The 57,671-nt window shown below is 64.7% G+C and carries 52 protein-coding genes and 3 tRNA genes (1 of these 55 running past the window's edge); 39 read left to right on the top strand and 16 right to left on the bottom strand.

The genetic code is table 11. From position 1 onward, the window contains the following. Positions 1-680: 680 nt before the first annotated feature. Entirely contained in the window at positions 681-1,904 is a 1,224-nt protein-coding gene (locus tag RM532_RS11600) for an ATP-grasp domain-containing protein (RefSeq protein WP_311653498.1), read from the bottom strand. A gap of 359 nt (positions 1,905-2,263) precedes the next feature. Between RM532_RS11600 and RM532_RS11605 the strand changes: the two genes are divergently transcribed. From RM532_RS11605 to RM532_RS11620, 4 genes are read left to right on the top strand one after another with little or no spacing between them, the layout of a single operon-like run. Further along, positions 2,264-5,320, top strand: a complete 3,057-nt coding sequence (locus tag RM532_RS11605) for a type I restriction endonuclease subunit R (protein WP_311653499.1) — start codon at positions 2,264-2,266, stop codon at positions 5,318-5,320. Positions 5,321-5,330: 10 nt separating this feature from the next. Then, entirely contained in the window at positions 5,331-6,554 is a 1,224-nt protein-coding gene (locus RM532_RS11610) for a restriction endonuclease subunit S (RefSeq protein WP_311653500.1), read from the top strand. Then, positions 6,551-7,690 carry an AAA family ATPase gene (locus tag RM532_RS11615; protein ID WP_311653501.1) on the top strand — a complete coding sequence of 380 codons (1,140 nt, stop codon included), beginning with the start codon at positions 6,551-6,553 and terminating at the stop codon, positions 7,688-7,690. Before RM532_RS11610 ends, RM532_RS11615 begins: the two co-directional genes overlap by 4 nt. After that, a complete protein-coding gene (locus tag RM532_RS11620) occupies positions 7,687-9,321 on the top strand; it encodes a type I restriction-modification system subunit M (RefSeq protein WP_311653502.1) in 1,635 nt (544 codons plus the stop codon). Before RM532_RS11615 ends, RM532_RS11620 begins: the two co-directional genes overlap by 4 nt. A gap of 118 nt (positions 9,322-9,439) precedes the next feature. On the opposite strand, the gene RM532_RS11625 is transcribed toward RM532_RS11620, so the two are convergent. Then, positions 9,440-10,291: an alpha/beta hydrolase gene (locus RM532_RS11625; protein WP_311653503.1), complete on the bottom strand. Its 852-nt coding sequence runs from the start codon at positions 10,289-10,291 to the stop codon at positions 9,440-9,442. Positions 10,292-10,342: 51 nt separating this feature from the next. After that, positions 10,343-11,410, bottom strand: coding sequence for an NAD-dependent epimerase/dehydratase family protein (locus RM532_RS11630; RefSeq protein WP_311653504.1), 1,068 nt, complete (start codon positions 11,408-11,410; stop codon positions 10,343-10,345). A gap of 371 nt (positions 11,411-11,781) precedes the next feature. Between RM532_RS11630 and RM532_RS11635 the strand changes: the two genes are divergently transcribed. The 5 genes from RM532_RS11635 (at position 11,782) to RM532_RS11655 (ending at position 15,910) form a co-directional block, all read left to right on the top strand. Then, entirely contained in the window at positions 11,782-12,360 is a 579-nt protein-coding gene (locus RM532_RS11635; RefSeq protein ID WP_311653505.1) for a peroxidase-related enzyme, read from the top strand. 31 nt (positions 12,361-12,391) lie between these two features. Beyond that, positions 12,392-12,982: a peroxidase-related enzyme gene (locus RM532_RS11640; RefSeq protein ID WP_311653506.1), complete on the top strand. Its 591-nt coding sequence runs from the start codon at positions 12,392-12,394 to the stop codon at positions 12,980-12,982. Between the two features lie 60 nt (positions 12,983-13,042). Further along, positions 13,043-14,644, top strand: coding sequence for a class I adenylate-forming enzyme family protein (locus RM532_RS11645; protein ID WP_311653507.1), 1,602 nt, complete (start codon positions 13,043-13,045; stop codon positions 14,642-14,644). Positions 14,645-14,920: 276 nt separating this feature from the next. Beyond that, positions 14,921-15,355, top strand: a complete 435-nt coding sequence (locus tag RM532_RS11650; protein WP_311653508.1) for a GFA family protein — start codon at positions 14,921-14,923, stop codon at positions 15,353-15,355. Between the two features lie 204 nt (positions 15,356-15,559). Beyond that, positions 15,560-15,910 carry a DUF1428 domain-containing protein gene (locus RM532_RS11655; RefSeq protein ID WP_311653509.1) on the top strand — a complete coding sequence of 117 codons (351 nt, stop codon included), beginning with the start codon at positions 15,560-15,562 and terminating at the stop codon, positions 15,908-15,910. A gap of 119 nt (positions 15,911-16,029) precedes the next feature. Here the strand turns inward: RM532_RS11655 and RM532_RS11660 are convergent, their stop codons facing one another. Continuing rightward, positions 16,030-16,434 carry a hypothetical protein gene (locus RM532_RS11660; protein ID WP_311653510.1) on the bottom strand — a complete coding sequence of 135 codons (405 nt, stop codon included), beginning with the start codon at positions 16,432-16,434 and terminating at the stop codon, positions 16,030-16,032. 204 nt (positions 16,435-16,638) lie between these two features. On the opposite strand from RM532_RS11660, the gene RM532_RS11665 reads away from it, so the two are divergent. The 4 genes from RM532_RS11665 (at position 16,639) to RM532_RS11680 (ending at position 20,885) form a co-directional block, all read left to right on the top strand. After that, positions 16,639-17,124, top strand: coding sequence for a retropepsin-like aspartic protease family protein (locus tag RM532_RS11665; RefSeq protein WP_311653511.1), 486 nt, complete (start codon positions 16,639-16,641; stop codon positions 17,122-17,124). A gap of 123 nt (positions 17,125-17,247) precedes the next feature. Continuing rightward, entirely contained in the window at positions 17,248-18,423 is a 1,176-nt protein-coding gene (locus RM532_RS11670; RefSeq protein ID WP_311653512.1) for a hypothetical protein, read from the top strand. Positions 18,424-18,551: 128 nt separating this feature from the next. Then, positions 18,552-19,490, top strand: a complete 939-nt coding sequence (locus RM532_RS11675) for an FkbM family methyltransferase (RefSeq protein WP_311653513.1) — start codon at positions 18,552-18,554, stop codon at positions 19,488-19,490. A 96-nt stretch (positions 19,491-19,586) separates the two neighbouring features. Then, a complete protein-coding gene (locus RM532_RS11680; RefSeq protein ID WP_311653514.1) occupies positions 19,587-20,885 on the top strand; it encodes a flippase in 1,299 nt (432 codons plus the stop codon). Positions 20,886-20,900: 15 nt separating this feature from the next. Here the strand turns inward: RM532_RS11680 and RM532_RS11685 are convergent, their stop codons facing one another. Beyond that, positions 20,901-22,028 (bottom strand): glycosyltransferase, encoded by a 1,128-nt coding sequence (locus tag RM532_RS11685; protein WP_311653515.1) that lies wholly within the window; start codon positions 22,026-22,028, stop codon positions 20,901-20,903. A gap of 122 nt (positions 22,029-22,150) precedes the next feature. On the opposite strand from RM532_RS11685, the gene RM532_RS11690 reads away from it, so the two are divergent. Further along, positions 22,151-23,035, top strand: coding sequence for a hypothetical protein (locus RM532_RS11690; RefSeq protein WP_311653516.1), 885 nt, complete (start codon positions 22,151-22,153; stop codon positions 23,033-23,035). A 28-nt stretch (positions 23,036-23,063) separates the two neighbouring features. On the opposite strand, the gene RM532_RS11695 is transcribed toward RM532_RS11690, so the two are convergent. The 5 genes from RM532_RS11695 to RM532_RS11715 form a co-directional block, all read right to left on the bottom strand. After that, on the bottom strand, positions 23,064-24,320 hold the full coding sequence (locus RM532_RS11695; RefSeq protein ID WP_423246897.1) for an aminotransferase class V-fold PLP-dependent enzyme: 1,257 nt from the start codon (positions 24,318-24,320) through the stop codon (positions 23,064-23,066). Between the two features lie 5 nt (positions 24,321-24,325). Continuing rightward, entirely contained in the window at positions 24,326-25,660 is a 1,335-nt protein-coding gene (sufD, locus tag RM532_RS11700; protein WP_311653518.1) for a Fe-S cluster assembly protein SufD, read from the bottom strand. Continuing rightward, complete coding sequence (gene sufC / locus RM532_RS11705) at positions 25,657-26,421, bottom strand: Fe-S cluster assembly ATPase SufC (protein ID WP_311653519.1); 765 nt, start codon at positions 26,419-26,421, stop codon at positions 25,657-25,659. Before sufC ends, sufD begins: the two co-directional genes overlap by 4 nt. A 127-nt stretch (positions 26,422-26,548) precedes the next feature. Next, positions 26,549-28,018: a Fe-S cluster assembly protein SufB gene (sufB, locus tag RM532_RS11710; RefSeq protein WP_311653520.1), complete on the bottom strand. Its 1,470-nt coding sequence runs from the start codon at positions 28,016-28,018 to the stop codon at positions 26,549-26,551. A 21-nt stretch (positions 28,019-28,039) separates the two neighbouring features. After that, a complete protein-coding gene (locus tag RM532_RS11715) occupies positions 28,040-28,495 on the bottom strand; it encodes an SUF system Fe-S cluster assembly regulator (protein ID WP_311653521.1) in 456 nt (151 codons plus the stop codon). Positions 28,496-28,672: 177 nt separating this feature from the next. On the opposite strand from RM532_RS11715, the gene RM532_RS11720 reads away from it, so the two are divergent. Beyond that, positions 28,673-29,125, top strand: a complete 453-nt coding sequence (locus RM532_RS11720; RefSeq protein WP_311653522.1) for an acyl-CoA thioesterase — start codon at positions 28,673-28,675, stop codon at positions 29,123-29,125. A 242-nt stretch (positions 29,126-29,367) separates the two neighbouring features. Here RM532_RS11720 and RM532_RS11725 read toward each other — a convergent pair whose 3' ends face one another. From RM532_RS11725 to RM532_RS11735, 3 genes are all read right to left on the bottom strand, one after another. Next, positions 29,368-31,143, bottom strand: coding sequence for an SLC13 family permease (locus RM532_RS11725; protein ID WP_311653523.1), 1,776 nt, complete (start codon positions 31,141-31,143; stop codon positions 29,368-29,370). A gap of 162 nt (positions 31,144-31,305) precedes the next feature. Beyond that, positions 31,306-33,762, bottom strand: a complete 2,457-nt coding sequence (locus tag RM532_RS11730; protein WP_311653524.1) for an acyl-CoA dehydrogenase — start codon at positions 33,760-33,762, stop codon at positions 31,306-31,308. 9 nt (positions 33,763-33,771) lie between these two features. Further along, entirely contained in the window at positions 33,772-34,452 is a 681-nt protein-coding gene (locus RM532_RS11735) for a TetR/AcrR family transcriptional regulator (protein WP_311653525.1), read from the bottom strand. Between the two features lie 115 nt (positions 34,453-34,567). Here RM532_RS11735 and RM532_RS11740 point away from each other — a divergent pair, with 115 nt between their 5' ends. After that, positions 34,568-35,008 (top strand): acyl-CoA thioesterase, encoded by a 441-nt coding sequence (locus RM532_RS11740; protein WP_311653526.1) that lies wholly within the window; start codon positions 34,568-34,570, stop codon positions 35,006-35,008. Positions 35,009-35,027: 19 nt separating this feature from the next. On the opposite strand, the gene RM532_RS11745 is transcribed toward RM532_RS11740, so the two are convergent. Beyond that, positions 35,028-35,528 (bottom strand): DUF7931 domain-containing protein, encoded by a 501-nt coding sequence (locus RM532_RS11745; RefSeq protein WP_311653527.1) that lies wholly within the window; start codon positions 35,526-35,528, stop codon positions 35,028-35,030. Then, positions 35,500-36,879 (bottom strand): adenylosuccinate lyase, encoded by a 1,380-nt coding sequence (gene purB, locus RM532_RS11750; RefSeq protein WP_311653528.1) that lies wholly within the window; start codon positions 36,877-36,879, stop codon positions 35,500-35,502. The genes RM532_RS11745 and purB overlap by 29 nt, the downstream gene beginning before the upstream one ends. Positions 36,880-36,996: 117 nt before the next feature. On the opposite strand from purB, the gene RM532_RS11755 reads away from it, so the two are divergent. Beyond that, on the top strand, positions 36,997-38,400 hold the full coding sequence (locus tag RM532_RS11755; protein WP_311653529.1) for a class II fumarate hydratase: 1,404 nt from the start codon (positions 36,997-36,999) through the stop codon (positions 38,398-38,400). 76 nt (positions 38,401-38,476) lie between these two features. Here the strand turns inward: RM532_RS11755 and RM532_RS11760 are convergent, their stop codons facing one another. Next, on the bottom strand, positions 38,477-39,454 hold the full coding sequence (locus RM532_RS11760; RefSeq protein WP_311653530.1) for a quinone oxidoreductase family protein: 978 nt from the start codon (positions 39,452-39,454) through the stop codon (positions 38,477-38,479). Between the two features lie 89 nt (positions 39,455-39,543). Between RM532_RS11760 and RM532_RS11765 the strand changes: the two genes are divergently transcribed. From RM532_RS11765 to RM532_RS11870, 22 genes are all read left to right on the top strand, one after another. Then, positions 39,544-40,035: a disulfide bond formation protein B gene (locus RM532_RS11765; protein WP_311653531.1), complete on the top strand. Its 492-nt coding sequence runs from the start codon at positions 39,544-39,546 to the stop codon at positions 40,033-40,035. 40 nt (positions 40,036-40,075) lie between these two features. Beyond that, positions 40,076-40,564: a ribonuclease E activity regulator RraA gene (gene rraA, locus RM532_RS11770; protein ID WP_311653532.1), complete on the top strand. Its 489-nt coding sequence runs from the start codon at positions 40,076-40,078 to the stop codon at positions 40,562-40,564. 240 nt (positions 40,565-40,804) lie between these two features. Beyond that, positions 40,805-42,097 (top strand): isocitrate lyase, encoded by a 1,293-nt coding sequence (gene aceA / locus RM532_RS11775; RefSeq protein ID WP_311653533.1) that lies wholly within the window; start codon positions 40,805-40,807, stop codon positions 42,095-42,097. 191 nt (positions 42,098-42,288) lie between these two features. Next, positions 42,289-42,945: a response regulator gene (locus RM532_RS11780; RefSeq protein WP_311653534.1), complete on the top strand. Its 657-nt coding sequence runs from the start codon at positions 42,289-42,291 to the stop codon at positions 42,943-42,945. A 73-nt stretch (positions 42,946-43,018) separates the two neighbouring features. Further along, entirely contained in the window at positions 43,019-43,642 is a 624-nt protein-coding gene (locus RM532_RS11785; RefSeq protein WP_349255315.1) for a uracil-DNA glycosylase, read from the top strand. Continuing rightward, a complete protein-coding gene (uvrC, locus tag RM532_RS11790) occupies positions 43,639-45,462 on the top strand; it encodes an excinuclease ABC subunit UvrC (RefSeq protein WP_311653536.1) in 1,824 nt (607 codons plus the stop codon). The genes RM532_RS11785 and uvrC overlap by 4 nt, the downstream gene beginning before the upstream one ends. 12 nt (positions 45,463-45,474) lie before the next feature. Then, positions 45,475-46,029 carry a CDP-diacylglycerol--glycerol-3-phosphate 3-phosphatidyltransferase gene (gene pgsA / locus RM532_RS11795; protein ID WP_311653537.1) on the top strand — a complete coding sequence of 185 codons (555 nt, stop codon included), beginning with the start codon at positions 45,475-45,477 and terminating at the stop codon, positions 46,027-46,029. Between the two features lie 68 nt (positions 46,030-46,097). Continuing rightward, a tRNA-Gly gene (locus RM532_RS11800) sits at positions 46,098-46,172 on the top strand. A 288-nt stretch (positions 46,173-46,460) separates the two neighbouring features. Beyond that, positions 46,461-46,534: transfer RNA gene (locus tag RM532_RS11805), tRNA-Cys, on the top strand. A 71-nt stretch (positions 46,535-46,605) separates the two neighbouring features. Further along, positions 46,606-46,692, top strand: a tRNA-Leu gene (locus RM532_RS11810). Between the two features lie 66 nt (positions 46,693-46,758). Continuing rightward, positions 46,759-47,379 carry a cytochrome c biogenesis heme-transporting ATPase CcmA gene (gene ccmA, locus RM532_RS11815; RefSeq protein WP_311653538.1) on the top strand — a complete coding sequence of 207 codons (621 nt, stop codon included), beginning with the start codon at positions 46,759-46,761 and terminating at the stop codon, positions 47,377-47,379. Next, positions 47,376-48,041, top strand: coding sequence for a heme exporter protein CcmB (gene ccmB / locus RM532_RS11820; RefSeq protein ID WP_311653539.1), 666 nt, complete (start codon positions 47,376-47,378; stop codon positions 48,039-48,041). The genes ccmA and ccmB overlap by 4 nt, the downstream gene beginning before the upstream one ends. 36 nt (positions 48,042-48,077) lie before the next feature. Further along, complete coding sequence (locus tag RM532_RS11825; protein WP_311653540.1) at positions 48,078-48,812, top strand: heme ABC transporter permease; 735 nt, start codon at positions 48,078-48,080, stop codon at positions 48,810-48,812. Then, positions 48,809-48,961 carry a heme exporter protein CcmD gene (gene ccmD / locus RM532_RS11830; RefSeq protein WP_311653541.1) on the top strand — a complete coding sequence of 51 codons (153 nt, stop codon included), beginning with the start codon at positions 48,809-48,811 and terminating at the stop codon, positions 48,959-48,961. Before RM532_RS11825 ends, ccmD begins: the two co-directional genes overlap by 4 nt. Continuing rightward, positions 48,958-49,422, top strand: coding sequence for a cytochrome c maturation protein CcmE (ccmE, locus tag RM532_RS11835; protein ID WP_311653542.1), 465 nt, complete (start codon positions 48,958-48,960; stop codon positions 49,420-49,422). The genes ccmD and ccmE overlap by 4 nt, the downstream gene beginning before the upstream one ends. After that, positions 49,419-51,377, top strand: a complete 1,959-nt coding sequence (locus RM532_RS11840; RefSeq protein WP_311653543.1) for a heme lyase CcmF/NrfE family subunit — start codon at positions 49,419-49,421, stop codon at positions 51,375-51,377. The genes ccmE and RM532_RS11840 overlap by 4 nt, the downstream gene beginning before the upstream one ends. Next, complete coding sequence (locus RM532_RS11845) at positions 51,377-51,913, top strand: DsbE family thiol:disulfide interchange protein (RefSeq protein WP_311653544.1); 537 nt, start codon at positions 51,377-51,379, stop codon at positions 51,911-51,913. The genes RM532_RS11840 and RM532_RS11845 overlap by 1 nt, the downstream gene beginning before the upstream one ends. Then, on the top strand, positions 51,910-52,353 hold the full coding sequence (locus tag RM532_RS11850; protein ID WP_311653545.1) for a cytochrome c-type biogenesis protein: 444 nt from the start codon (positions 51,910-51,912) through the stop codon (positions 52,351-52,353). Before RM532_RS11845 ends, RM532_RS11850 begins: the two co-directional genes overlap by 4 nt. Beyond that, entirely contained in the window at positions 52,350-53,168 is an 819-nt protein-coding gene (gene ccmI / locus RM532_RS11855) for a c-type cytochrome biogenesis protein CcmI (protein WP_311653546.1), read from the top strand. Before RM532_RS11850 ends, ccmI begins: the two co-directional genes overlap by 4 nt. 65 nt (positions 53,169-53,233) lie before the next feature. Beyond that, positions 53,234-54,115 (top strand): MaoC/PaaZ C-terminal domain-containing protein, encoded by an 882-nt coding sequence (locus tag RM532_RS11860; protein ID WP_311653547.1) that lies wholly within the window; start codon positions 53,234-53,236, stop codon positions 54,113-54,115. 49 nt (positions 54,116-54,164) lie between these two features. Next, positions 54,165-55,076 carry a UTP--glucose-1-phosphate uridylyltransferase GalU gene (gene galU, locus RM532_RS11865; RefSeq protein WP_311653548.1) on the top strand — a complete coding sequence of 304 codons (912 nt, stop codon included), beginning with the start codon at positions 54,165-54,167 and terminating at the stop codon, positions 55,074-55,076. Positions 55,077-55,198: 122 nt separating this feature from the next. Further along, positions 55,199-57,671, top strand: the 5' portion of a protein-coding gene (locus RM532_RS11870; RefSeq protein ID WP_311653549.1) for a 2-oxoglutarate dehydrogenase E1 component. It continues 431 nt past the right edge of the window; only the first 2,473 of its 2,904 coding nucleotides appear in the window; its start codon is at positions 55,199-55,201; its stop codon lies beyond the right edge, outside the window.

The raw sequence follows: 57,671 nt of genomic DNA on the forward strand, positions 1-57,671 counted from the left end.
CATCCTGACCTTCTCCCTTGAGGGAGAAGGGACGGTCGGATAGCGGGATGGCAGCCAAGAAAATCCGCCGAGCCGTAGGGCCGAATTCATTCGGCCTTTCCGTCATCGCGAGGAAGGCCCGTGCCAGCGGGGCTGACGCGGCGATCTCCTGGCCAGATCACATCACCACCGAGCCGACAAGCCATCCCCTCGCCCGCCAAGCGGGAGAGGGCCAGGGAGAGGGTTCTTCCGTGAAGCACCACAGCTTCGCCACCCCTCATCCTGACCTTCTCCCTCAGGGAGAAGGAACGGTCGGATAGCGGGATGGCAGCCAAGAAAATCCGCCGAGCCGTAGGGCCGAATTCATTCGGCCTTTCCGTCATCGCGAGGAAGACCTGTGCCAGCGGCGCTGACGCGGCGATCTCCTGGCCAGATCACATCACCACCAGCGACAAGCCATCCCCTCGCCCGCTTGCGGGAGAGGGCCAGGGAGAGGGTTCTTCCGCGAAGCACCACAGCTTCGCCACCCCTCATCCTGACCTTCTCCCTTGAGGGAGAAGGAACGGTCGGATAGCCGAATGGTGACCAAGAACGCCCCTGGCACCTCCAGTGAGCGGAGCCATCCCCTCTCCCGCCAAGCGGGAGAGGGCCAGGGAGAGGGCAAGGATGAGCGCGCGGGGACAAACACCCCGCCAGCAGCCCTACACGTAGTAGTCCAACTCTTCCTGCGCCTTGAGCAGGTCCCGCAGCGTGTGCGGGTCCTCCCCGAAGAAGAACACCAACCCCCAGTGCGTGCCGAAGGCTGTGCGCTTGGTGACGGTCTCCTCCAGCGGCTCGGCGAGTTCGTGGAACTCGTAGTAGGGGTGATTGGCGGTTTCCTCGGGAATCTCCAGCTTGCTGACCACGCGCCGCCGCGGGTACACACCGAAGCAGCCCGCATGGCCGCTGGCGCCGGTGACCGCCTCGGGGAAGAAGGCGTCGATCTCTTCCTGCGTGGTCTTGGGGTCGAACACCAGGATGTTGGCCTGATAGGCGTTGAAGCCGTAGGCGCGCTCGATCAGCTCGAAGGCCTTGAAGCCCGGCGGCCGATAGGCCACCTCGCCGAAGTACATGGTGCCGTCCGAGGTCACGAAGTACTCCGGATGAATCTGCCCGAACTTGATATCGAATGTCTTGATCAGCTTCTCGATCTGCTCGGTAATCAGCGCCCGCCAGCTTTCCAGCTCCGGCGTGGCCGGCACGAACACCGAGTAGCCCAGCGTCACGTACTCCGAGATGTTCAGGAAGCAGATCTTGCCGTCCCACACCCAGGCTTCCACCGCGAATTCCCAGCCGTCCAGATGGCTTTCCATCAGCAGCGGGTACTCGCTCTCCGGGATGGTTTCGATCTCGTCGGCCGTACGGATCATCCGATGACCCAGGCAGCCGGCCTTGTCGAACGCCTTGAGATGGATCGGGTCATCCGGGTCACCGTCCAGCTTCAGCAGCGTCTGATTCACGCGCCGGAAGAAACGGTACACATCGTCCATCTCGTGGGCTTCCTCGAAGATACCCACCCGGATGCCGCCGAGCTGCGCCCGGCGCTTCATCAGCGCCTTGTCGCGGAACAGCACCGCCTGGCCGTGCAAACGGGGGTTCTCCATCAGCACCGAGTTGATCGCCCCGGCCCATTCCACCGTTTCCTCGAACAGCGGAATGGCCACGTCCACGCCCTCGTCACGCAGGCGCTCGGCAATCTCCATCGACTTGTCGTTGAGGCGCTCGAAATTCCACGGGATGTAGGGAATGTCGTGCTCTTCGCAATAGTCCGTCGCCCAGTCCGGGGCCACCACCACGTACCGCCGGTCGAAGCGATCCGCCGCTTCGATGGCGCCCAGGCTCCAGCCGAGCAGGGCGACGTAGCCCTTGTCCGGATTCTTGTCCATGAATACTCCGTTGCGTTGGATGAGACCATCGGCGAGGCGAGCACCGCCAGCGGCCAATCTCGCCAATCAGCGTGCCGCGAATCAGACCCGAATAAGGTCAGGATCCGCGCACCGCCGGATCAGCGACGATATCCACAGGGTAACAGGGAGAGGTGGTTGCCTTCTTGCCTGGCCGCGTGCAACGTGGCGACTGCTAAAGCAAGTTTAGTCGCGAGAACTCGGATCGGCGAGGTAAATGGATTCGGCAATTTCTGCCGTTGAACCCGCGGCGATGGGTGAATGTCTCCTAAGTGCCTATATCGAGCGTTTGCGCTTCTAGCGTGCTAGCGGAGCACGCCCCTATTCATCTGGACCGGTTCATGAGCAAATCTGACTTCACTTATGAACGTTCGAAATCAGACAGCCCTCCGGGCGTCCGCGAGGTGGATCTGGAAACTGATTTTATCGACAAGCTGCGCGGCCTGAAGTACACCGTCCGGCCTGATATTCGTGACCGAGCTTCCCTCGAAGGAAATTTTCGTGAGAAGTTCGAAGCGCTCAATCGCGTCAGTCTCACCGACGGCGAGTTTGAGCGGTTGCTCGACGAGATCGTCACACCGGATGTCTTCACCGCCTCGTGCACCTTGCGCGAGATCAACGGTTTCACCCGGGACGACGGCACGCCACTCAACTACACCCTCGTCAATATCAAGGACTGGTGCAAAAACACCTTCGAGGTCGTCAACCAGCTCCGCATCAACACCGACTACAGCCACCACCGTTACGACGTTTTGCTCCTGATCAACGGTGTCCCCACCGTCCAGATCGAGCTAAAAACGCTCGGTATCAGCCCTCGCCGGGCGATGCAGCAGATCGTCGACTACAAAAACGACTCCGGGAGCGGCTACACGCGCACGCTGCTCTGCTTCGTGCAGCTTTTTGTCGTCAGTAACCAGACGGACACCTGGTACTTCACGAGTAACAACACCCGCCACTTCACCTTCAACGCGGAGGAACGCTTCCTTCCGATCTACCAGTTCGCCGCCGAGGACAACACCAAGATCACGCACCTCGACGACTTCGCCGATGCCTTCCTCGCCAAGTGCACGCTCGGCAACATGATCAGCCGCTACACCGTGCTTGTGGCCAGCGAGCAAAAGCTCCTAATGATGCGGCCATACCAAATCTACGCCGTGGATCGAATCGTCAAGTGCATCGAAGAAAGCAGTGGCAACGGCTATATCTGGCACACCACCGGCAGCGGCAAGACGCTGACATCCTTCAAGGCGTCCACGCTCCTCAAGGACAATCACGACATCCACAAATGCCTGTTTGTCGTCGACCGCAAGGACCTGGACCGCCAGACCCGCGAGGAATTCAATCGCTTCCAGGAGGGCTGCGTCGAAGAAAACACCAACACGGCCATACTCGTGCGCCGGCTGCTCTCCGACGACTACACCGACAAGGTCATCGTCACCACCATCCAGAAGCTCGGCCTCGCCCTCGACGAACAGAGCAAGCGCAACAAGAACCGCCAGCAGCGAGGCCAGGAGAAGTACTCGGACCTGCTCGAACCGCTCCGCGACAAGCGCATGGCCATCATCTTCGACGAATGCCACCGCTCGCAGTTCGGCGACACCCACCAGACCATCAAGGCGTTCTTCCCCAGAGCCCAGCTCTTCGGCTTCACCGGCACACCGATCTTCGAGCAGAATGCCACCGTCAGGCAGATCAACGGCGATGTTCAGACACTCAAGACCACCGAGGACGTCTTCCAGCAGGAACTCCACGCCTACACCATCACCCACGCCATCGAAGACCGCAACGTCCTGCGTTTCCACGTGGACTACTTCAAGCCCGACGGCGAAAACCCGCCCAAACCAGGCGATACGCTGACCAAGCGGGCCGTGGTGGATGCCATCCTCGACAAACATGATTCCGCCACTGCGGGGCGACGCTTCAATGCGCTGCTGGCCACATCGAGCATCAACGATGCCATCGCCTATTACGAGCTGTTCAAACAGGTGCAGGCCGAAAGGCAGGCCGAGGGCCCCGACTTCGAGCCGCTCAAGGTCACCGCCGTCTTTTCACCGCCCGCAGAAGGTAACGCCGACGTCCGCCAGCTCCAGGAGGATTTGCCCCAGGAGAAGGCCGACAACGCCACCGAGCCGGACAAGAAGAAGGCCGCGCTCAAGCAGATCATCGACGACTACAACCTCAGTTACGGCACCAACCACTCGGTGGGTGAGTTCGATGACTACTACAAGGACGTCCAGCAGCGCATCAAGGATCAGCAGCACCCCAACACCGATCTTCCGGAAAGGGGCGCGGAGAAGATCGACATCACCATCGTCGTCGACATGCTGCTGACCGGCTTCGACTCCAAGTACCTCAATACCCTCTATGTCGACAAGAACCTCAAGCACCACGGCCTGATTCAGGCCTTCAGTCGTACCAACCGCATCCTCAACGCTACCAAGCCATACGGCCATATCCTCGACTTCCGTGGCCAGCAGGCCAACGTGGATGAAGCCATCGCCCTGTTTTCCGGCGCCCAGGCCGACACGGCCCGGGAAATCTGGCTGGTGGACAAGGCTCCGAAGGTCATCGAACAGTTCAAGCAGGCCAAGACCGACCTTGACGATTTCCTCCAGTCCCAGGGCCTCGAACCCAAGCCCGAGGCCATCACAAACCTCAAGGGCGACGACGCCCGCGCCCAGTTCATCAATCGCTTCAAGGAGGTCCAGCGCTTCCAGACCCAGCTCGACCAGTACACGGACCTCACCGATGAGCAGAAGCAAGAAATCGAGCAGACGCTCCCCAAGGACGAACTGCGCAGCTTCCGCGGGGCCTATCTCGAAACCGCCCAGCGCCTGGGCGAGCAGCGCGAGAAATCGGGCGGCTCGGACAGTCCGGCGGTCGATCAGCTCGACTTCGAGTTCGTCCTCTTCGCCTCGGCGACGATCGACTACGACTACATCATGAACCTGATCGCGCGCTTCACCGATCAGGACCCGAAGAAACTCAAGATCAGCCGCGAGCAGCTCATCGGACTGATCGAGTCGGACGCCAAGTTCCTCGATGAACGCGAGGAAATCGCTGAGTATGTCCGCTCACTGGAAACCGGCAAGCCGCTCAATGAGGACCAGGTCGGGGCCGGCTACCAGCAGTTCAAGGCCGAAAAGCAGGCGCGGGAACTGACCGACCTCGCCGACAAGCACGGCCTGCCCGCGGAGGCCTTGTCCGGCTTCGTGGACGGCATCCTGCACCGGATGATTTTCGACGGCGAGCAGCTCGTCGACCTCCTCGCACCGCTGGACTTGAGCTGGCGCGAACGGACCCGGCGGGAACTCGCCCTGATGGAAGATCTTGTGCCGTTGCTGAAGAAACGCGCCGGTGGACGGGCGATTTCGGGCTTGAGTGCGTATGAGCAATAAGGCGACACGCATGAGCAAGAACGACAAACAACACGCGCTCGTGCCCCGGCTGCGGTTTCCGGAGTTTCGTAAGTTGCCGGGCTGGAACGAGAGTGCACTAACCGGTATTTGTGACGTCAATCCGAGTCACGACGGACTGCCGGAGTCGTTCTACTACATCGATCTTGAATCTGTTGAAGCGGGAACGCTACGGAATCCCAAACGTATTGAGCGCGCAAACGCTCCGAGTCGGGCACAACGATACCTTCGTGACGGCGACATTCTTTACCAAACAGTTCGGCCATATCAGCGGAACAACTTGCTGTTCGATTTCGGCGCCGAGGACGACTATGTTGCCTCAACCGGCTATGCACAGTTGCGGGCAGGTGAGAGCATCGGGTTTCTCTATCAACTCATCCACACCGACTCATTCGTCGAGCGTGTGCTCGCAAAATGTACCGGATCAAATTACCCGGCGATCAAGTCATCTGACCTTGAGTCGGTGAGTATCTGTATTCCGCCCGACGCTGCCGAGCAACGGAAAATCGCCGACTGCCTGGGTTCGTTGGATGATTGGATCGCGGCGGAGGGGCGGAAGCTGGAGGCGCTGCGGGATCACAAGAAAGGGCTGATGCAACAGCTCTTCCCTCGCGAAGGCAAAACCCGCCCCCGGTTGCGGTTTCCGGAGTTCCGGGATGCGCCGGAGTGGGAGCGTTTTCTATTGGAACAACTCGAGGATGAACGGCGCATCGAACTCGGAAGGGGCAAGGTCATCTCGCACGACGACATGCGTGCGAACCCCGGGCCGCATCCTGTGTACTCCTCTTCCGTCATCGATAACGGTCTCATGGGTACATATGGCGATTACCTGTTTGATGAAGAATTGATTTCGTGGTCGGTTGATGGCGGAGGGCACTTCTTCTATCGCCCTAAACACAAGTTCTCGATAACCAACGTTTCTGGATTCATACGCGTGCTGAGTGACGATATCATTTGCCAGTTTTTGGCCTATCAGTTACAGCGGCTGCACGCATCAGAGACGTTCAACTACGTGCAGAAGGCGCACCCGAGTGTTATTCGCACCCTGTATACCGTTGGCCTTCCCGATTCGTCCGAACAACAGCGCATCGCCGACTGCCTCTCCGCCATCGACGCCCTAATTACCACGCAGGCAGAGAAAATCAACGCGCTGCGCATCCACAAACGGGGCCTGATGCAGCAACTCTTCCCGTCGCCAGAGGACGCCGAGGTATGAGTGTTCAGCCCTTCACCGATTTGCCCGCGCTCGCCCGGCACCTGCGCGATGAGCTGGATGACAAGAAGTTCATCCTGCTCTACGCCTACAACGGCGTGGGCAAGACGCGCCTGTCCACAGAGTTCAAGAATCTCGGCAAGGGCGCTGAAGATGAAGACAAGCGCGATACGCTCTACTTCAACGCCTTCACCGAAGACCTGTTTTCGTGGGATAACGACCTGGACAATGACGCCGAGCGGGTTCTGAAAATCAACGCTGAATCGCGCTTTTTCGCCGGGCTTGACGAAATGGAAATGGACAACCGCATCCGCCCATTACTTGACCGATATGCGGATTTCGACTTTCGTATCGACACCGATAAGTGGGAAGTGAGCTTTTCGCGCGAGGTTCCGGACGACGATGGCCATCGCACCGAGGACGGCATCAAGGTGTCGCGGGGTGAAGAAAACATCTTCATCTGGTGCTTCTTTCTCGCTATCGTCCAGCTCGTTCTGGATGACGACGGCAGTGGTCCCTATGGCTGGGTCAAGTACATCTACATCGATGATCCGATTTCGTCGCTGGACGACCAGAACGCGGTGGCCGTGGCAACGCACCTGGCCAGACTGCTCAAGGCCCCGGAAAGCCAACTGAAGACGGTGATCTCCACGCACCACGCCCTGTTCTTCAACGTGCTGTGCAATGAGATCAAACGGAAGAAGAACCGGCGCGACCGCTTCTTCCTCGCGCGTGATCGCTCGTCGCCCGGGTACATCCTCCGTGATACCGGCGACACGCCGTTCTTCCATCATGTGGCAGCGCTGACAGAGTTGTACGAGGCGGAGCGAAGCGGCGAGCTTTACACGCACCACTTCAATATGCTTCGGGCGATCCTGGAAAAGACAGCCGGTTTCCACGGTTACGACAACTTTTCGGCCTGTATCAGACAGGACGACGATGATCTGGACGGCGTGTTGCACGCGCGGCTGGTCAACATCCTCAGTCACGGAAATTATTCGCTCTATGAGCCACGGGAGATGCTGGAAGAGAACAAGGACTACTTCCGCAGGATTCTCCACGACTTCATCCAGCGTTACCCCTTTAACCCGGCGCTGTTCCCCAGCGAAGCGCCTGCGGAGGCGAGCAGCATTTCATGACCAAAAGCGACCAACAAAGACTCGGCAATATCCTCTGGAAGATCGCGGACGACCTGCGCGGGTCGATGAACGCCGACGACTTCCGCGACTACATGCTCGCGTTCCTGTTCCTGCGCTACCTCTCGGACAACTACGAGGCCGCGGCGCAAAAGGAACTCGGCAAGGACTATCCGGATCCCGACACGGTCGAGAACGGCGGGCGCACGCCACTGTCCGTGTGGTATGAGGCGAACCCGGACGACATCGAGGCGTTCGAAAAGCAGATGCGCCGCAAGGCCCACTATGTCATCGAGCCGAAGTATCTGTGGACGAACATCGCCTACCTCGCACGGACGCATAACGATGAGTTGCTCAAGACCCTGCAGGCGGGGTTCAAGTACATCGAGAACCAGTCATTCGGGAGCACTTTCGCGGGCCTGTTCTCGGAGATAAGGCTTAATTCCGAGAAACTCGGCAAGACCTATTCGCAACAGAACGCCAAGCTCTGCACGATCATCACGCGGATCGCGGAAGGCCTTTCCGAGTTCTCGACCGATGCCGATACGCTCGGCGACGCCTACGAGTATCTGCTGGATCAATTCGCGGCCGGGTCGGGCAAGAAGGCCGGCGAGTTCTATACGCCGCAGCGGATTTCCGACATTCTCTCCGGCATCGTCACCCTCGACAGCCAGTCACCGGAGGAAGGCCCACGATCCAAGCTGGCCAGTGTTTACGACTTCGCTTGCGGTTCGGGATCGCTGCTGCTGAACGTGAGGCGGCGCATGGTCGAAGCCGGCGGCACGATCGGCATGATCTACGGCCAGGAGTACAACATCACCACCTACAACCTTGCGCGGATGAACATGCTGCTGCACGGGGTCAAGGACACCGAGTTCGATATCTACCACGGTGACACCCTCAAGAACGAATGGGACTGGCTTCGCGAGACCAACCCGGCTAAGAAGCCCAGGTTCGATGCCGTCGTTGCCAATCCGCCCTTCAGCTACCGCTGGACTCCGCGCGACGAGGCCAGCGAGGACATGCGCTTCAAGAACCACGGCGTCGCGCCGAAATCGGCGGCCGACTTCGCCTTCCTGCTGCATGGCTTCCACTACCTCAAGGATGACGGCGTGATGGCCATCATCCTGCCGCACGGCGTGCTGTTTCGCGGAGGGGGCGAAGCACGCATCCGCAAGAAGCTGCTTGAAGACGGACACATCGACACGGTGATCGGCCTGCCCGCAAACCTGTTCTATTCGACAGGTATTCCGGTCTGCATCCTGGTCCTGAAGAAGTGCAAGCAGTCGGATGATGTGCTGTTCATCAACGCCGAGAAGTACTTCGAGAAGGGCAAACGGCAAAACTACCTCAACGAAGAACACATTGCGAAGATCATCGAGACTTACAAAGAACGGCCGGAAGAGGAGGTCGAACGCTATGCCCGGCGTGTCCTGATGGACGAGATCGAGGCCAATGACTGGAACCTGAATATTTCCCGCTACGTCAGCACGGCCGAACAGGAACCGGAGGTCGATTTGGCGGACGTGCATCGGGACCTGGTGTCAGTCGAGAATGACGTATTGGCGGCAGCGGCAAAGCACAACGCGTTTCTTAAGGAACTCGGTCTGCCATCGCTACCAGGCCCCGAATAATGATCGAAAAGCCGTTTGGCGCAACACCTAGGTTTTCAGGCAACCAGATGACTAAATTTTTTAGTCATGCACCGGAGCCTACCCTCACGTCTTGTACTTAGCGCTACATCCTTGCGGTTTAGTCGGGACCTCGAAGTACCGCTGCAACGAATTCAAGGAAAGTTTCTTGATAAATGGCTTGATTTCGAGCCATCGTCTCATTGTGCCCGCCACGTAGCGCCACCAGCCGGGCGCCCGCCGCCTCCGCCAACCGTTCCCCGTGATGAAACCCGATGATGTCGTCCTCCCGGGAATGCAGTACCAGAATCGGGATGTCGACGTCGGGGATTCGATCCAGCGTGTTGTAGCTGAGCCGTGCGAGTTGCCGTACCGGCAGCCAGGGATATACCTCGCCGGCGATGTCCGGCACCGAGGTGAAGGTGGAATCCAGAATCAGGCCGGCCGGTTCCACTTTTGTGGCCAGCCAGGCGGCCACGGCGCCGCCCAGCGACTGGCCGTGCAGGATGATCTGGTCCGGCGGTATTCGCCGGCGTTCAACCAGATAGGACCAGGCGGCTTCGGCGTCGCGGTAGGTGCCGGGCTCGCTGGGCTTACCGGTAGATTGGCCGTAGCCGCGGTAGTCGATGGTCAGGACTGACAACCCGATGTGGTGGAACAGGGCGAGCAGGTCGATGCGATCGCCGATGTTGCCGGCGTTGCCGTGGAAGTGCAGTAGGGTGGCCTTGGCGTCGGGGGCCGGGACGTACCAGCCGTGCAGGGTTTCGCCGTCGGTGGTTTCCAGGTGAACGTCTTCGTAAGCCAGCCCGACATCGGCCGGCGTGGCTCGCAGGTCGCGGCCCGGAGTGTTGGGCATGAACAGCAGGCGTTCCTGGAACACGAACATGCAGCCGGCCAGCAGCAGGAACGCGGCGCCGCCGGCGAGCAGCAGGGTGAGGATCATGCGGGGCACGGTCGGCCGGTCACGACGCATCAACCATCCACGGGCTCGCCTGCCGGTTTCGCTGGCTCGAGCATGCTGTCTTCAGGCAGTGCGCTTTTTCAGCCGGCCGCTGTCGATCAGCTGGGCGAAGAAGTCGTTCATGGATTCTTCCAGCGGCCGGTAGGTCATGCCCAGGATGTCGCGGCTGCGGCGGTTGTCGGCCCGCCAGGGCAGGTCGACATTGCGGCTGATGAACTCGCGCGTCAGGCCCTTGGTGGTCAGCGGGCCCACCAGCCAGACCAGCCACTTGGGCAGCTTGCGGCGGGGAATGGGGTAGGCGTCGCCGTAGCGGTCCAGCAGGGTGCGGGCCATTTCCAGGAAGCCGGTGTTGTGGCCGGAAACGATGAAGCGGCCCTCGGCTTCGGGCACGAAGGCGGCGCGGACATGGGCCTCGGCCACGTCGCGCACGTCCACGGCGCCGAAGCCGATGTCCGGTATGCCCATTCTCATGGTGCCGTCGCCGATCTGCTTGACGATGTTGAAGCTCTCGGAGGTGGCCTTCGCGTTGGTGCCCGGGCCGATCACCAGCGACGGGTTCACCGTGACCAGCCGCCAGCGGGACTGGGCGTCCGCGATCTTCCAGGCTTCCTTTTCGGCCAGCAGCTTGGAGTAGGAATAGGCCTGGTGATCCACGGAGGAACTGGAGTTCCAGATTTCCTCGGTGAACACGCCGTTCGGCGTGTCGGCCAGGTCGGCGTTGTCGCCGTAGATGGCGGCACAGCTGCTGGTGAGCACCACGCGTTCCACCGAGGGTGTGTCGTTGACCGATTCCAGCACGTTGCGGGTGCCCAGCTGGGCGGGTTCGATCAGGTCCTTCTGCGGGTCCTTCACGGCGATGGTGAACGGCGAGGCGGTGTGGAAGACGATCGAGCAGCCGGCCATGGCTTCCTTGTACGAGCCGGGCGTGAGCAGATCGGCTCCGAAGTAGCGGATGCTGCCGGGGGCGTCCTCGGCCATGGCGTCCAGGTGGCCGCGTTTTTCGGCGTTGTCCGGATCACGCACGGCGGCGTGCACGGTCAGACCGGCGTCGAGCAGGCGCTTGACCAGCCAGCCGGCGACGTAGCCGGTGGCACCGGTGACCATGACGGGTCTGGTGGTATCGATATCCATACGACGGGCCTTCGGATTGTTTCACGGGAAATGATGGCAGGTTGACCACACTGGCGCAGCTGTTCGATCGCCCGTGAGACGTTGCGGGTCGACACGCCCGAGAGCTTCCAGCCTTCTGGCATGGCCCTGGCGATGCCGGGTACCGCTCTCGCTCCAGACGCATCGCCTCGTTCAGTATCGGTACCGCATCCCCCAGGCCTTCCAGGCCTCGCTCGACAATCAGTGCCGCCGCGGCCATGACTTTATTGGCCTGCCGCCTTTTGCGGCTCGGACCAATTGACGGAAGGGATAGCGCACGCCCGGCTTGTCAGTCGCCGACCACGGGGATACGGTGAACGCCCGACAAACACCGACCAACTCCAGAGCGCCTCATGAGCCAGCCCGACCACATCACGGCACTTGATCTGCCGGTACCCGAACGAGAGGCGCTGGACGAGGACATGCGCCGCTACTTCGACGTATGCGACGAGAAACTCGGCATGGTGCCCAACGTGCTCGCCGCCTACAGCTTCGACCAGGACAAGCTGCGTAGCTTCGCCGGTCTCTACAACGAACTCATGCTGGGCGATTCCGGGCTGTCCAAGCTGGAACGGGAGATGATCGCCGTGGTCGTGTCATCTTCCAACCGCTGCTATTACTGCCTGGTGGCCCACGGGCAGGCCGTGCGCAAGCTTTCCGGGGATCCGGTGCTCGGCGAGTTGCTGGTGATGAACTACCGCTGCGCCGAACTGTCGACCCGCCATCGCGCCATGCTCGACTTCGCTGTCAAGTTGACCGAGAACTCGCCCGAAATTGAAGAACCGGACCGACAGGCATTGCGCGACGCCGGCTTCTCCGACCGTGACATCTGGGATATCGGTGCCACGGCCAGTTTCTACAATATGACCAACCGCATGAGCGCTGCCGTGGACATGATGCCCAACGCCGAGTACCACTCGATGGACCGTTAGTCGGCCGGAACCCGCAGAACTGGAGACGACCATGAACGATGATGCCGCCGGCCCTGCCGAGCGTATTTCCCGCATGGGCATCGCGGACGAAGCCGAACTGCCGCCCAAGGTCGCCAAGCTCTACGAGGGCCTCAGAAAAAAGGGTGGGGTGCCCAACTGGATCAAGGCGCTGGCCGTGCATCCGGACGTGATGAACCGCTTTGTCGGCTACTACGAAACCCTGTTCAACTCGTCCACCGGCAAGCTGCCGATGCTGGAGCGCGAGATTGTCGCCACTGTGGTGTCGAACATCAATGGCTGCACCTATTGCACCTTCTATCACACGGGCGGCATGGCCACCCATCTCGGCAGCAGCGAGCGCGCCCAGCGGATTGCGCACAATTACCGCGAGGTCGATCTGAGTGAGCGACAACGCGCCATGTGCGATTTCGCGGTCAAGGTCACCGAGCAGCCTGACCTCATGCAGGACACCGATTTTGATGCTGTGCGCGCTGTCGGCCTGGACGACAAGGAAATCTTCGAGTTGCTCGAGATCGCCGCATTCTTTTCCTTTTCCAATCGGCTTGCCACGCCGTTGGCGATACTGCCGGACGCCGCGCTATTCGACTACCAGCGGGCCTGAGGGACAGCATCGCGGTCAAGCCCCAGGGTCGGCCCCCTGCTGGTGGAAAGGAGATAACACATGAATCTCGCATGGTGGCTGGAACACGCGGCCGATGAGGCGCCGGACAAGGTCGCGCTGATCGAGGGCCGCAGCGGGATATCGTTGACCTACGGCGCCCTGCGGGATCGTGCGGAGGCAGTGGCGGCCGTCCTGCGCGACGCCGCCGATGTCGGCCCGGACGACGTCGTGGCCACCCTCATGCCCGATAACGGCTGGCACGTGGCGGTCTTCTACGGCGTGTTGCGGTTGGGGGCGGTATTTTCCGGTTTCAATCGAACGCTCGGTCAGGCCAAGTTCGCCATGGACATCGAGCGCTCCCGTGTCCGCGTTCTGGTTGTTGCGGCGGCGTATCGCGAGTTGGCCCAGGCACTGCAGGCCGAGACCTGTGTGGAGACCGTGCTGGTCTGCGAAGAATCGGAAGTCTCCGAAGACTCCGGAACACCGAACCTGTGCGCGCTGACGACGACACCTCGCGCGCCGGTGCCGATGGCGCCGCGGATCAGCGCGGACATCGCCGCCGTGAACTTCACCGGGGGCACCTCGGGCGTCGCCAAGGGCGTGATCTTCACCCACGGCAAGCTGGGCCTTTCCGGTCAGGCCTCGGTGTTCTACGAGCGGCTGACCTCGCGCGATACCAACCTGTCCTGTATCTCCCTGTACCACTCGGGCGGTATCCAGGATGCCGTCAAGTGGGTCATGGCCGGGGCCACCAATCTGCTCATGAGCGGCTGGGATGGACGCCTGGCGGTGCGGCTGCTGCAGGACTACCGCCCCACCTGGATCTATTTCTGGGTGCCCACGATGGTGCGCGACATCATGCGCCAGCCGGAGTGGGAGCAACTGCCGCTTGACGGCGTGGGCTGCCTGCTCGCCGGCGAGACCGTGCAGCCCGAGATGCACGAGGCGCTGGCCGCCCGGGGCATGCGGGTCTCCAACGGCTACGGCATGACCGAAACCATGCCCATCGCCATTCTCAAGCCGCAGTTCCTGCATGGCGCCCCGGCGCCGCCCGGCTCCTGTGGCCGGCCGAACAGTGAGCTGTGCGAGGTGGTTCTGAAGGATCCGGAAACGGGCGCGGTGGTCGACAGCCCGGGTATGCCCGGTGAGGTGTGCGTCCGGGGCGAGGTGGTCACGCCCGGTTACCACAACGATCCGGAGCGCACCGCGGCCGCGGTGGACGATGAGGGCTACCTGCACACGCAGGACATGGCGCAGTTCGACGCCAGTGGTGACTACTGGCTGGCCGGCCGTGCTGACGACATTATCAATACTGGCGGCGAAAAGCTTTCGCTGGTGGAGGTGGAAAACGTGCTGCGCACGCACCCCGCGCTGGCCGACGTGGCTTGCATCGGGGTGGCCCACCAGCGTTTCGGCATGGTGCCCGGCGCGCTGTTCGTGCCGGCTGAGGATTGCGACGAGGCAGAATTGGCGGCGGCGCTGGATGCCCACTGCCTGGCGTCTCTGGAGCGCTGGAAACGCCCTCGCCTGTACGGGCGCCTGACAGAAATTCCCCGCACCATGCCCAAGCGCACCAAGAACATGGCAGCGCTGCGGGAGCTGGTGGCGGGCATCGAACTGGACGAAAGCCGGGGCGTGGTCACGCTTGGGCAACTGGGTTGACCTAGCAGCGACGGTTGCAGTGTGCGGCAATGCTGCCGTGTGGTTGCACCGGTATCCCACCGGCTACGTCGCAGTGTTCGAGGCTCGCTGAGATCAGGCGCCTGGCATCTCATCGTTCGCAGTGCCTGCAGGCGCGTTCACGTTCTCCTCGTCGATGGCCATCTGGCGCGCTGCGTGGCGCCCGCGACCATGGTTTGCGGCACTGCTTTCTCGACTTTGGGCGGCTGGCCGGGAAGGGGTTAGTATCGGAACTGCTCGAACTGGAGGAATATGCTTATGACTGATGAACACACGTACAAGGGAAGCTGCTTCTGCGGTGCAGTTCAACTCACCGTCACGGGCGAGCCAGCCGCCATGGGTTATTGCCATTGCGAATCGTGTCGCCATTGGTCTGCAGGGCCAGTGAATGCCTTCACCCTGTGGAAGCCGGAGGCAGTGCAGATCACCCAGGGTGCCGACAACGTCGGTACATACAATAAGTCGCCAAACAGTTATCGGAAATGGTGCGAAACCTGTGGTGGTCACGTACTGACCGAGCATCCAGGCATGGGCCTGACCGATGTGTACGCGGCGGTGATCCCGGATTTTCCCTTTCAACCCGGTGTTCACGTCCATTACCAGGAAACCGTGCTGAGAATAAGGGATGGACTGCCCAAGCTGAAGGATGTCCCGGAGGAACTGGGCGGTTCGGGTGAAAGCATCGCGGAGTGACACTGAGGCCACCGCCGAGAGGGTAATTGGAGGGTAATTGGAGGGTAATTGAATGACGCGGGTGATCGGGGCGATGTCCTGCGTTTTGCCCGGCACGATTAAGCCCGAAACCCTTTGCCTTGCCAGCGCTGGCATCCGAAATCCGATCGGTGAATACTTGTTGGGGCGTCTAGCGGGTATTACCTACCTCGGGGGGTTAGTGTCATGAGCTATGTGGACGGGTTCGTGGCCGCAGTACCGGTGGCCAACAAGCAGGCGTACACGGATTTCGCGCGGCAGGCGCTGCCGTTGTTCAGGGAGTTCGGCATTACCCGCATGGTGGAGTGCTGGGGCGATGACGTGCCCGACGGCCAGACCACTGATTTCCGCGGGGCGGTCAAGGCCGAGCCGGACGAGGTGGTGGTGTTTTCCTGGATCGAATGGCCGTCGCGGGAAGTGCGGGACGCGGGGATGAAGAAGATGATGGAAGACCCGCGGATGCAGGAAATGGGCGACATGCCCTTTGACGGGAAGCGGATGATATTCGGCGGGTTCGAGCCGATTCTCGACGAATGATTCGCTGATTCCGCCGGGCCGGCGGGGACTACGGTGGCGGGGCGCTGGCCTGAGTCCAGACCTTGTTCGGCACCACGCCGCCGCAATCCCCTGGTTGATCAAGCCAGATCAGCCCGTGATCAACGCATGCGCCAGTTCCGCTTGCCGGGCGGGCCCATGCGGCGTGTGGCCTGCTCGGAGGGTTTGTCGACTTCCTCGAAGCGGGCGAAGTCGGTCACGTTCGACTCGTCGATCTCGACCACTTTGCGCCGGAACGGGGGGCGGCCCTGGGTATCGACCACCATGACCATTTCGCCCACTTCCGGCAGGTCCGCGGCCCGGTCTTCCTCGAAGCGGGAGAATTCGGCGGGGGCGTCGGTGGAGACCTGTTCCACCCGGCGATCGTAAGGCGGCCTGCCGGAGTAGTCGACCACCACAGCACGGCGAACGCCGTCCTTGTCGTCCGAGGCGAAGCCCGGGGCGGTCATCAGCAATCCGAGTGCGGCACTGGCCGCGGCGGTCGTGAGCATCTGGGTTCGTTTCATCGTTCAGCTCCTCTCTCAGCTGTTGTACTTCTAGTCGTCCGTGTTGGTGCCGATGCCGGCCGGAATGGCACCGGCATGGTGCGATGCCTGACGTAATGCACAACCATGGTGCACTCGTGATCCCTGCCAAACATCGGGTTTCGTCGCAACGGCTTGATAAACCTCTGATTTCACGTTTGGTACGAGAGTTGCCCCATTAGGTGCATGTTCTCATACAAATGCCATGCACTTGCCCTGATAATCCCGCTGCTTGTCGCGGGCACCGCGGTGGCGGCCGAGCGCTTCAGCCATACCGCTTCGATGCAGCAGGTCGATTCCGGAAACTATTACGTCCATGCTGATTTTGGCAATGGGGTGGGGGCCGAGTTCCTGGTGGATACCGGCTCGGGCTATGTGGCGTTGTCCCGGGATACGTTCAAGCGTCTGGAAGGGGATACGTCCATCGAGTATCTGCGCCGGATCACCGGCCGCATGGCCAATGGTGAACTCGTCACGGTGCCGGTCTATCGGGTCGCCTCGCTGCGGCTGGGCGGGGGCTGTCTGCTGACCGATGTGGAGGTCACGGTGATGCCCGGCAGCAAGCGCAACATCCTGGGGCTGAGCGCCCTGCGCAAGGCCGAGCCATTTGCCATGCAGTTGAGCCCGCCGAAGCTCCTGCTGTCCAACTGCGTGGTCGAGCCCATTACCTAGGCGTTTGCCACGCCCGTCAGTCGCGATTCCCCGTGAATCGTCCGGATGAGGCGCATCCGGTTATGCGCTGACGACCTGGAGCGTGACGTTTTATGTCCGCTTCGAGTCTGTCAGCATCTCCGCATGAATGTCGGACGGGTTGCTGGCCGGACCGGCTTCGCCTTCGCGTTGTTGCTGCTGGGGCTGGTGCTGGCCACCGCCCGGGCGGAGACGCGACTGGAGTCGCCCGGGTTCGGCAATATCGACGAACTGCGCATGTCCCACATGTACCCCGCGCTCGACACCCTGGTGGTGGGCGATGCGGTGGTGCCCGGGTTGCACGAGAACTTCGTGCCCCAGGGGATCGACTTCCTCGACGAGCATCCGGGCGAGGTGGTGCTGTCGGGTTACTTCTGCAAGCGGTTCAGCCGGTTTCCGCAGAGTTTCGTGCCCCGCTGTGTGCAGAAGCGCTCGGCGCTCTATCTGGTGGATGCGACGGCCGGGCGGGCACTGCGCCTGGCGCTGCTTTCCGAACGCGATGGCACGCCGATGCGGCGGCATGCGGGTGGCGTGGCGTCGCTATACGGGCACCTCTGGCTGCCGGACAATTTCGTCATATTCCGCTTTGATCTGAACGCGCTTCGTGATGCCGAGGAACCGGTGATCACCATGACGCCGGACAATGACCGGCCGATTGCCGTGGATGCCAGCGGCGATTTCATCTCGGCCTTCGAGGACAGCCTCTGGGTGGGCAACTTCCAGCGCGCGGACCGCGGGCGACCTCTGCCGCCGCATTACCTGTCCCCGTTGTCTGGCACCGCTGGCTGGACCGCGGGTTACCGCATGGACCCGCAGACCCTGCGCCCGGTCAGCCGGGAACGCTACGAAGTGTCCTTCGCCGGCCAGCGCTATGAGGTGTTGCGGCCGGACGCGGCGCTGCATCACCGCAACAAGGCGCAGGGCATGGGCTTCATTGACGCGCGGAACGTGGTGCTGAGCGCGTCCTACGGGCCGTCCAACAGCCGGTTGTCCTTTCATGCGCTCGAATGCGATCCGTTCCGGGCAGAAGAATGCGGCATTCCGGTCACGCTGCCGGACGACAGCACGCTGCACGTGCAGGCGCTGGCCGAGCAGAGCCTGTCGACGGCGCTGGCAGCGCCGCCGGGTGCGGAAGGGGTGGCGTTCGATGGCGAACGCCTGACGGTGGTGTTCGAGGGCGGGGCCATGCCGTATCGCCGGCGCTGGTGGCTGGTGGAGGATCGCCTGCTGCTGTTTCTGCCGCCGCCCGAGTCCTCCGCGCCGCCGTTGCGTGCACGCTGATCGCCGCGGGCGGCCGGAGTGAACTCCGGAGCCGGCTTACTGCCGAAGCGCGCGACATGGATGATATCCGCGTCGTGACCGAAGGGCTGTCGCGGGACGGGTGATGACCACGGGAACGGGAGGCGCGGATGGACGAGGAATCAACGCGAGCCGTGGACGAGCCGGGCACCGGCCATGTTGACGGCGTCTGGCTTGCCGGATGCCAGCGGATCAGCCTGGCGCTGGCCGGCAACCGGCTGACGCGCTGGCTGTGGTTACCCCTGGGCCGCCGGCTGCGGCAGTTCTGGGCCGGACGAGTGGGGCGGGAACAGCCGGCCCGGTTGTTCGGCAATCAGCGGATCCAGGCGCACCTCGGGGAGCAGATTGACGCCGGCATCTTCTGGTTCGGCTTCCCGCCGGAGGACCGGCCGGCACTGGAAGCGTTGGTGGCGACGCTGCCGCCGGACGCCGTAGTGCTGGATGTGGGGGCCAATATCGGCGCGTTTGCCCTGCCACTGGCGGCAGCGGCCCGACGAGGCGTCGTGCATGCCTTCGAACCGGCCACGGCCACCGTGCAGCGCCTGCGCCGGCATCTGCAGCTGAACGGCCTGGATAACGTGGTGGTCAACCACTGTGCGGTGTCGGATCGCACGGGAACGCTCTCGCTGTGGATTCCCGCGGACGAGTGGAAAGGGCGGCTGTTCAACAGCGGCCGGACGTCGGTGCACGTCGGACGCCAGCAGCAGGGGTGGCAGGAGGAATCCGTGCCGTGCCTGCGGCTGGACGATTACGTGGCGGGGCAGTCGTTGCAGCGGGTGGATGCCATCAAGATCGACGTGGAAGGCGCGGAACTGGACGTGCTGGAGGGGGCTCGCGAACTGCTGACGCGATTCCGCCCGGTGGTGGTCATGGAGTTGAACGCCGGGCCGCTGCGGGCGGCGGGTCGGTCGGTGGCCGATGTGCTGGCGTTCTGGCGGTCGCTGGACTACCGGGTCGGCATGATTGCTGCCAGCGGGCGCGTCCACTGGGGCCGGCTGCCCCGGGACAGTCAGCGGCATCAGAACATCTGCTGTGCGCCGGCTGCCTGACGGGCGGCGGCTTCCGGCTCAGTGACTTCCAGCGGCAAACCGGGGAGGGCGGTCCGGGCCGGCACCGCCACGCGCCTTGCGGGAGCGGCCGGCGGCTTGCTGCATCTGGGCATGGGCAGCCTGGGCATCAAGCTGCTCAGCGGCGTTCTGGTGCTGGGTTCCACCATTCTGCTGGCGCGGGTGCTGGGCCCTTCGGCCTTCGGGGTGTACTCGTTCGTCTATGCGTTGGCGTTCCTGCTGATGGTGCCCGGCGAACTGGGGCTGCCGCAGCTGGTGGTGCGCGAAACCGCCCGTCTGCGGGCCGGCGAACACTGGGCGCTGCTCGGCGGCCTGTGGCGCTGGTCGGCCATGCTTTCCACCGCGCTGTGTCTGCTGGTCACGCTGATTGCGGGCCTGGGTGGCTGGCTGCTGGCCGCGCGGCTGGGTGTGATGGAATTGGCGACCCTGGGCTGGGGGTTGCTGCTGGTGCCACTCATGGTGCTGAGCAAGCTGACCGGCGCCGGGCTGCGCGGCCTGCGGCGGGTGTTGCAGGGCCAGCTGCCGGAGCTGGTCATTCGCCAGACGGTACTGCTGGTGCTGGTTGCTGCGGTGCTGGTATTCCCGGTGGTGTCGCTGACTGCGGATCTGGCCATGGCCCTGCATGTGGCCGGGGGCGTGACGGCGCTGACGCTGGGCACCTGGTGGTTGCTGCGCCATCGCCCGCCGATGCTGCCCGCGAAACCCGAACTGGAATACGACAGCGCCCGCTGGTTTGCCAGCGCCTGGCCGCTGGCGCTGGTGGCCAGCATGCACATGCTGCTGCAGCACACCGATCTGGTCATGCTGGGCTGGTTCAGCACCAGCGAGAACGTCGGCATCTACCGGGTGGCGGTGCAGGGTGCGGCCATCGTGGGCTTCGGCCTGAATGCAATGAACATGGTGGTGGCGCCGGAATTCGCGCGTCTGTACGCCGGCGGCGATCTCGCCCGCCTGCAACGGACGGTGACCAACAGCGCCCGCGTGGTGCTGTTGCTGACCCTGCCGATCGTGGTTCTGCTGGCCCTGTTCGCGGGGCCGGTCATCGTGCTGGTTTTCGGCGCCGAATACAGCGCCGGCCAGTTTCCGCTGGCGCTGCTGGCCGCGGGCCAGCTCGGCAACGCGCTGTTCGGGTCGGTGGGCTTTCTGCTCAACATGACCGGGCACGAGCGGGACGCGGCACGGGGGCTGGTAATTGCGGCGGTGGTCAACGTGATGCTGAATCTGGCCCTGATTCCGGCGCTGGGCGTCAACGGCGCGGCCCTGGCCACGGCGTTTTCGCTGATTATGTGGAACGTGCTGCTGTGGCGGGCGGTGCGGATTCGCCTCGGGATCGACAGCACGGCCCTGGGTCTGCGGCCGACACAACGCTGGTGGTGATGCGGTTGGGCCGTCTTACCGAACGAGGTCGTAGTAGGCGGACTCGACGGTCTTGCCCATCTGCTCGAGCGAGAGTTCACGACGGGCCGCGGCATGGGCGCGTTCACCATCGTGGCGGCGGGTTTCGGCATCGGCGTAATGGCGCAGGGCCCGTTCGATTGCCCCGGTATCGCCCACGGCAACTACCTGGCCGCAGCGCCAGCGGGTGACCAGGGGCGCCAGACCGACGTTGTCGGTGATGATGACCGGCAGACCGGCGGCCATCGCCTCCGCCGCCGCGAACGCGAAGTTCTCGGAGCGTGACGGGAGCACGAACAGATTCGACGCCTGTAGCAGCTGCTGCTTGTGTTCGCCTTCGACATGCCCGGCCAGTTGCACGCAGTCGCCCAGGCCCAGCGATGCGGCCTGCTGCCGCACCGCCTCGATGTGGTGCGGATAACCGCCGCCGGCGATCACCAGATGAATATCCAGCCCCCGATCCCGCTGCTCGGCAATGGCCGGCAGCAGCCAGTGCAGCCCCTTGTGGGGGTCGACCCGGCCGAGAAACAGCAGGCGCAGCGCATTCCCGGGGCCCTGCGTGCGTGAGGGCGGCACGGGCGGCACCGGCAGGCCGGGGGTGATCCGGGCAATGCGCACCGCTGGCGAGTGTGAACGAATCACGTCCTGTTCCGCCGTCGACGTGGCAATGGCCAGAACGGCCCGACGCAGGATGGCGCGTCCGATCAGCGCCAGATACAGCGGTTTTCCGATCGGCCGATCGCGCTGGACATCCCGGTAGAGATGCCCATGGGTACTCACGATATAGGGGCAGCCGCGCCATCGGGCCGCGATGACCGACAGCACCACGTGCCAGCCGTAGATGCCGTGCACGTGGATCAGGTCGGCATCGGGGATGCGGCGGGTGATCCGGCGCCAGAAGGCCAGCGGCTGGCGCCACGCCAGGACCCGGCGGCGGCTGTCGCGGGAGAACGGCGTGTCAGTATGGGTGATCACCGCGCAGCCGGCGAGACCGGCCCGGAGGTTGGCCAGATAGGTGACGCGGCCGCCGGCCAGCGGATCCTCGGTGCGCAGGACGTGCAGGACTGTCACGGGAACGCGCGGCGACGCCGGTTCGGGCGTGGCCGGGTTGTCGGTGCTGGTCATGATGGTGCTTTTTTCCGCCCGTACAACAACGCCGCAGCGGGGCGGATGGTTCCATCACATGCAGGTCCACACGCAGTGACTGGCTGGTCCCGCGGCCGGGATCGTCTTAGACTCCATACACCGTGAAGCGACCTGATTTCTTCATTCCGGGTGCGCCCAAGTGCGGTACCACCGGACTGGCGCAATGGCTGGCGGCGCATCCCGCGGTGTTCTTCAGTCCCCGCAAGGAACCGCATTTCTTCAATCGCGACCAGATGCCGGCCACAGCCACCCTGCGGGAATACGAACAGCTGTTTGCCGGTGCCGACGATCGTCATGCCGCGGTTGGCGAGGCCTCCACGCACTATCTGTATTCGCGGGAGGCGGTGCCGGGCATTCTCGCGTATGCCCCGGACGCCCGTTTCATCGTCTGCCTGCGAAACCCGCTGGAGATGGCGCCGGCCCTGCACGGCGAATGCCTGCGCCAGGGCTGGGAGAATGTCCGGCGTTTCGATGCGGCCTGGCACCTGCAGGGGGCGAGGCGTGCCGGCCGGCGCATCCCGCGTGCGGCCAGGGGTGATCCCGAGCGGTTGCTGTACGGGCCCTACTGCCGGCTCGGCGAACAGTTGCAGCGCCTTTACGGCCAGGTCCGGGCCGACCGCGTTCTACCGGTGTTGCTGGACGACATCCGGGACGATGCCGGCCGCATGTACCGCCGGGTCCTGGACTTTCTCGGTCTGCAGGATGACGGCCGACGCGACTTTCCGGCGGTGAACCCGGCGGCGCGCACGCGCTCGGTTCTGCTAGCTCAGGCGATCCGGAGTGTCAGCCGCATTCGTGATGCCGCGGGGGTGCGCGGCGACTGGGGCATCGCCGCGCGGTTGCGGCAATTGAACGCGAGCAACGCTGCCCGTGCGCCGCTGACGTCTGCGCTGCGCGAGGAACTCTGCGCCTATTTCGCGGACGACGTGGTGGCCCTGGGCGAACTGATCGAGCGGGACTTGTCCGACTGGCTGCGGGGAGACTAGGGCGCTTATCGCGCGCCCGGCCCGGGGATCAGGCGAAGATGCGCTGGGCCGAGCGCAGGCCGGCCAGGAGGGCGTCGACGTCCGATTCGTCGTTGTAGGCGGCAAACGAGGCGCGGGCGGTGCCCTCCAGGCCGAAGCGGGCCATGCCGGGCATCGCGCAGTGGTGGCCGGCGCGGATGGCCACGCCCGCGGAATCCAGGATGGTGGCAATGTCCTGCGGGTGGGCCTCGCCCATGACGAACGACAGGATGGCCGCCTTGTGTCCGGCGGTGCCGATCAGGCGCAGGCCGTCGATCTGCGCCAGCTCGGCCGTGACGCGGGCGCGCAGCTGTTCCTCGTGGGCGGCGATCGCGTCCAGGTCGAAATCTGCCAGAAAGCGGATCGCCGCGCCCAGGCCGATGGCACCGGCGATGTTCGGGGTGCCGGCCTCGAACTTGGCGGGCAGCTCGTTCCAGGTGCTGCCTTCCAGGGTGACGGTTTCGATCATGTCGCCGCCGCCCTGGTACGGGGGCATGGCCTCGAGCAGGGATTCCCGGCCGTAGAGCACCCCGATGCCGGTGGGCCCGAACAGCTTGTGACCGGAAAACACGTAGAAATCCGCGTTTAGCGCCCGGACATCGACCGGCATGTGGGCGGTGGCCTGGGCGCCGTCGACCAGCACCGGGATGTTGTGCCGGTGGGCCAGGGCGATCAGCTCGTTGACCGGATGGATGGTACCGAAGGCGTTGGAGACGTGGCCGATGGCGACCAGCCGGGTCCGTTCGCCCAGCTTGGCGGCGAAATCGTCGCGGTCGATCTCGGCGGCGTCGTTGACCCGGGCCACGCGCAGGGTGGCGCCGGTGGCCTCGCACACCAGTTGCCAGGGCACGATGTTGGAGTGATGCTCGATCTCGGTGATGAGAATTTCGTCACCGGGCTGCAGGCGTGGGCGCGCGTAGCTCTGGGCCACCAGGTTGATGGCCTCGGTGGTGCCGCGGGTGAACACGATCTGGTATTCGCGCTCGGCATTGATGAAGCCGGCCACCGCCTCGCGGGCGCCTTCGTAGGCTTCGGTGGCGCGCTGGGACAGCACGTGCACACCGCGGTGGACGTTGGCGTTGTCGTGGCGGTAGTAGTTGGCCACGGCGTCGATCACCGCCGCCGGCTTCTGGGTGGTGGCGGCGTTGTCCAGGTACACCAGCGGCTTGTCGTGCACGCGCTGGTCCAGCACCGGGAACGCGGCGCGCAGGGCGGCCACGTCCAGATGCGTTTCCGGCAGCCTGGTGGCGGTGTCGCTGGCCACGATCGGGATCAGGCCAGGCCGGCGAAGCGGCTGCCGGCGGGGAGCTTTTCCAGCACCGCGCGCTCGAGGAATATCCGGATCGGCTCGAGGTCGATCTGGCCGATGATCTCGTCGACGAAGCTGTAGGTGAGCACGGCGCGGGCGCCATCCTGGTCCAGGCCGCGACTCATCAGGTAGAACACCGCGTCCTCGTCGAGCTGGCCGACGGTGGAGCCGTGGGCGCACTTGACGTCGTCGGCGTAGATTTCCAGTTCCGGCTTGGCGTCGACCACCGCCTGCTTCGACAGCAGCAGGGAATCCGAGGACTGCTCGGAATCGGTCTTCTGTGCGTCCTTGTGGACGATCACCTTGCCGTTGAACACGCCGCGGCTCTTGCCCGAGAGCACGCCCTTGTAGGCCTCGCGGCTGGTGCCGTGCGGCTTGGCGTGATCCACGCGGGTGTGGTTGTCCACGTGCTGATCGCCGGTGGGGGCGTAGACGCCGTAGAGATGGATTTCCGCCCCGGTGTCATCGAGCGTGCTGTTGGTGTCGATGCGGGCCAGACGGCCGCCCAGGTCGATGCCGTAATTGATGATGCGGCTGTCGCGCTGCTGGCGGGCATGGAAACTGGCCACGTGGTAGCCGTTTTCCGGATGTTCCTGCTGGATGCGGATGCGTTCCAGACGGGACCCGGGCGCTGCGTGCACCTCGGTGACGGCGTTGGTGAAGTAGCTGTGGTCGCCCAGGCCGATGTAGTGCTCGATCACGCGGATCTGGCTGTTGTCACCCAGTTCCATGATGTTCCGGACCTGGGCCATGACGCGATCCTGCCGGCCGCTGGCCACGATCAGTACGTGCAGTGGCTTGTTGGCCACTGCGCCGGCATCCGTCCGCAGATGCAGGCCGTCGGCGGCGAAGGCGGCGTTCATGTCGGTGAACGCACTGCCGTGGCCGTTGACCGTGGTACCCAGGGCCGGGGCACTGCCATCGGCAAGACTGGTTGCCAGGCCGCGCACCCGGATGCCGGTGGCCAGGCCGTCCAGCTCGGACAGATGGGGCTGGAAGTGGCCGTCCACGATCACCGCGCGATGGCAGTCCAGGTCGTCCGGGCACCAGTCGGCGAGATCGCCCCTGGCGACGTCGGCGGCCGATGTCGCCATTTCGAAGCGGGCGGCCTCGATGGCGCTGACATCGGTGTATTTCCAGTCCTCGATCTTCTTGTGCGGGAAGCCGCCGTCGGCGAACGCCCGCAGACGCTCGCGGCGTTCGCGGATCAGATCGCCGGGCAGGTGGCGCTCGACGCGCGCGAATTCCGCCAGATAGTGGTCGACGCTGGGGCTGATTTCCTGGCGCTGTCCGGTCATGATGCCTGCGCTTGCGTGTCGGCCTGTTCGATGCCGGCGTAGCCGGATTCCTCCAGCGTGTCCGCCAGTTCGATGCCGCCGGTGCGCACTATGCGTCCGCCGGCCAGCACGTGCACCTTGTCCGGCACCACGTGTTCCAGCAGCCGCTTGTAGTGGGTGACCAGCACGGTGGCCCGCTCGGGCGAACGCAGGGCGTTGATGCCGTTGGCCACGGTCTTGAGGGCGTCGATGTCGAGGCCGGAGTCGGTCTCGTCCAGGATCGCCAGCTTCGGCTCGAGCATCAGCATCTGGAAGACTTCATTGCGCTTCTTTTCACCGCCGGAGAAGCCTTCGTTGACCCCGCGCTTGGCCATGTCGGGATTCATGTCGACGTGCTTGATCTTCTCGTTGACCTGCTGCATGAACTCCATGGCGTCGATCTCGCTCTCGCCGCGGGCGTTGCGGCGGGCGTTGATGGCGGCACGCAGCATGTACAGGTTGGACACGCCGGGGATTTCCACCGGGTACTGGAAGCCCAGGAACAGCCCGGCACAGGCGCGTTCGGTCACGTCCATCGCCAGCAGGTCGGCACCGTCGAAGGTGACCTTGCCGTCGGTGACCTCGTAGTCCTCGCGGCCGGCGAGCACGCTGGCCAGAGTGGACTTGCCGGAGCCGTTCGGGCCCATGATGGCGTGGATCTCGCCGGCCTTAACCTCGAGGTCGATGCCGCGCAGGATTTCCGTGCCGTCGACGTTGGCGTGCAGATTCTCGATCTTGAGCATAGTTGAAACTTGTTAGCGTGAACCGCGAAGAGCGCAAAGGACGCAATGCGTCAGATAAGGGTCATGTCACCAATCTTTGCGCGCTTTGCGACCTTTGCGGTTAGTGTGAATGCTGATTGGGGGGGCGTTAGCCGACAGCGCCCTCAAGCGTGACGTTGAGCAGCGCCTGGGCCTCCACCGCGAACTCCATCGGCAGCTTGCGGAACACGTCCTTGCAGAAGCCGTTGACGATCATGTTGACCGCGTCCTCCTCGGACAGGCCGCGCTGCATGCAGTAGAACAGCTGGTCCTCGCCGATCTTGGAGGTGGTGGCCTCGTGCTCCAGCTTGGCCGTAGGGTTGCTGGCTTCCACATAGGGGAAGGTGTGGGCGCCGCACTTGTCCCCGATCAGCAGGGAGTCGCACTGGGTGAAGTTCCGGGCGTTGTCGGCCCGCGGCATGATGCGTACCAGACCGCGATAGGCCTGTTCACCCCGGGCCGCGGAAATGCCCTTGGCGATGATGGTGCTCTTGGTGTTCTTGCCGACGTGGATCATCTTGGTGCCGGTGTCGGCCTGCTGCATGCCGCGGGTGACCGCCACCGAGTAGAACTCGCCCACCGAGTCGTCGCCGCGCAGGATGCAGCTCGGGTATTTCCAGGTGATGGCCGAGCCGGTTTCCACCTGGGTCCACGAAATCTTCGAGCGGGCGCCGCGGCAGTCCCCGCGCTTGGTCACGAAGTTGTAGATGCCGCCCTTGCCGTTCTCGTCGCCCGGATACCAGTTCTGTACCGTGGAATACTTGATGTCGGCATCGTCCAGGGCAATCAGCTCGACCACCGCGGCATGCAGCTGGTTCTCGTCGCGCTGTGGCGCGGTGCAGCCTTCCAGGTACGACACCTGGCTGCCGGCTTTGGCCACGATCAGCGTGCGCTCGAACTGGCCGGTGTTCTCGGCGTTGATGCGGAAGTAGGTCGACAGCTCCATCGGGCACTTCACGCCCTCCGGGATGAACACGAAGCTGCCGTCGGTGAACACCGCCGAATTCAGCGCGGCAAAGAAGTTGTCCTTGCGCGGTACGACCGAGCCCAGATACTTCTTCACCAGTTCCGGATACTCGCGGATGGCCTCCGAAATGGAGCAGAAGATCACGCCGGCGTCGTGCAGCTTGTCCTTGAAGGTGGTGGCCACCGACACGCTGTCGAACACCGCGTCCACGGCGACGTTGGCGGCGCCTTCCACGCCGGCCAGCACTTCCTGTTCCTTCAGCGGGATGCCGAGCTTGTTATAGGTTTCCAGCAGCTTCGGGTCCACCTCGTCCAGGCTCTTCGGCTTGTCCTTGGAGGACTTGGGCGCCGAGAAGTAGGAGATGGACTGGTAGTCGATCGGCGGATGGTGCACATGCGCCCAGCTGGGGTGCGTCATCTGCTTCCAGTTGCGGAAGGCTTCCAGCCGCCAGTCGGTCATCCACTCGGGTTCGTCCTTCTTGGCCGAAATGAAACGGATGACCTCTTCATTCAGACCCGGCGCGATAGTGTCCGATTCGATGTCGGTGACGAAGCCGGCGTCGTATTCGCGGCTTTCGACGAGTGTATCGATGTCCTGTTCGCGTGCTGCCATGATTGCACCGTTGACGAAAAGTTAGGAACCCGGGCTCGACGCTATGCCGGCCACGGGCTGCAGCGGTATGTTCGGTGCCGGACGGTTCATGTCCGCCACGGACACATCGGCCAGCGCACCGCGTATCGCGTCGTTGATCACCCGCCAGTGCCCGCGCAGCCGGCAGACCGACTCCATGCTGCAAAGGCCGTCATGCGCGGCGCACTCGGTCAGGGAAACCGGGCCCTCCAGGGCCGCGATGACATCGGCGATGCTGATGTCGTCGGCGGGCCGGGCCAGCCGGTAACCACCCCGAGCGCCACGTGCCGAGTTTACCAGACCGCCGCGGTTCAGCCGCTTGAGCAGCTTGCGCACCGTGGGCAGCGCAACACCGGTGGCGGCGGCCAGATCCGCGGCGTTGCGGGTGTCGTCTTCCGCGTCGGCCAGGGCGGCCATTACCACCATGCCGTAGTCGGTCAGTTTGCTCAGTCTCAGCATGCCGGATACCGGACCATTTCAGTCCTAAATAAGGATGAGATGCTACGTTATCAACCGGTCGGCGGCAAGCGGGATCCGATTGACCGCGACCGCCCAACCCGATTCCAGTCATAAGCAAGGAGCCCTGCATGCCCGCCCCCTGTCTGATTCGTGCCACTGCGACGGCACGTTCCGCCCATGAGTGACGTCAACCATCTCGGCTGGGATTTTCCGGCTCCGTTCACACTGGACATTACGGTGCAGCCGGGGGATATCGATGCACTGCAACACGTGAACAATGTCACCTACCTCGGCTGGCTGGAAGCGGTGTCCTGGGCCCACTCGAAATCGCTCGACCTGGACTGGGATACCTATGAACGGCTGGGCGTGGCCTGCGTGGTACGCCGCCACGAGCTGGATTATCTGGCGCCCACCCACCTGGGAGACGAGTTGGTGGCGGCCACCTGGGTCAGCCGCAATGACGGCCGGCTGTCGCTGTGGCGGCGGTTTCAGATCATCCGCCCGGCCGATGGGGTGACGGTGCTGCGCGGCCATTCCCATTTCGTGTCGGTGCGGCTGGACAACGGGCGGCCCTGCCGGATGCCGAAGGAATTCAGTGAGGGGTATCGGGTGATGATCGAAGAGACATGATCGGGTGCACTGGTCACGTCATCGCGAGGCAGGTGAGGCGATCTCGAGCCCGGATCACACGTCACGGACTGAGTCCGCCGGGCGAGATAGCCGCGGCGCTTCGCGCCTCGCTATGACGGGTGGCTTTGTCATCGCGAGTCAGGTCCGCGAAGCGGAGCTGGCGCGGCGATCTCATGCCCGACTATCGCGCCAGGGATCGGATTAAGCATGGCGGGCCGCTGGTCTGACGTTTTCGCGCTGTACTATGCAAACGCCGACGCGTAAACCAGCCGGATCACGATGATCGTGGTCACGCCGATCGCCAGATTCATGGGCAGTCCCGCGCGCAGGAACTCGTTGAAGCGATAGCCGCCGGCACTGAACACCATCAGGTTGGTCTGGTAGCCCAGCGGCGTGGCGAAGGTGGCCGAGGCGGCCATCATCACGGCGATGACGAAGGGCATGGCCGGCAGCTGCGCGGTGTTGGTCACGGACAGCACGATGGGCAGCATTACCAGCGCAGCGGCGTTGTTGGTGATTATCTCGGTCATCAGCATCACCGCGATGTACACCAGAATCAGCAGCAGCAACGGATGGCCGCCGCTTGTGTTGACAATGGTCTGGCCGATTGCGCCGGCCGCACCGGAGACCTGCAGTGCCGTTCCCAGGCTGAAGGAGCTGGCGATGACCAGGAGTACCGGCATGTCCACGCTCTTGCCGGCCTGGCCCGCCGTGCAGCAGCCGGTCAGGACCATGACGGCGGCACCAACCAGCGCGGCGTTGAGCATGCTGCTGAGCCCGGTCGCGGCGCTGACGACCAGTCCGCCGAGAATCAGCCATGACAGCGGGGCTCGCTCGTGCCGGGGGGTTTCCGTGTCGAGGTCGTTGATCAGCAGAAAGTCCTTGTTGTAGCGCTGGCGGGTGACGAACGCCGGCCGAGCCTCCAGCAACAACACATCGCCCGAGCGCAGTTCGATGCGCCCGGGATTCCCCTGTACCCGTTCCCCCCCGCGGGCCACGGCCAGCACGACCGCGCCGTAGCGGTCGCGGAACCGGGCATCACGGATGGTCTGGCCGATCACTTCGGAGTGCGGGGACAGTGCCGCTTCCACCAGACGCCGTTCGGCGCGGGACTTGCCCAGGGCCGGGCCGTCGCCGGAGGTGGAGGGCAGCAGGCCGTTGATGCGCAACAGATCCGACACCGCCTGGGTGTCACCGACGAACACCAGCCGGTCGCCGCCGCGCAGCTGCTCTTCCGAGGGGACAGCCGTGACCACGCTGTCCTGGCGGATGATCTCGACCAGATACATGTTACCCAGATTGCGCAGCCCGGCCTGGGCCACCGTCTGGCCCTCCAGCGGGCCGTTCTCCTCGACCATGACCTCCAGCGAGAACTCCCGCAATTCGCCGAATTTCTGTTCGTCCCGGCGATCCGGCAGCAGCCGTGGCAGGACCAGCAGCATCAGTGCCAGACCCAGCACCGCCACCGGCAGACCCACGGTGGTGATGGAGAACATTGACAGGTCATCGGCACCCGTCAGGGCCTGGTATTGACTGTTGACCACCAGGTTGGTGCTGGTGCCGATCAGGGTCAGCGTGCCGCCGAGGATGGCGGCATAGCTCAGGGGGATCATGAGCTTGGACGGCGCCATGCCGATCCGGCGAGACCAGGCGTGCACCGCCGGAATCATGGTCGCGACCACGGGGGTGTTGTTGAGAAATCCGCTGAGCATGGCCACCGGCAGCATCAGTCGCGCCTGAGCCCGCCGCACCGAGCCGGGTTGGCCGAGCAGGTAGCGCACCACCAGATCGACGCCACCGGAGTGGTGCACGCCGGCGGCCACCACGAACAGCGCGGCCACCGTGATCAGGCCACTGTTGCTGAAACCGGCGAGTGCCTGTTCCGCCGTAAGAATGCCGCTGGCACTGAGTATGACCAGCACGCCCAGCATCACCAGATGCGGCGGCTGGCGCCCGGCACTCATCAGCCCGAGTGCGGCGACTGCCAGTCCCAGCACGAACCAGGCCTCGAATTCCATCCTGTTGTCTCGTCAGCCCGCGGAACAATGGAGCGAGACCATACCGACTTGCAGGGTCGCTGGGAATGGTAATAGCTAAAAGTGATAAGGCTAGGATGTGATCAGGCACAAAAAAGCCCGGGCATCGCTGCCCGGGCTCGGGTCTTCGTTGTTGCTGTCGAATCAGGCCACGCGGGCTTCCTGCACCTTGTCCTGATGGCCACCGTTCTGGCGATTGAGCAGGTAGTCCGGCTCGAACGCATCGGTGAGGATGGCGTCGTAGCGCAGTTTGTCGTAGGCGGCGACTTCGTCGGCCTCCGCCTGCGAGAGGATGCCGGCTTCCACGCAGCTGGCGAGCTGGTCGGTCACCGTCAGCCCGCGGGTCTGGCCCTTGGCCACCGCCTTGGCGAACTTGTTGTAGAGCGGCTCGACCTTCACCAGCATCTGGAACGCCTGCTCCATGCGGCCGGTGGCGTCACCCGCCGACTTGCCGACGTAGGTGTCGGCGGTCATGCGCTCGCGGAAGGCGCCGGGCTCCAGCATGGCGTCGGCCAGTTGTCCGCCCAGGTCGTCGCTGGCGCCGTGATACGGCCGGCCCAGCGGAAACACCATGACGCGCAGCGCCTTGCCGACGAAACGATTGGGGAAGTTGCGGAAGAAGCCGTCGAAGGCATCCGCGATTTCCCGCAGGCTGTCGTCCATTACCCACTGCATGTGGGGAAGGTCGGCTTCCTGCTGGCCCTCGTCGATGAAGTACTTGAGCGTGGCCGACGCGAAATAGAGTTGCGATAGCACGTCACCCAGACGGGCCGACAGGCGTTCCTTGCGTTTCAGGTCGCCGCCGAGCATGCCCATGGTGACGTCCGAGACGAACGCCAGGGCGGCGCTCATGCGGGCCAGCTCGCGGAAGTAGGGGGCGGTCGGGCCGCTGATTGGAGCACCGGCCAGCCGCGAACCGGTCAGGCCCAGGGTCAGGGCGCGGGCCCCGCGGTTGACGGAATAGCCCACGTGACCCCACAGCAGCTTGTCGAAGGCCTTGAGGTCGTCCTCGCGCGCTGCCTCCATCTCCGGGAAGACGTAGGGGTGACAGCGAATCGCCCCCTGGCCGAAGATCATCAGGCTGCGGGTGAGGATGTTCGCGCCTTCCACCGTGATGGCGATCGGAATCGCCTGATAGGAGGGCGCCAGATAGTTGCGCGGGCCCTGCTGGACGCCGCGGCCGCCGTGGATATCCATGGCGTCGTTCACCGACTGCCGCATCCACTCGGTCATGTGGTACTTGGCGATGGCCGTGACCACGGACGGGGCGCAGGTGTCCACGCCGCTGGCGGTGAGCACGCGGGCGGCTTCCATCTTGTAGTTGAGGCCGGCGATGCGGGCCGAGGCCTCCTGCACACCCTCGAACTTGCCGATGGGCATCTTGAACTGGCGACGCACGCGGCCGAAGGCGCCGGTCATGCGGTAGCTCATCTTGGAGGCCGCCGAGGACAGGGCGGGCAGGGAGATGCCGCGGCCAGCCGACAGGCACTCGACCAGCATGCGCCAGCCGCCGCCGATCTGTTCGCGGCCGCCGATCACCCATTCCAGCGGAATGAACACGTCCTTGCCGTAGATCGGCCCGTTCATGAAGGCGCCGGGGTAGTGGCGCTTGCCGACTTCCACGCCGGGATGGTCGGCCGGCACCAGGGCACAGGTAATGCCCAGCTCCCTGTCGTCGCCCAGCAGGCCGTCCGGGTCATAGGCCTTGAATGCCAGGCCCACGACGGTAGCTACCGGCGCCAGCGTGATCCAGCGCTTGGAAAAGGTCAGCTTGAGGCCGACCACTTCCTTGCCCTCGAACTCGCCCTTGCAGACGATGCCGGTATCGGGGATCGAGCCGGCGTCGGAGCCGGCTTCCGGACCCGTGAGGCCGAAGCAGGGGATTTCCGTGCCCTGGGCCAGGCCCGGCAGCCAGCGCTTCTGCTGGTCCTCGGTGCCGTAGTGCACGAGCAGCTCGCCCGGACCGAGCGAGTTGGGCACCATCACCGTGACCGCGGCGGTCAGGCTGCGCGACGCGATCTTGGCGACGATGGTCGACTGCGCCAACGCAGAGAAGCCGAGGCCGCCGTGCGCCTTCGGAATCAGCATGGCGAAGAAGCGTTTGTCGCGAATGAACTGCCAGACATCCTCGGGCAGATCCATCAGTTCCTGGGTGATCTGCCATTCGTCGAGCATCTCGCAGAGCTGCTCGGTCTCGTTATCGAGGAACGATTGTTCCTCGTCGGTGAGGCGGGTGCGCTGGAAGTTCATCAGATAGGTCCAGTCGGGCTTGCCGCGGAACATTTCCGCTTCCCACCAGACATCACCGGCCTCGAGGGCCTCGCGTTCGGTGTCCGACATCGGCGGCAGCACGGCCTTGAAACCCTTGAAGATGGGTTTGGTCAGCAGGCTGCGGCGCAATGGCACCACGTTGAACAGCACCGCTACCGGGACGCCGATGACCGCGGCGATCACGATGCCGGTAGTGCCGATGACGCCCAGGCCGTACAGCGCGCCGAAATACACCACGGCGGCGGCGGTCCAGGCCAGCAGCGGGGCGCCGATATAGGCCAGGGCCCACACGGCGGCCAGGGCAGCGAGCAGGGACAGGATGACAGTCATGATGACCTCCTATGACTTGGTGGCCGCGTTGGCGGCCGGGGTGCCGGTCAACGCGGCGCCGGGATGGGCAGGCGCAGCGAGGTCCGGGTTCATCGCGTCATCGTCGGGCAGCAGTGCCCGCTCGAGGAACGCGATGTATTGCGAGAATTCGGTCGAGTCGGTATGCGGCCATTCGGCCGGCATGTCCCGACGGATCTGCAGCGTGCCGAGAAACACCGAGTACGTCAGTCGCGCCCAGCGCGATGCGTGCTCCGGCGACAGGCCCACCGCCTGGTAGTAATGACGCAGTGTTTCGATACGCCGGGTGGACACGCGCGTGACGAATGCCGCGATCAGCGGATCGTCGGCCGCTGCCGACAGGGCCTGGTAGATGCGACTGGTGCGCAGCGAGGTGTTGACCTCGCGGATGACCCGCTGCAGGCGCCGGCGGGGGTCGGTTTCGTTTTCCAGGCTCTGGAAGGGGACGCCGGTTTCCTGTTCTTCCCAGCGTTCCAGCGCGCGCTTGAGCAGCGCCTCGCGGTTGCTGAAATGCCAGTAGAAACTGCCCTTGGTCACGCCCAGGCGGCGGGCCAGCGGCTCCACGGCGACGCCCGCGATACCCTGGTCGGCGATCGCATCGAGCGCAGCCTGCGCCCAGGCGTCGGCCGACAGCCGGGTCTTGTCGTTGATCGTGTCGCGGGTCGCGCTCATTAGTATTCCATACGCAGGCGTATTGAGAGTATGCTGCACTGCCGCGCCGCTGTCAATACGCCACCGTATGGAGGCGATGGCGGCCATCCGTGACCCCGATGGAGTGCCTGCCGACATGACCGATCCCGTCCGTGCCGATTTTACCCATGGCCTGCCGCTGACCGTGCGCTGGGGCGAAATGGATGCCCTGGGCCACGTGAACAACACGGTGTACTACCGTTATTCCGAGGACGGCCGGATCGATTACTTCTCTCAGCTTCTGGCCACCGGCGACCCGTTCCACGAGACCGGGCCGATCCTGGCCGAACTCGGTTGTCAGTTCCGGCAGCAGTTGCGCTTTCCCGCCGAGATCGAGATCACCACCCGCATCCATCGCATTGGCCGCAGCAGCATGGGTGTGCAGCAGGCGCTCTGGCACCGGGAGGGTGGTCACCTGGTGGCGCTGATGGAGGCGGTGCTGGTCTGGTTCGATTACAGTGCCCAGACCTCCGTCGCGGTGCCCGATACCTTGCGGGAGCGCATCCGGGCATTCGAGGTGGTGCCGCCGGCGATGTAGCCACGGGCGGAAGGGGGGGTCAGCCGCCCAGATAGAGCCGCCGGAGGTCGCTGGCTGTCTGCGCGGCTTGCCAGCGAGCTTCGAACTCGCCATGGAGTTTGCGTGCCTCGGGCGGGCCCAGCGATTGCGGTGGCGTCAGGGCGCGCCGTTCGTGCTGGGTCAGGCCGCGGGCGGCGTCTGCGATCAGGCATTCGCCGAACCAGGATGTGGCACCCGGTGCCGGCGTTCGGAATTCGATGGCGCTGGACAGTGTCTGTCCGAGGGTCACCAGCGCGTGGCCGCGGGCCGCCGGACGGGTATCGGCAATCAGAATGCGGACCCGAGCGTGGCGGGGCGCCCCGATCACCAGTTGCTTGATGGCCTCGCAGAACGCTTCGGTGGCATACACATCCGCCGGCAGCTCGTGGCTGTAAAGGTCGAGGTGCCGGCGCGCGCTGCGAGCCAGCTTGGCCGCATCACGGGCGAGCCGGACGGCCGGGGACTCGCCCGGTTCAGACCTGTCGGGCCTGGTCGGCGGCATTGCCGATGTAGTCCCCGGGCCGCAGGTCTCGCAGCCGGGCCTTGTCGGAATCGGGCAGATCGAGACTATCCACGAAGGCACGGACGGCAGCCTCGTCGATCGTCTGACCGCGGGTCAGGGTCTTGAGCTGTTCATAGGCCTGGTCGATACCGCGCACCCGCATGACGGTCTGGATTGCCTCGGCCAGTATCGGCCAGTTGGCGTCGAGATCGGCGGCCAGCCGGGCCGGGTCGGCCGCCAGCTTGCCGATGCCCTTCTGCAGGGCCTGGCAGGCGATCAGCGTGTGCGCCAGCCCGGTGCCGGTGTTGCGCAAGGCGGTGGAGTCGCTCAGGTCCCGCTGCCAGCGGGACACAGGCAGCTTGGCCGCCAGGTGATCCAGCACCGCGTTGGCCATGCCCAGGTTGCCCTCGGCATTCTCGAAATCGATCGGGTTGACCTTGTGCGGCATGGTCGAGGAGCCCACCTCGCCGGCCACGGCCGCCTGCTTGAAATAGCCCAGCGACACGTAGCCCCAGACATCCCGCGCGAAGTCGAGCAGGATCGTGTTCACCCGCATCAGCGCATGGTAGGTCTCGGCCATCCAGTCATGCGGCTCGATCTGGGTGGTGCAGGGGCTGGGCGCCAGTCCCAGATCGGCCAGGAACGCCGCGCTCAGGGCTGGCCAGTCGACCTCCGGGTAGGCCACCAGGTGAGCGTTGTAGTTGCCCACGGCGCCGTTCATCTTGCCGAGGATGGTCACACTGGCCAGCGCTTCGCGCTGCCGGCGCAGCCGGTGCACGAACACCCCCATTTCCTTGCCCAGGGTGGTCGGGGACGCCGACTGGCCGTGGGTCCGGGCCAGCATCGGCAGATCGGCGTAGGTATGGGCGAGGTCGGCGATGGCGGCCGTGATCTGGTCGATCGCCGGCAGCAGCACCGTGTCGCGCGCCTCGCGCAGCATCAGCGCATAGGCCAGATTGTTGATGTCCTCGGAGGTGCAGGCGAAATGAATGAAAGGACTGTATTCAGTAAATTGCGGTAGCTTATTCAGGCGATCTCTCAGGAAGTACTCGACCGCTTTCACGTCGTGATTGGTGGTGGCCTCGATGTCCTTCACGGCCTGGGCATCGGCGGCGTCGAAGTCCGCGATCAGCGCGCGGAACGCATGGGTGGTGTCCGCATCGGGCGCGCTCAGTTCCGGAATGCCGGGATGCCGGGCCAGCGCTTCCAGCCAGCGGATTTCCACCGTGAGGCGATAGCGGATCAGTCCCATTTCGCTGCAAATCGGCCGCAGTTCGGCGGTTTTCGACGCATATCGGCCGTCGATCGGCGTCACGGCAGTCAACGGGGAGAGGTCGGCATCCAGGGACATTGGCGCGATCGGGGGCGGTGATAGAATCCGCCCATGATACCTGATGCGCCGGCGATGCCGGGTCCGGATGGACCGCCTCGCACACGGCCATCGTCCTCATCAAACCAGGAGCCAGACATGCCGCAGCCGCACGGCGACGCCGCCGAATTCCGTACCGAAAAGGACAGCATGGGTGAACTCCAGGTGCCGGTATCGGCGCTATGGGGCGCTCAGACCCAGCGGGCGGTCGAGAACTTTCCGATCTCGGACCTGCGGGCACCGCGCGCCTTCATCGAAGCGCTGGGGCGGATCAAGGGCGCGGCGGCGCAGGTCAACAGCGATCTGGACCTGCTCGACCGGGATCTGGCCACCGCCATCCGGCAGGCCGCCGACGCCGTGGCGGCAGGCGACCACGACGCCGAGTTCCCGGTGGATATCTTCCAGACCGGTTCGGGCACCTCGAGCAACATGAACGCCAATGAGGTGATTGCCCGACTGGCGTCCGATATTGCCGGCACGACGGTGCATCCCAATGACCACGTCAACATGGGGCAGAGCTCCAATGACGTGATTCCCACGGCCATCCATGTCAGTGCCGCCCTGCAGTGCGAAAAGCGGCTGCTGCCGGCGCTGCGGCATCTGCGTGACACGCTGCGGCGCAAGGGTGCCGAGCTGTCGGACGTGATCAAGACCGGCCGCACGCACCTGATGGATGCCATGCCGGTCAGTCTGGAACAGGAGCTGGGTGGCTGGGCGGCCCAGATCGATTCCGGGATCGCCCGGATCGAGGCGGCGCTGCCGCGCATCCGGCGCCTGGCGCAGGGCGGCACCGCGGTGGGCACCGGCATCAATGCCCATCCCGAATTCGGCGCGCGCTTCGCGCAGAATCTGGCCGCCGCCACGGATGTGGCCTTCGAGGCCAGCCCGGACTACTTCGAGAGCCTGTCGAGCCAGGATGCGGCGGTGGAGCTGTCGGGTCAGCTCAAGACCGTGGCGGTATCGATCATGAAGATCAGCAACGACCTGCGCTGGATGAACAGCGGACCGCTGGCCGGGCTGGGCGAGATTGCGCTGCCGGCGCTGCAGCCGGGCAGTTCCATCATGCCGGGCAAGGTCAATCCGGTGATTCCGGAGGCGGCGGCCATGGTCGCCGCCCAGGTGATCGGCAACGACACCACCATCACCGTGGCTGGCCAGAGCGGCAACTTCCAGCTCAACGTGATGCTGCCGGTGGTGGCCTACAACCTGCTACAGAGCATCGATCTGCTGGGCAATACCGCCACGGTGCTGGCGGACAAGGCCATTGCGGGCTTCACCGTCAATCAGGCGACCCTGGACCGGGCGCTGGCGAAGAACCCGATTCTGGTGACCGCCCTGAATGCGGTGATCGGCTACGAAAAGGGTGCGGCCATTGCCAAGAAGGCTTACGCCGAAGGCAAGCCGATCAAGGAGGTCGCCCTGGCCGAAACCGACCTGAGCGAAAGCGAGCTCGATCGTCTGCTGGATCCCGCCGATCTGGCGAGGGGTGGCATCAAGACCTGAGGTGCGCCCGGAGCAGCAGGCGCGATTCATTCGGCCTGTCTGATTTGTTGCCGTGCTTCGTCGCCCGTTGGCCGGATCAGTCGGGGATGAGCAGGCTGGCGCCGGTGGTCTTGCGCGCTTCGAGCGCGCGGTGGGCCCGGGCCGCCTCCGGTAACGGGAATTCCTGACCGATGCGCGCTGACAGGATGCCGGCCTCGACCGCGTCGAACAGCGCGCTGGCGCCGTCGAGCAGATCCTGCCGCTCACGGGTGTAGTCGAGCAGGCTGGGACGGGTGAAGAACAGCGAGCCGCGGCGCGCCAGTTCGGATGGTTCAAAGGCGGGGACCGGCCCGGAGGCGTTGCCGAAGCTGACCATCATGCCCAGCGGCGCCAGGCTGTCGAGCGAATCCTGGAAAGTGGCCGCGCCAACGCCGTCGTAGACCACGTCGACACCCCGCTTGCCGGCCGCGCGGCGAACCTGGGTGGCGATATTGCCGTCGCGGTACTGAATGACCTCGGCACAGCCGGCTTCGCGGGCGATGGCTGCCTTTTCCCGCGAGCCCGCCGTGCCGATCACCGTGGCGCCCAGATGTGTGGCCCAGGTGCACAACAGATAGCCGACACCGCCGGCGGCCGCGTGTACCAGCACCCGCTGACCCGGCTGGATCGCGAACGTGCGGAAGAGCAGGAAGTGGGCGGTCAGCCCCTTGAGCATCAGGGCGGCGGCGCTGCGGGCATCGACCGCGTCCGGCAGGGGCACCACCCGGTCGGCCGGCATCAGGCGCTCTTCGGCGTAGGCGCCCAGCGGTGCGCTGGCGTAGGCAACGCGGTCGCCAATGGCCAGATCGGTGACGCCATCCCCGATCGCGGTGATCTCCCCGGCGGCTTCCAGCCCGATGCCGCTGGGCAGCGACAGGGGATAGAGACCGGTGCGGTGGTAAATGTCGATGTAGTTCAGCCCTACCGCATGGTGGCGGATGCGGACTTCCCCGGGGCCGGGCTCGCCCGGCTCCGTGTCGATCCATTCCAGGACATCGGGGCCGCCGTTGCGGCGAATCTCACAGGTCAGTGTCATACCGGTAGCGCGTCGTGCGTGGCGCTGCCGAGCCTAGCAAACAGCGGGACCTGCTTGCCGCGTTGCCGGGGCCGTGCAAGCATTGGGTCATGACCCCACGCCGTGTGATGACACTGGGCCTGCTTGCTTCGGCGGCTGCGCTAGCCTTTGCGTACCTGCTGGAGTTTGGCTTCGGCCTGGAACCCTGTCCGCTGTGCATCTTCCAGCGGGTGGCGATGGCCGGCGTCGCCCTGGTTTGTCTGGCAGGAGCGCTGCATGGCCCCCTGGGCTGGGGCCGCCACGTCTACTTTCTGCTGGCGACGGCCTCGGCCGGTGTCGGGGCGGCGATTGCCGGACGCCACGTGTGGTTGCAGTCGCTGCCCGCCGACCAGGTGCCGGCCTGCGGGCCGGACCTGAACTACCTGCTGGACGTGATGCCCTGGGCCGAGGTGCTGGCGATGGTGCTGCGCGGCGACGCCAGCTGTGCCGATATCGACGCCGCATTCATGGGATTGTCGCTGCCGGCCTGGACGCTGGTCGGATTCGTGCTGCTGCTGGCCGGTCTGCTCTGGGGATGGCTGGCGGCCCGGCGCGCCGCCTGATTCGACCTGCTTCATTTCTTCGATTCGAGAGCTGTATTTCATGACCGACATCCTGCCGACCACCGATCTCTGCGACCGCTACGCCGACCAGCTCCAGATTGCCGAGCCGCTGTTCGGGGACTTCGGCGGTCGCCTGGCCTTCGCCGGACCGATCAGCACGGTGAAGTGCTTCGAGGACAATTCCCTGGTGCGGGCGGCGCTCGAGGAACCCGGCGAGGGACGGGTGCTGGTGGTTGATGGCGGGGCATCCGACCGTTGCGCGCTGCTCGGTGACAATCTTGCCCAGTTGGCCATCGACAATAACTGGGGCGGTGTCGTGGTGTATGGCTGCATCCGTGATTCGGCAGACATCGGCGAGATGGACGTGGCGGTCAAGGCGCTGGCCACGCATCCGTTGAAGTCGAACAAGCGGGATCTCGGGGATCGCGACGTGCTGGTGCGCTTCGCCGGCGTGGCATTCCGGCCCGGCGCGTGGATCTGCGGCGACGCCGACGGCATGGTCCTGGCAGCCAAAGAGTTGTCTTTGTAGAGAATTTCTGGCTGTTGGCCGGCGGCGTGACACCGGCCTGTAAAAATTATTTTCAACCGGTATAATGCGCGGCCGTGAAATCGGATGCTGCGCTGCAATAACCGGTTTCGCATTCGCGGACAACACCAATCTCCGAGCGAGTGAATACGGGTGTGGATCATTCGGCGCGTACCTCCTGGCAGCCGGTGACCCGTGAACAGCACCCATCGACAGACCCCCTTGAAGAGGCATAGATCGGACATGAACAGAACCGAGCAGATCCAGGCGATCGAAAAGGAGTGGGCGGAAAGCCCGCGCTGGAAAAATGTGAAGCGCACCTACAGCGCCGAGGACGTGGTCCGGCTGCGCGGCTCCGTGGTGCCCGAAGCCACCTACGCGCGCAACGGGGCGGAGAAGCTCTGGAAGCTCGTCAACGAGGAAGACTACGTCAACTGTCTCGGTGCCCTGACCGGCGGCCAGGCGCTGCAGCAGGTCAAGGCCGGCGTCAAGGCGATCTATCTGTCCGGCTGGCAGGTGGCTGCTGACGCCAACACCGGCGAGACCATGTATCCCGACCAGTCGCTGTACCCGGTCAACTCGGTGCCGACGGTGGTCAGCCGCATCAACAACGCCTTCGCCCGCGCGGACCAGATTCAGTGGGGCAAGGGCGTGAACCCGGGTGATCCCGAGTTCATCGACTATTTCGCGCCGGTCGTGGCCGACGCCGAAGCCGGTTTCGGCGGCGTGCTCAACGCCTACGAACTGATGAAGGGCATGATCGAGGCGGGCGCCGCCGGCGTGCACTTCGAGGATCAGCTGGCGTCCGTGAAGAAGTGCGGCCACATGGGCGGCAAGGTGCTGGTGCCGAGCCAGGAGGCCGTGCAGAAACTGGTCGCCGCGCGCCTGGCCGCCGACGTGATGGGCACGCCCACCATCGTGCTGGCCCGCACCGATGCCAACGCCGCCGATCTGCTGACCTCCGACGTCGACGACTACGACAAGGAGTTCATCACCGGCGAGCGCACCGCGGAAGGTTTCTACCGCACCCGCGCCGGCATCGACCAGGCCATCAGCCGCGGTCTGGCCTATGCGCCGTTCGCCGACATGGTGTGGTGTGAAACCGCCGTGCCGGATCTGGACGAGGCCAAGAAGTTTGCCGAGGCCCTGCACGCCGAGTACCCGGAACAGCTGCTGGCCTACAACTGCTCGCCGTCGTTCAACTGGAAGAAGAACCTGGACGATGCCACCATCGCCAAGTTCCAGCGCGAGCTGGGCGCGATGGGCTACAAGTACCAGTTCATTACCCTCGCCGGTATCCACAACATGTGGTACAACATGTTCGATCTGGCGCAGAACTACGTGAAAGACGGCATGACCGCCTACGTGAACATGGTTCAGGAGCCGGAGTTCGCCGCAAAGGATCGCGGCTACACCTTCTCCAGTCATCAGCAGGAAGTGGGCACCGGCTACTTCGATGATGTCACCAACGTAATCCAGGGCGGCGTGTCCAGCGTCACCGCCCTGACCGGTTCGACCGAGGAAGCCCAGTTCTAGGCAACCCGCGTCCAACCGCGTGAAATCGAGGCCCGGCGGGATACCCCCGTCGGGCCTTTTTCGTTTGGCCTCGCCGGCCCAGTATCGGCCGGCGCCGGGCTGGTCAATTTCGCGTTCCGGTCGATAACCGATCGGACCGACCGGGTCATCCGGTTTACAATACGGCGAAAGGTTTCGTCGGGGATCACGCCATGATTCGATTGCTGCTCGTGGACGACCACCACCTGGTAAGGGGCGGGATGCTGAGCCTGCTGTCCGGGGAATCGGATTTCGAGGTGGTCGGGGAGGCCGGCAATGGTGAAGACGCCCTGCGTCTGGCCCGTGAACTGAACCCCGACGTGGTTCTCATGGACATCAACATGCCCGGCATGGGTGGCATCGAAGCCACCCGGCGGTTGCTGTCCTCGCATCCGTCGATGAAAGTCATCGCGGTGTCGATGTACCAGGACGAGCCCTATCCCTCGCGCCTGCTCGAGGCCGGTGCCATGGGCTATCTGTCCAAGGACAGCGCGGCCGCCGAGGTGGTGGCCGCGGTGCGTCAGGTCCATGCGGGCAAGAGCTACGTGGCGGCGAGTATTGCCAGTCAGCTGGCGGTGTCGCTGATCAAGGGCAGTGGTGGTTCGCCGTTCGATCAGCTCTCCCAACGCGAGATGCAGGTGGTGCTCATGGTGACCCGCGGCACCAGTACGCAGGCGATCTCCGACAGCCTCTGCCTGTCACCAAAGACGGTCAGCACCTATCGCTACCGGGTATTCGAGAAACTGGGCGTGTCGAACGATGTCGAGCTTACGCGCATGGCCATGCGGTACGGACTGCTCGAGGACCGTTCCGACGCCGCCAGCGCCTGAACGCCGGGTGTGCGCTGCATTACTGCGCAGTATTCGCCGCCGGTAAGCCGGCGTGCGCCAGCCTGACGACGTCATGGCGGTACCCGCGCCGGATTGTCCGCACTGCCCGCGGCTGGTCGACCTGCGTCGGGAGGTCGCCAGCCGTCATCCCGAGTACCACGCGGCGCCGGTGCCGGCCTTCGGTCCGGCGAACGCCGAGCTGCTGATCGTGGGCCTGGCACCGGGCATGCACGGCGCCAACGCCACCGGGCGACCGTTTACCGGTGACTACGCCGGGGTGCTGCTGTATCGAACGCTCCACGATTTCGGCTTCGCCGATCGGCCGCATTCCCGGCACCGCGATGACGGTCTGACGCTGCTGGACTGCCGCATTACCAACGCCGTCAAATGCCTGCCGCCGGGCAATCAGCCGACCGGCGGTGAAGTCAGCGCCTGCAACCCGTTTCTGGCGGCGGAACTGCGGGCGCCGCGGTTGCTGCTGGCGCTGGGCGGCGTCGCGCACCGGGCGGTGATCCGGGCCCTGGGTCTGCGGCAGAAGGACTGGTCATTCGGTCATGCCGCCGAACACTGGCTGCCGGACGACCGGCTGCTGCTCGACAGCTATCACTGCAGTCGCTACAACACCCATACCCGCCGTCTGACCGAACCGATGTTCCGTGCGGTGTTCGCGCGGGCGCGGGCAGTTCTCGATTCGTGAGCGCCGAGGCCTTCGATCCGCGCCGTTACGCCGGCCAGCTGACCGCGCGCCCGGGTGTCTACCGGATGATCGATGCCGAGGGCGAGGTCCTCTACGTCGGCAAGGCCAAGAATCTGCGCAAGCGGGTGTCCAGCTACTTTTTGCGCGCCAGTGGCAACCCCCGCATCGAATCGATGCTGGATCAGGTGGCCGACATCGAAGTTACGGTTACCCATACCGAGGACGAGGCGCTGCTGCTCGAGTCCACGCTGATCAAGAAGATTCGGCCGCGCTACAACGTCTATCTGCGTGACGACAAGAGCTACCCGTATCTGCGCATCACCGGCGATCACAGCTTTCCCCGGGTGACCTTCCATCGGGGTTCGCGCAAGGTTTCCGGACGCCTGTTCGGGCCGTTTCCCAGCGGCTCGGCGGTGCGCCAGACGATGACGACCATCCACAAGCTGTTCCGGCTGCGCAACTGCGACGATACCTACTTTGCCAATCGCTCCCGGCCATGCCTGCAGTATCAGATCAAGCGCTGCTCCGCTCCCTGCGTCGGTTACATCGACGAAGCCAGTTATGCGCGAGACGTGGCCGATGCCACCGACCTGCTGGAGGGCCGCAACGAGCGTCTGGTTTCCCGCCTGATCAAGCAGATGGAAACCGCCTCCAGCCGCCTGGAATTCGAGCAAGCGGCCGCCACCCGCGAAAAGATCGCCGCCGTTCGACGGCTTCAGGAGCAGTCCCATGTCGTGGGCGGGAAGGGCGATTTCGACATCATCGTCTGCGCCAGTGGCGGCGGGATTGCCTGCGCCGTGGTGGTGAGCGTGCGCGGGGGCATGCACCTGGGGCACCAGAGCTTCTACCCGAGCCTGCCCGACGGCACCGAGCCTGCCGAGCTGACCGAGGCATTCATCGGCCAGTACTACCTGGAGCGAAAACCGCCGCCGGAGATTCTGGTTGGCGTCGAACCGGGGGATCGCGAGTGGCTGGAACAGAGTCTGAGTGAACGGGCCGGTCGGCGCGTGTCGGTGCGTTACCGACTGCGCGGGCGCCGGGCGCGGCTGCGGGACAATGCCAGCGCCACGCTGGAACAGGCGCTGGAATCGCGGCTGGCCACGCGGGCCGGGGTACGAGATCGCCTGCTGGCGCTGCAGGAGGCCCTGGCACTGGCGGCACCGCCAATGCGCATGGAGTGTTTCGACATCAGCCATACCGGCGGCGAACGCACCGTCGCCTCGTGCGTGGTGTTCGAGGGCGGGGCGGCGAAGAAAGCGGCCTACCGACGATTCAATATCGAGGACATCGAGCCCGGCGATGATTACGCCGCGATGCGCCAGGCGCTGGAGCGGCGGTTTCGCCGGCTCAAGCGCGGCGAGGCGCCAATGCCGGACCTGCTGCTGATCGACGGTGGCAAGGGCCAGCTCGCCCAGGCGGAAAGCGTATTGCAGGAACTCGAACTGGCGGACGTACCCGTGGTGGCGGTGGCCAAGGGCAGCGAACGCAAGGCCGGACGGGAACAGCTGTTTTTGCCGAGGCAGAGCCAGCCCCATATACTTCCGCCAAACTCCCCGGCTCTGCACCTGATCCAGCAGATTCGCGACGAGGCACACCGCTTCGCCGTTGCCGGCCATCGCGGCCGGCGCGACAAGGCGCGTCAGCAGTCGCCGCTGGATCATATCGACGGACTGGGTCCGATCCGGCGCAAACGGTTGCTGCGTGCGTTCGGCGGCACCCGCCAGATTGCGCGCGCCGGGGTACGCGACCTGGAGCGCGTGGAAGGGATCAGCCGGGCCATGGCGCAGCGGATCTATGAGCATTTTCATCAGGCGGGATAACGGCGTTTTCGCATGCAACTCAATCTGCCCACATGGCTGACGCTGTTTCGGCTGGTAATGATTCCGGTGGTGGTGATCCTGCTCTGCCTGAGCTTTCCGGGCCGGGATTTCCTGGCGGCCGGCGGTTTCGCCGCAGCGCTGATCACCGACTGGTTCGACGGCTGGCTGGCGCGGCGCTGGGATCAGGCCTCCGCGTTCGGCGCTTTTCTGGATCCGGTGGCGGACAAGCTGCTGGTATGTGCGCTGCTGGTGATGCTGGTATTCCATGACCCGCGCGTAGTGGTGGCGATTCCGGCCGTGATCATCGTGGGGCGCGAGATCACCGTATCGGCGCTGCGCGAATGGATGGCCGAACTGGGCAAGCGCCAGTCGGTGGCGGTCGGATCGCTGGGCAAGTACAAGACCGCGATCCAGATGACGGCGATCCTGGTAATGCTGCTGGACCTTGGTCAGCCGCGGGGTTTGCTCTACGCGGCCGGTCTGGTCCTGTTGGGCATCGCGGCGGCGCTCACGGTGTGGTCGATGGTGGCCTACCTGCGGGCGGCCTGGCCGCATTTGCGGGATTGAGGACTCTCCGGTTCATTCCAGGAACCTTGACACGTGCGCTGCACGCCCTAGAATACGCGGCGAATTAGGCGGGAATAGCTCAGTGGTAGAGCACAACCTTGCCAAGGTTGGGGTCGCGAGTTCGAATCTCGTTTCCCGCTCCAGTTTGCAATGCGACTGCAGCGATCAAGCCTCGTCCCGACGGTCGGGGCTTTTTCGTTGATGCCGGTGAGATAGGCTGTATCCAGCGGTCGCAATAGACGAAGACAGCTGATTTTGGCCTGGTGGCAGAGTGGGTGAGCCGGAAACAGACGAATCACGGATTCGTCCCGGCAAACGCTCGCGGCAGGACGCCGCGGGCCGGGTTTCTTGGTGAGGCCACGACGGCCGAACCTAGAAACTGCGCGCCGCGATTGACCGGCCGACAGCGTATAACGAAGATAACCGACTTTGGCCTGGTGGCAGAGTGGTGATGCAGCGGCCTGCAAAGCCGCGTACCTCGGTTCGATTCCGGGCCAGGCCTCCACCTTTTCCTTGCCGTTCCCCCGCGGCCCTGTCGCGCCACCGCCGGTGCGGCCTGCGCTAGAATAATCGCAGGCCCAGGTGGCGAAACCGGTAAACGCTGCGGACTTAAAATCCGCTGGTAGTAATACCTTGTGGGTTCGAGTCCCACCCTGGGCACCAAGGCATGGGGCGGTTGCCCGCGCGGGTGCCGCATCCACCGCCTGTTGTTTGCAGGGAATCCTTGATTTGACGCAATCCAGTGCAGGACTGACCGTGCAATCGCTGGCCTGTGCGCGGGGCCGCCGGGTGCTGTTCGAGCAGCTCGACATGACGCTGATGCCGGGCCAGGCGGTGCGGGTGACCGGTGACAACGGGCGCGGCAAGACCACGTTGTTGCGCACCCTTGCCGGTCTGCGTCTGCCCCATGCGGGCAGGGTGTGCTGGGCGGGCCGGGACGTGCACACGGAGGACGCCTTCGCCGACGGCGATCTGCTGTATCTGGGCCACGAAAATGCCCTCAATCCCGATCTCACGGCGGTGGAAAACCTGACTGCCCTGCGAGCCCTGCACGGTTGCCGCGGCGACATCCGGGCCGGTCTGCAGCGCTTCGGTGTAGAGGCGACCGCCGATCGCCCCTGCCGGACGTTGTCCGCCGGCCAGCGCCGGCGCAGCGCGCTGGCCCGGCTGTGTCTGGATGGCGCCAGACTGTGGTTGCTCGACGAGCCGGCAGCGGCGCTGGACGCAGCGGCCCGACAGGTGCTCGGTGACGTGATCGGCGCGCATGTGGCTGCCGGCGGTCTGGCCTTGTTCACCACCCATGAGGCGCTGGAGATCCCGCAAACCCCGGTTCGATCGCTGACGCTATGAGCGGATTTCTGGCCATGCTCCGGCGCGACCTGCTGTTGCTTGCCCGTCAGCGCGGCGAGGCGGTGCACCACGTGCTGTTCTTTCTGCTGCTGGTGGCACTGTTTCCGCTGGGCACGCGACCGGCGCCGGATCTGCTGCTGTCGGTGGCCCCGGCGCTGATGTGGATGGCGGCACTGCTGGCCGCGCTGCTGTCGCTCGACCGCCTGTTCCGCCCCGATCTGGAAGACGGCACGCTGGAACAGCTGCTGCTGTCGCGCGAGCCGCTGGCGCTGCTGGTGCTGGCCAAGGTGGCAGCCTACTGGCTCGGGGGCGGGCTGATCTTCGTGCTGGTTTCACCGCTGGTGGCTCTGCTTCTGGGGGTATCGGCCCAGGCCATTCCGATTATCATGCTGAGCTTGTTACTGGGTACGCCGGTGCTGGGCCTGATCGGCGCCATCGGTGTGGCGCTCACACTCGGCCTGCAGCGGGCCGGGGTGCTGCTGAGTCTGCTGGTGTTCCCGCTCTATGTGCCGGTACTCATTTTCGGGGCCGGCGCCATGCAGGCGGCAATCGAGGGATTGTCCGCCGCCGGGCCGCTCTACATGCTGGGCGGTCTTCTGCTGCTGGCGATGTCGCTGGCACCACTGGCCGCCGCAGCGGCCCTCAGAATCAGTCTGGAGTAGGGATCGCGTGCACGACCGGGTTGTCTGTAGATGCTGATGCGCTGGTTTCACCAACTGGGGTCGCCGCCGTATTTTCAGTCGCTGGCGCGGCGCCTGTCGCCGTGGCTGGCGGTGCCGGCGGTTCTGCTGACCGCGTGGGGCTTCTACGCCGGCCTGGTGCATGCACCGCCGGACTACCAGCAGGGCGACGCCTTCCGCATCATCTACGTGCACGTGCCGGCCGCCTGGCTGTCGCTGTTCGTGTATACCGCCATGGCGGTGGCCGGGGCCGTCGCGCTGGTCTGGCGGATGAAGGTGGCCGAGGCCTTCGTGATTGCCGCGGCGCCGATCGGTGCCAGCTTTACCTTCCTGGCTCTGGTCACGGGGTCGATCTGGGGCAAGCCGATGTGGGGTACCTGGTGGGTCTGGGACGCGCGGCTCACCTCCGAACTGATCCTGCTGTTTCTCTACCTCGGCGTGATTGCGCTGGAAAACGCGATCGAGGAACCCCGCAGCGCCGCCCGTGCCGCATCCCTGCTGGCCATTGTGGGCGTAGTCAACGTGCCGATCATCCACTACTCGGTGGAGTGGTGGAATACACTGCATCAGGGCCCGACGGTGACCCGCTTCGACGCGCCCGCCATCGAGTGGTCGATGTTGCTGCCGCTGCTGGTCAGCGCACTGGGATTCACGCTGCTGTTCGCGTGGCTGGTGCTGGTGCGCATGCGGGTGGTGCTGCTGCGGCGCGAGGCCGGTTCGCGCTGGGTCCGGGAATGGTTGCAGAACCCATGAGCGATTGGTGGTCGATGGGCGGTTACGGTGCCTACGTGTGGAGCAGTTTCGGCATTGCCGCGGTCGTACTGGTCTGGAACATGCTCTGGCCCTACGTACAGTTGAGGCAGTTGCGCCGACGGCTGCGCCAGGAGGAGGAACAGGTTTGACCCCGAAACGACGCCGGCGACTGACGCTGGTGGGACTGTTGCTGCTGGGTATCGGCGGCGCGGTTGCCCTGATGCTCACCGCGTTCAATGAGAACCTGATGTATTTCTATCAGCCCAGCATGGTGGCCGCCGGCGAGGCGCCGCAGGGGGCGCGATTCCGTATCGGCGGCCTGGTGGAAACGGGCAGTGTGGAGCGGGCCGACGATGGTCTGCTGGTGCAGTTCACCCTGGCCGACTGCGATGCCGCGGTGCCGGTCCGCTATCGCGGTATCCTGCCGGACCTGTTTCGCGAAGGGCAGGGCATCGTCGCCTACGGACAACTGGACGAACAGGGCGTGTTTGCCGCCGACGAGGTGCTGGCCAAGCACGACGAGAACTACATGTCACCGGAAGTGGAGGAAGCCCTGAGCAAGCCGGATGGCCAGTCCTGCATGCCGGCCAGCATGGGTGCCTCGCTGTGATCGTCGAGCTGGGTCATTTCGCCCTGGTGCTGGCCCTGTGCCTGTCATTGGTGCAGGCGGTGGTGCCGATGCTGGGGTATCGCACCGGACGGACCGATCTGATGGGCATGGCCATGCCGGCGGCCTCCGGGCAGTTCGTGTTCCTGGCCCTGGCGTTCGCGGCACTGGGCTGGGCGTTCCTGCAGAACGACTTCTCGGTGGCGTATGTCGCCGCCAATTCCAATACCGAGCTTCCCTGGTATTACCGCCTGGCCGCCATCTGGGGTGCCCATGAGGGGTCGCTGCTGTTGTGGGTGACCATGCTGGCGGGCTGGAGTCTGGCCGTTGCCGCCTTCAGCCGTTCCCTGCCCACTGATGTCGCTGCCTGCGTGCTGGCGGTCATGGGCATGGTCAGTGTGGGCTTTCTGCTGTTCACGCTGGGCACGTCCAATCCGTTCGAACGACTGTTTCCGGCTGCGGCCGAGGGTCGTGACCTGAATCCGCTGCTGCAGGATCCGGGGCTGATCATCCATCCGCCGCTGCTCTACATGGGCTATGTGGGCTTTGCGGTGGCGTTCGCGTTTGCCATTACCGCCCTGATCACCGGCCGGGTCGACAGCGCCTGGACTCGCTGGACCCGCCCGTGGACCACCGCGGCCTGGCTGTTTCTTACCATCGGCATCACCCTGGGCAGCTGGTGGGCCTACAACGAACTCGGCTGGGGCGGCTGGTGGTTCTGGGACCCGGTGGAGAACGCGTCCTTCATGCCCTGGCTGGTGGGCACCGCGCTGATCCATTCCCTGGCGGTGACCGAGAAACGCGGCATCTTCCAGAGCTGGACCGTGTTGCTGGCGATCAGCGCGTTCGCGCTGTCGCTGCTGGGCACGTTCCTGGTGCGTTCCGGCGTGCTGGTGTCGGTACATGCCTTTGCCACCGATCCGGCCCGCGGCGTCTACATCCTGCTGTTCTTCGCCGTGGTGGTAGGTGGCTCGCTGCTGCTCTACGCGGCCCGGGCACCGAAACTTGCTCGCGGGGACACGCCCGTCAAGGCGCTCTCGCGCGAGGGCCTGCTGCTGCTCAACAACCTTTTTCTGGTGGTGTCGGCGGCGGCCGTACTGCTGGGCACGCTCTATCCGCTGGTGGCGGATGCCCTGGGTCTGGGCCGGATCTCGGTGGGACCGCCGTACTTCAATACCGTGTTCGTGCCGCTGACCGTGCCGCTGGTCATTCTCTGCGGCTTCGGCGGCGCAATGGCCTGGAAGCGCACCCGCTGGCAGGTGTTGCGTGACCGGCTCTGGCTGCCGGCGCTGGCTGCAACCGTTGCCGGCGTGGGCCTGTCCTGGGTGACACTGGGCACCGGCGGGGTGGTAGCGACGGCCGGCTGCATGGTCGGTTTCTGGGCCATTGCCACGGCCATGGAGGAGCTCTGGTACCGCCGCCGCACCAGCTGGTCCCGCGGCGTGCTGGGCATGACCATGGCGCACGCCGGCGTGGGCGTGATGGTGATCGGCATCACCCTGGTTACCGCGTTCGGCCTGGATCGGGATGCCAGTCTGGCGGTGGGCGAAAGCAAGACGATGGCCGGCTACCGGTTCACCTTCGAGGGCACCGAGGAGCAGTCGGGACCCAACTACGTCGCGCAGGTCGGCCACGTCGCCATTAGCGATGGGGATGGCAATGCCATCGCGACCGTGCATCCGGAAAAACGGCGCTATCCCACCCGCGGCAACGTGATGACCGAATCCGGTGTGCACAGCAATCTGTTCCGGGATCTGTACGTGTCGCTGGGCGAGCCTCTGCAGCAGGGCGGCTGGTCGCTGCGCCTGTTCTACCGGCCATTCGTGCTATGGATATGGCTGGGCGGGCTGCTGATGATGCTGGGGGGCATCCTGGCGACGACCGATCCCCGCTATCGACGCCTGCGTCAGCGCGAACGCCAGCGGGCCGACAGCCACGCCGTCGCCGCCGGCGCCTGATGCGGCTCAGCTTTGTCCTCCCCGCGCTGGTCGTGGTGGTCCTGATCGGGCTGCTCGGCTACGGCCTGACGCGCAATCCGTCGGAACTGCCGTCGGCGCTGCTGGATCAGCCGGCGCCGGCTTTTTCCGTGGCGCGTCTCGAGGCGCCCGATCAGTTGATTACCCAGGAGGCGTTTGCCGGCCGGGTCGCGGTGTTCAATGTCTGGGCCAGCTGGTGCGTGGCCTGCCGGGCCGAACATGCACTGATCGAGGAACTTGCCGAGCGTGGCGAGGTGGCCGTTTACGGCCTGAATTACAAGGACGATCGGGCCACGGCGATGCAGTGGCTGGATCGCTATGGCGACCCGTTCGTGGCCAGCGCCTTCGACCCGCAGGGGCAGGTCGGCATCGACTACGGTGTGGCGGCGGTGCCGGAGACTTTCATTATCGATGCCGAGGGCATCATCCGTTTCAAACAGGTGGGCCCGGTGGACCGCGAGACGCTGGAGCAGACGCTACTGCCGCTGGTGGCGCGACTGAAGGAGGAGGCTGCGTGAAGGTCGTTGTGTCGGTGCTTTTTCTCATTTTCAGCAGCATCGCCGCGGCAGCGCCGCCCGCCCTGGACGAGGCGCAGACCCATCGTTACCACCAGCTGATCGATCAGGTACGTTGCCTGGTCTGCCAGAACCGCACCATCGCCGAATCCGACGCGCCGCTGGCGGCGGATCTGCGCGACATCATCGGCCGGCAGATCGCTGCCGGGCGCTCCAACGAGGAGATCAAGAATTATCTGGTGCAACGCTACGGTGAATGGGTGCTGTACAAGCCGCGTTTCTCGGCCGCCACCTGGATTTTGTGGCTGGGTCCGGCGGCACTGCTGCTGGCGGCGCTGGTGAGCGCGATACTGCTTTGGCGGCGGACCGGGCGGCGCGCCGAGCCGCCGGCACCGGATGAAGACTCGCTGGCACGGATTCTCGACGATGAGCGTCGGTCATGATCGTGTGGTTCTGGGTGCTGGCCGGACTGATGGCGGTGATCGCGGCGGGCGGCCTGTTATGGCCGCTCTGGCGGGCGGGATGGCGCGGCAGTTCGCGGCGCGAAGCCAATATCCAGGCCTATCGTGACCGTGTTCGCGAGCTTGACGCCGAGGTGGCGAGTGGCCGCATATCCGAGGAGGAGGCGGCGTCGCTCAAGGCCGAACTGGGCCGACGTCTGGTGCATGAAGCTGGCGACGAGGAAGCGTCGGCGACGCCGGTCCGAGTTCGACCCTGGGGCACCTCGCTGTGTCTGATCCTGCTGGTGCCGGTGCTGGCAGTCATCGTTTACGGGTCGGTTGGCGAATGGCAGCTGGCCACCGGTAATGACCAGCCGCCGCTGCCGGTGATGATCGAACGCCTGGAATCCCGGCTTGCCAGCCGCCCGGAGGATGCCCGGGCCTGGATGTTTCTCGGGCAGGCTTATTCCAGTCAGGAACGGCCGGCCGACGCGGCCGAGGCCTTCCGGCGTGCCAACGAGCTGGTCGAGCAGCCGGAGGCGTCCCTGCTGGTGCGTGAGGCCGAGGCGTTGGCCACCGCCAACGGCGGGCAGCTTCAGGGTCGGGCACAGGCGCTGTTCGATCAGGCGCTGGAACAGGATCCCGACAATGGCCTGGCACTCTGGTATGCCGGGATGGCAGCGATCCAGTCGGAGCAACCGCAGGACGCCCGGCTCCACTGGCAGCGACTGCTTAAACAGGATCTGCCCGACGATTTCCGGGCGGTGGTCGAACGCAGCCTTGAACGGATTGATGCAGCGCCGCAATCGGGCTCCTGACGCGGTTGTCACCCCCCGGGAAACGGGTTAGGGTCGCCGGCGTCACCCCCGCACGACGCCCGCGCATGGCCGACGCCACCGTTATCGAACTCGATCGACTGCCCGCCATCGTTCCCACCTATCTGCGTGCCGCGCTCACCTTCAGCGGCGGGCTGGGTCCCGACGCCACGATCCCCGACATTGAATGCCGCGTGCCCGGCGTATCGATCGACCCGGATCTGCTGCAACGCTACGCCGAGGTCTGCGGGTTCTCGCCGGACAGCGACGACGTACCGATCACGCTGCCGCACGTGCTGGCGTTCCCGGTTCACATGGCCGTGCTCACGCACCGTGAATTCCCGCTCAAGCTGCTGGGACTGGTGCATGTGCGCAATCGCATCACCCAGCACCGCGCGCCGGCGGTCGGGGAAGCGCTGGATCTGGTGGTGCGTGTCGGCGGTCATCGGGATGTGCACAACGGCATCGAGTTCGACATGGAAACGGTGATGACCGACGCTTCGGGCAACACCGTCTGGGATTCGACCAGCACCATGCTCTCCCGCGGTAGTGGCAAGGGTCGGCGTTCGGGACGGGGCGACAAGTCGCCACCGTCGATACCGGAACAGGGTCGCTACGGGCGCTGGGAAGCACCCGCCGATATCGGCCGGCGCTACGCCGGGGTGGCGGGCGACGTCAATCCGATTCATCTGTCCGCGTTGTCGGCCAAGCTGTTCGGCTTTCCGCGGGCGATTGCGCACGGTATGTGGCTCAAGGCGCGGACAGCTGCGGAGATACAGGCCGAGCTACCGGATGGCGCGCATACCCTGGAAGTCGCCTTCAAGCGGCCGGTGCTGCTCCCGGGTTCGGTGATGCTCAAGTACGATGCGGGCGAGACTGGAATCGAATTTGCACTGATCAAGCCTGATTCGGACATCGTGCACATGACCGGATCCGTGCGCCACACATGATTGGTGTTGGCGCCCGTTGACGGTTCCCGCGCACCAGAAAGGAACAGCCATGCGAATCCGTAAAGCCGTTTTCCCGGTGGCGGGGCTGGGGACTCGCTTCCTGCCGGCGACCAAGGCCAGCGCCAAGGAAATCCTGCCGGTGGTGGACAAGCCACTGGTGCAGTACGCGGTGAAGGAGGCGATTGCCGCGGGCGCCGAGGAAATGGTGTTCATCACCAGCCACACCAAGAACTCGATCATGGATCACTTCGATCGGGACTACGAGCTGGAGGCAATCCTCGAAGCCAAGGGCAAGGAGGACCTGCTGGCGGCAGTGCGCGACGTGCTGCCAAAGGGCATTACCTGCGTGTACATCCGCCAGCCCGATCAGATGGGCCTGGGCCACGCCATTTCCTGCGCATTCCCGGCGGTGGGGGATCAGGATTTCGCGGTGATCCTGGCAGACGACCTGATCGCCGGCGGTTCGCAACCCTGCCTGGCGCAGATGCAGCGGGTATATCAGTCCTACGGCGCCAGCGTGCTGGCGGTGCAGCGGGTGCCCTGGGAGGAGACCTACAAATACGGGATCGTCGAGGTCGAACCGGTGGGACCCGGCCTGTCGGAGATCAAGTCCATCGTGGAGAAGCCGGATCCGAAGGAAGCGCCATCGAATCTGGCGGTGGTGGGTCGCTACATTCTCACGCCGCGCATTTTCCGGCTGATTGATCGCACCCAACCTGGGGCCGGGGGTGAAATTCAGCTGACCGATGCGATCGAGGCGTTGCTCAAGGAGCAGACGGTGATGGCCTACGAGTTCGAAGGCAAGCGCTACGACTGCGGCAGCAAACTGGGTTATTTGCAGGCGAATGTGGAGATGGGCCTGCAGCATCCGGAAATCGGTGCCTCGTTTCGCGCCTATCTGCGGGGCCTCGACCCGGCGCTGCTGGCCGACCCTGATGGCGGCAACCATACGAATGGGTAAGTCCCTGCCAGTGGCGAGTTTGTTATCATCCGCGCCAGGGCAATGCGGCGCCGGTACGCATTGCTGTCGTTGCCTCCTTCCGGGGTGATTCCGGCCCCCCGGCCAGCGGATCCGCCGCCGCCATGAAGAGCGAGCTCAACGAGAAGTTTCTCCGGAATTCCCCGCTGTTCGGCGCCAATGGCGCCTATATCGAAGACTATTACGAACAGTTCCTGAAGGACCCCGAGTCGGTCGAGCCATCCTGGCGCGAGTACTTCCGGGGCCTCAACGGCGACGGCCGGGCAGATATCGCCCATACGCCGATCCGCGATTCCTTCGTCGACACCTCGGCCAGTGCCGGCCAGGGCGCCGCGCCGCGCACCGCCATGGCCCCCCAGGCGGCGCAGAAGCAGGCCGGGGTGCTGCGGCTGATCAACTATTACCGTGTGCGCGGCCACCAGAGCGCGCAGCTGGATCCGCTGGGCCTGTTCGAACCGCCCGCGGTCCCCGATCTCGACCCGGCCTTTCACGGCCTGGGCGAGGCGGATATGGACGCGACCTTCAATACTGGTTCGCTGTTTGCGCCTGACGAGATGTCCCTGCGCGACATCATCCAGCTCTGCAAGCGGGTCTACACCGGCACTATTGGTGCCGAATACATGTACATCACCGATACGCGCCAGAAGCGCTGGATTCAGCGGCGTCTGGAAGCCTCGGTGCAGGAGCCGCCGCTATCCGCGGAAGCCAAGCTCGAAGCCCTGCGCCAGCTGACCGCAGCCGAGGGCATCGAGCGCTATCTGCATACCAAGTATGTCGGCCAGAAGCGCTTCTCGCTCGAGGGCGCGGACAGCCTGATCCCGATGCTGGACGCGATCGTGCGTACGGCCGCGGGCTATCGTATCGACGAGGCGGTGATCGGCATGGCCCATCGCGGGCGGCTGAACGTGCTGGTCAACATCCTCGGCAAGTCGCCGCAGGAGCTGTTCTCCGAGTTCGAGGGCGATGTCGACCTGGACCGGCTGGATCTGTCGGGCGATGTGAAGTACCACCTCGGGTTCTCCACCGACGTGGAGATCGCCGATGCCCGCATGCATCTGGTGCTGGCGTTCAACCCGTCGCACCTGGAAGCGGTGAATCCGGTGGTGCAGGGCTCGGTCAAGGCGCGCCAGGATCGGCGCGACGATGATGACGGCGACACCGTTCTGCCGGTGCTGATCCACGGCGATGCCTCGTTCGCTGGACAGGGCATCGTGATGGAGACGCTGCAGCTGTCCCAGGCCAAGGGTTACGCCACCGGCGGCACGGTGCACGTCATCGTCAACAACCAGCTCGGGTTCACCATGCAGAGCCCGATTGCCGTCCAGCCGGGCGAGAGTTCACGCACCTCCCAGTACTGCACGGATATCGCCAAGATGCTGGAGGCGCCGGTATTCCACGTGAACGCCGACGATCCGGAGGCGGTGGTCTTCGTCAGCCAGCTGGCGGTGGATTACCGCGCCGCCTTCGGCAAGGACGTGATCATCGACCTGGTCTGCTATCGCCGCCATGGTCATAACGAGGCCGACGAGCCGGCCGTGACCCAGCCGCTGATGTATCAGAAGGTCAAGGAAAGCCCGACGGCCCGGGCCAAGTTCGCCAAGCGCCTGGTCGACGAGGGTGTGGTGGAGGCATCCGAGCCTGATCGCCTGTTCGAGGCCTATCGCGAGGGACTGTCCGAGGGCCGCAACATCTTTCGCGCCACGCTCGGGCTAGTCGGCAACGACCACACCGTGGACTGGGCCCGGTACACCCGGCAGCACTGGTCCGACTGCGTGGATACCAGCGTTCCGCTCAAGACCCTCCGCCGTCTGTCGGACGAGTTGCTGACCTTCCCCGACGGTTTCGAACTGCACAAGCGGGTCCAGCGCATTGTCGAGGACCGGCGCAAGATGGCCGCCGGAGCGATCCCGGTGGACTGGGGCTTCGCCGAAACTCTGGCCTATGCCAGCTTGCTGGATGACGGCTTCGATGTGCGCCTGTCCGGCCAGGACTCCGGGCGCGGCACCTTCTTCCACCGTCACGCGGTGGTGCATAACCAGAAGGACGGCAGTTGCTTCGTGCCGTTGACCCAGGTGGGCCGCGATAACGCCCGCTTCACCGTCAACGACACGCTGCTGTCCGAGGCCGGGGTGCTGGGCTACGAGTACGGCTACGCCACCGCCGATCCGGAAGTGTTGGTGATCTGGGAAGCCCAGTTCGGCGATTTCGTCAACGGCGCCCAGGTGATCATCGACCAGTTCATAGCCAGCGGCAGGGCCAAGTGGGGCCGCCTGTGCGGGCTCACCATGTTCCTGCCTCATGGTTATGAGGGTCAGGGCCCGGAGCATTCCTCGGCGCGGCTCGAGCGCTTCCTGCAGCTGTGTGCCGAACGCCACATGCTGGTGGTGGTGCCTTCCACCCCGGCGCAATGGTTTCATCTGATTCGCCAGCAGATGGTGCGTGACCTGCGCATGCCGCTGGTGGTAATGACGCCCAAGAGCCTGCTGCGTCACCGGCTGTCGACCTCGACGCTGGACGACCTTACCGAGGGCCGCTTTCAGTTTCTGATCGACGAGTCGGCCGAGATCGACGACGACC

It is taken from the genome of Spectribacter hydrogenoxidans (assembly GCF_031846275.1).
GTDB classification, from domain to species: Bacteria; Pseudomonadota; Gammaproteobacteria; order Nevskiales; family Salinisphaeraceae; genus Spectribacter; species Spectribacter hydrogenoxidans.

Bases quoted from the DNA above. Each gene is read 5' to 3' on its own strand.
- RM532_RS11610 (WP_311653500.1), top strand. From the start codon at position 5,331: ATGAGCAAGAACGACAAACAACACGCGCTCGTGCCCCGGCTGCGGTTT.
- RM532_RS11635 (WP_311653505.1), top strand. From the start codon at position 11,782: ATGAGCCAGCCCGACCACATCACGGCACTTGATCTGCCGGTACCCGAA.
- RM532_RS11670 (WP_311653512.1), top strand. From the start codon at position 17,248: ATGAATGTCGGACGGGTTGCTGGCCGGACCGGCTTCGCCTTCGCGTTG.
- pgsA (WP_311653537.1), top strand. From the start codon at position 45,475: ATGCAACTCAATCTGCCCACATGGCTGACGCTGTTTCGGCTGGTAATG.
- RM532_RS11665 (WP_311653511.1), top strand. From the start codon at position 16,639: ATGTTCTCATACAAATGCCATGCACTTGCCCTGATAATCCCGCTGCTT.
- RM532_RS11760 (WP_311653530.1), bottom strand. From the start codon at position 39,454: ATGACACTGACCTGTGAGATTCGCCGCAACGGCGGCCCCGATGTCCTG.
- RM532_RS11745 (WP_311653527.1), bottom strand. From the start codon at position 35,528: ATGCCGCCGACCAGGCCCGACAGGTCTGAACCGGGCGAGTCCCCGGCC.
- RM532_RS11685 (WP_311653515.1), bottom strand. From the start codon at position 22,028: ATGACCAGCACCGACAACCCGGCCACGCCCGAACCGGCGTCGCCGCGC.
- RM532_RS11845 (WP_311653544.1), top strand. From the start codon at position 51,377: ATGCGGCTCAGCTTTGTCCTCCCCGCGCTGGTCGTGGTGGTCCTGATC.
- purB (WP_311653528.1), bottom strand. From the start codon at position 36,879: ATGTCCCTGGATGCCGACCTCTCCCCGTTGACTGCCGTGACGCCGATC.
- RM532_RS11755 (WP_311653529.1), top strand. From the start codon at position 36,997: ATGCCGCAGCCGCACGGCGACGCCGCCGAATTCCGTACCGAAAAGGAC.
- RM532_RS11720 (WP_311653522.1), top strand. From the start codon at position 28,673: ATGAGTGACGTCAACCATCTCGGCTGGGATTTTCCGGCTCCGTTCACA.
- RM532_RS11640 (WP_311653506.1), top strand. From the start codon at position 12,392: ATGAACGATGATGCCGCCGGCCCTGCCGAGCGTATTTCCCGCATGGGC.
- RM532_RS11765 (WP_311653531.1), top strand. From the start codon at position 39,544: ATGACCCCACGCCGTGTGATGACACTGGGCCTGCTTGCTTCGGCGGCT.
- RM532_RS11625 (WP_311653503.1), bottom strand. From the start codon at position 10,291: ATGCGTCGTGACCGGCCGACCGTGCCCCGCATGATCCTCACCCTGCTG.
- aceA (WP_311653533.1), top strand. From the start codon at position 40,805: ATGAACAGAACCGAGCAGATCCAGGCGATCGAAAAGGAGTGGGCGGAA.
- RM532_RS11650 (WP_311653508.1), top strand. From the start codon at position 14,921: ATGACTGATGAACACACGTACAAGGGAAGCTGCTTCTGCGGTGCAGTT.
- RM532_RS11780 (WP_311653534.1), top strand. From the start codon at position 42,289: ATGATTCGATTGCTGCTCGTGGACGACCACCACCTGGTAAGGGGCGGG.
- sufB (WP_311653520.1), bottom strand. From the start codon at position 28,018: ATGGCAGCACGCGAACAGGACATCGATACACTCGTCGAAAGCCGCGAA.
- RM532_RS11600 (WP_311653498.1), bottom strand. From the start codon at position 1,904: ATGGACAAGAATCCGGACAAGGGCTACGTCGCCCTGCTCGGCTGGAGC.
- RM532_RS11860 (WP_311653547.1), top strand. From the start codon at position 53,234: ATGGCCGACGCCACCGTTATCGAACTCGATCGACTGCCCGCCATCGTT.
- RM532_RS11740 (WP_311653526.1), top strand. From the start codon at position 34,568: ATGACCGATCCCGTCCGTGCCGATTTTACCCATGGCCTGCCGCTGACC.
- RM532_RS11735 (WP_311653525.1), bottom strand. From the start codon at position 34,452: ATGAGCGCGACCCGCGACACGATCAACGACAAGACCCGGCTGTCGGCC.
- RM532_RS11615 (WP_311653501.1), top strand. From the start codon at position 6,551: ATGAGTGTTCAGCCCTTCACCGATTTGCCCGCGCTCGCCCGGCACCTG.
- rraA (WP_311653532.1), top strand. From the start codon at position 40,076: ATGACCGACATCCTGCCGACCACCGATCTCTGCGACCGCTACGCCGAC.
- galU (WP_311653548.1), top strand. From the start codon at position 54,165: ATGCGAATCCGTAAAGCCGTTTTCCCGGTGGCGGGGCTGGGGACTCGC.
- ccmD (WP_311653541.1), top strand. From the start codon at position 48,809: ATGAGCGATTGGTGGTCGATGGGCGGTTACGGTGCCTACGTGTGGAGC.
- RM532_RS11715 (WP_311653521.1), bottom strand. From the start codon at position 28,495: ATGCTGAGACTGAGCAAACTGACCGACTACGGCATGGTGGTAATGGCC.
- RM532_RS11645 (WP_311653507.1), top strand. From the start codon at position 13,043: ATGAATCTCGCATGGTGGCTGGAACACGCGGCCGATGAGGCGCCGGAC.
- RM532_RS11655 (WP_311653509.1), top strand. From the start codon at position 15,560: ATGAGCTATGTGGACGGGTTCGTGGCCGCAGTACCGGTGGCCAACAAG.
- RM532_RS11630 (WP_311653504.1), bottom strand. From the start codon at position 11,410: ATGGATATCGATACCACCAGACCCGTCATGGTCACCGGTGCCACCGGC.
- RM532_RS11620 (WP_311653502.1), top strand. From the start codon at position 7,687: ATGACCAAAAGCGACCAACAAAGACTCGGCAATATCCTCTGGAAGATC.
- ccmB (WP_311653539.1), top strand. From the start codon at position 47,376: ATGAGCGGATTTCTGGCCATGCTCCGGCGCGACCTGCTGTTGCTTGCC.
- sufC (WP_311653519.1), bottom strand. From the start codon at position 26,421: ATGCTCAAGATCGAGAATCTGCACGCCAACGTCGACGGCACGGAAATC.
- RM532_RS11730 (WP_311653524.1), bottom strand. From the start codon at position 33,762: ATGACTGTCATCCTGTCCCTGCTCGCTGCCCTGGCCGCCGTGTGGGCC.
- RM532_RS11605 (WP_311653499.1), top strand. From the start codon at position 2,264: ATGAGCAAATCTGACTTCACTTATGAACGTTCGAAATCAGACAGCCCT.
- RM532_RS11785 (WP_349255315.1), top strand. From the start codon at position 43,019: ATGGCGGTACCCGCGCCGGATTGTCCGCACTGCCCGCGGCTGGTCGAC.
- RM532_RS11825 (WP_311653540.1), top strand. From the start codon at position 48,078: ATGCGCTGGTTTCACCAACTGGGGTCGCCGCCGTATTTTCAGTCGCTG.
- ccmI (WP_311653546.1), top strand. From the start codon at position 52,350: ATGATCGTGTGGTTCTGGGTGCTGGCCGGACTGATGGCGGTGATCGCG.
- RM532_RS11675 (WP_311653513.1), top strand. From the start codon at position 18,552: ATGGACGAGGAATCAACGCGAGCCGTGGACGAGCCGGGCACCGGCCAT.
- sufD (WP_311653518.1), bottom strand. From the start codon at position 25,660: ATGACCGGACAGCGCCAGGAAATCAGCCCCAGCGTCGACCACTATCTG.
- RM532_RS11660 (WP_311653510.1), bottom strand. From the start codon at position 16,434: ATGAAACGAACCCAGATGCTCACGACCGCCGCGGCCAGTGCCGCACTC.
- RM532_RS11725 (WP_311653523.1), bottom strand. From the start codon at position 31,143: ATGGAATTCGAGGCCTGGTTCGTGCTGGGACTGGCAGTCGCCGCACTC.